The sequence below is a fragment of the Pseudomonas sp. SID14000 genome (assembly GCF_002165135.1).
Taxonomy (GTDB): Bacteria; Pseudomonadota; Gammaproteobacteria; order Pseudomonadales; family Pseudomonadaceae; genus Aquipseudomonas.
On the sequence record NZ_NFZQ01000020.1, the window covers coordinates 1 to 56,714 of the forward strand.

At 63.5% G+C, this 56,714-nt stretch carries 57 protein-coding genes (1 of these 57 running past the window's edge); 17 read left to right on the forward strand and 40 right to left on the reverse strand.

Translation table 11 applies throughout. The features are described from left to right. Window positions 1–162: 162 nt before the first annotated feature. On the reverse strand, window positions 163–1,077 hold the full coding sequence (locus CAY82_RS23095) for a DUF808 domain-containing protein (RefSeq protein WP_087503222.1): 915 nt from the start codon (window positions 1,075–1,077) through the stop codon (window positions 163–165). Window positions 1,078–1,209: 132 nt separating this feature from the next. Between CAY82_RS23095 and CAY82_RS23100 the strand changes: the two genes are divergently transcribed. Then, window positions 1,210–1,821, forward strand: a complete 612-nt coding sequence (locus CAY82_RS23100) for a TetR/AcrR family transcriptional regulator (protein WP_013973538.1) — start codon at window positions 1,210–1,212, stop codon at window positions 1,819–1,821. A gap of 122 nt (window positions 1,822–1,943) precedes the next feature. Here CAY82_RS23100 and CAY82_RS23105 read toward each other — a convergent pair whose 3' ends face one another. Continuing rightward, complete coding sequence (locus CAY82_RS23105) at window positions 1,944–2,384, reverse strand: heme-binding protein (RefSeq protein ID WP_013973539.1); 441 nt, start codon at window positions 2,382–2,384, stop codon at window positions 1,944–1,946. Window positions 2,385–2,641: 257 nt separating this feature from the next. Here CAY82_RS23105 and gcl point away from each other — a divergent pair, with 257 nt between their 5' ends. From gcl to CAY82_RS23150, 8 genes are all read left to right on the forward strand, one after another. Continuing rightward, on the forward strand, window positions 2,642–4,417 hold the full coding sequence (gene gcl / locus CAY82_RS23110; protein WP_087503223.1) for a glyoxylate carboligase: 1,776 nt from the start codon (window positions 2,642–2,644) through the stop codon (window positions 4,415–4,417). Window positions 4,418–4,485: 68 nt separating this feature from the next. Then, entirely contained in the window at window positions 4,486–5,268 is a 783-nt protein-coding gene (hyi, locus tag CAY82_RS23115; protein ID WP_087503224.1) for a hydroxypyruvate isomerase, read from the forward strand. Window positions 5,269–5,445: 177 nt separating this feature from the next. Further along, the gene (locus tag CAY82_RS23125) at window positions 5,446–6,339 is read left to right on the forward strand and encodes a 2-hydroxy-3-oxopropionate reductase (protein WP_087503226.1); all 894 of its coding nucleotides are present in this window, start codon (window positions 5,446–5,448) and stop codon (window positions 6,337–6,339) included. A 243-nt stretch (window positions 6,340–6,582) separates the two neighbouring features. Then, window positions 6,583–7,857, forward strand: coding sequence for a glycerate kinase (locus CAY82_RS23130; protein ID WP_087503227.1), 1,275 nt, complete (start codon window positions 6,583–6,585; stop codon window positions 7,855–7,857). Beyond that, window positions 7,854–9,269, forward strand: a complete 1,416-nt coding sequence (gene pyk / locus CAY82_RS23135) for a pyruvate kinase (protein ID WP_087503228.1) — start codon at window positions 7,854–7,856, stop codon at window positions 9,267–9,269. The genes CAY82_RS23130 and pyk overlap by 4 nt, the downstream gene beginning before the upstream one ends. A 206-nt stretch (window positions 9,270–9,475) precedes the next feature. Beyond that, complete coding sequence (locus tag CAY82_RS23140; RefSeq protein ID WP_087503229.1) at window positions 9,476–10,348, forward strand: urea transporter; 873 nt, start codon at window positions 9,476–9,478, stop codon at window positions 10,346–10,348. A gap of 45 nt (window positions 10,349–10,393) precedes the next feature. Next, window positions 10,394–11,215, forward strand: a complete 822-nt coding sequence (locus tag CAY82_RS23145; protein ID WP_087503230.1) for an ion transporter — start codon at window positions 10,394–10,396, stop codon at window positions 11,213–11,215. Between the two features lie 216 nt (window positions 11,216–11,431). Beyond that, window positions 11,432–12,433 (forward strand): sulfate ABC transporter substrate-binding protein, encoded by a 1,002-nt coding sequence (locus CAY82_RS23150; protein WP_046615020.1) that lies wholly within the window; start codon window positions 11,432–11,434, stop codon window positions 12,431–12,433. A gap of 124 nt (window positions 12,434–12,557) precedes the next feature. On the opposite strand, the gene CAY82_RS23155 is transcribed toward CAY82_RS23150, so the two are convergent. Together CAY82_RS23155 and CAY82_RS23160 are read right to left on the reverse strand one after the other, a co-directional pair. Next, window positions 12,558–13,484 (reverse strand): class I SAM-dependent methyltransferase, encoded by a 927-nt coding sequence (locus CAY82_RS23155; protein WP_087503272.1) that lies wholly within the window; start codon window positions 13,482–13,484, stop codon window positions 12,558–12,560. A 145-nt stretch (window positions 13,485–13,629) separates the two neighbouring features. After that, window positions 13,630–14,526: a DMT family transporter gene (locus CAY82_RS23160; RefSeq protein ID WP_087503231.1), complete on the reverse strand. Its 897-nt coding sequence runs from the start codon at window positions 14,524–14,526 to the stop codon at window positions 13,630–13,632. 134 nt (window positions 14,527–14,660) lie between these two features. On the opposite strand from CAY82_RS23160, the gene CAY82_RS23165 reads away from it, so the two are divergent. The 3 genes from CAY82_RS23165 to CAY82_RS23175 all read left to right on the forward strand — a co-directional run bounded on the left by CAY82_RS23165 (window position 14,661) and on the right by CAY82_RS23175 (window position 17,933). Beyond that, entirely contained in the window at window positions 14,661–15,098 is a 438-nt protein-coding gene (locus tag CAY82_RS23165) for an Lrp/AsnC family transcriptional regulator (protein ID WP_087503273.1), read from the forward strand. Window positions 15,099–15,655: 557 nt separating this feature from the next. Next, window positions 15,656–17,188 carry an NCS1 family nucleobase:cation symporter-1 gene (locus CAY82_RS23170; protein ID WP_087503232.1) on the forward strand — a complete coding sequence of 511 codons (1,533 nt, stop codon included), beginning with the start codon at window positions 15,656–15,658 and terminating at the stop codon, window positions 17,186–17,188. Window positions 17,189–17,204: 16 nt separating this feature from the next. Further along, a complete protein-coding gene (locus tag CAY82_RS23175) occupies window positions 17,205–17,933 on the forward strand; it encodes an aspartate/glutamate racemase family protein (RefSeq protein ID WP_087503233.1) in 729 nt (242 codons plus the stop codon). 165 nt (window positions 17,934–18,098) lie between these two features. On the opposite strand, the gene CAY82_RS23180 is transcribed toward CAY82_RS23175, so the two are convergent. From CAY82_RS23180 to ccmA, 15 genes are all read right to left on the reverse strand, one after another. Beyond that, on the reverse strand, window positions 18,099–18,761 hold the full coding sequence (locus CAY82_RS23180) for a histidine phosphatase family protein (RefSeq protein ID WP_087503234.1): 663 nt from the start codon (window positions 18,759–18,761) through the stop codon (window positions 18,099–18,101). A 238-nt stretch (window positions 18,762–18,999) separates the two neighbouring features. Beyond that, window positions 19,000–19,338 (reverse strand): FKBP-type peptidyl-prolyl cis-trans isomerase, encoded by a 339-nt coding sequence (locus tag CAY82_RS23185; RefSeq protein ID WP_087503235.1) that lies wholly within the window; start codon window positions 19,336–19,338, stop codon window positions 19,000–19,002. A gap of 75 nt (window positions 19,339–19,413) precedes the next feature. Then, entirely contained in the window at window positions 19,414–19,821 is a 408-nt protein-coding gene (locus tag CAY82_RS23190) for a GFA family protein (RefSeq protein WP_087503236.1), read from the reverse strand. 93 nt (window positions 19,822–19,914) lie between these two features. Next, entirely contained in the window at window positions 19,915–20,703 is a 789-nt protein-coding gene (locus tag CAY82_RS23195; protein WP_087503237.1) for a PhzF family phenazine biosynthesis protein, read from the reverse strand. A gap of 51 nt (window positions 20,704–20,754) precedes the next feature. Then, window positions 20,755–21,693 (reverse strand): 2-hydroxyacid dehydrogenase, encoded by a 939-nt coding sequence (locus CAY82_RS23200; RefSeq protein WP_087503238.1) that lies wholly within the window; start codon window positions 21,691–21,693, stop codon window positions 20,755–20,757. Window positions 21,694–22,155: 462 nt separating this feature from the next. Then, window positions 22,156–22,575, reverse strand: a complete 420-nt coding sequence (locus CAY82_RS23205; protein ID WP_087503239.1) for a hypothetical protein — start codon at window positions 22,573–22,575, stop codon at window positions 22,156–22,158. Window positions 22,576–22,587: 12 nt separating this feature from the next. Then, window positions 22,588–23,778, reverse strand: a complete 1,191-nt coding sequence (ccmI, locus tag CAY82_RS23210; protein ID WP_087503240.1) for a c-type cytochrome biogenesis protein CcmI — start codon at window positions 23,776–23,778, stop codon at window positions 22,588–22,590. Further along, on the reverse strand, window positions 23,771–24,259 hold the full coding sequence (locus tag CAY82_RS23215) for a cytochrome c-type biogenesis protein (RefSeq protein ID WP_087503241.1): 489 nt from the start codon (window positions 24,257–24,259) through the stop codon (window positions 23,771–23,773). The genes ccmI and CAY82_RS23215 overlap by 8 nt, the downstream gene beginning before the upstream one ends. Beyond that, window positions 24,256–24,792, reverse strand: a complete 537-nt coding sequence (locus CAY82_RS23220) for a DsbE family thiol:disulfide interchange protein (protein ID WP_087503242.1) — start codon at window positions 24,790–24,792, stop codon at window positions 24,256–24,258. The genes CAY82_RS23215 and CAY82_RS23220 overlap by 4 nt, the downstream gene beginning before the upstream one ends. Beyond that, a complete protein-coding gene (locus CAY82_RS23225; protein WP_170931120.1) occupies window positions 24,789–26,762 on the reverse strand; it encodes a heme lyase CcmF/NrfE family subunit in 1,974 nt (657 codons plus the stop codon). The genes CAY82_RS23220 and CAY82_RS23225 overlap by 4 nt, the downstream gene beginning before the upstream one ends. Window positions 26,763–26,773: 11 nt before the next feature. Next, window positions 26,774–27,229, reverse strand: coding sequence for a cytochrome c maturation protein CcmE (ccmE, locus tag CAY82_RS23230; protein WP_087503244.1), 456 nt, complete (start codon window positions 27,227–27,229; stop codon window positions 26,774–26,776). Then, the gene (ccmD, locus tag CAY82_RS23235; protein WP_087503245.1) at window positions 27,226–27,402 is read right to left on the reverse strand and encodes a heme exporter protein CcmD; all 177 of its coding nucleotides are present in this window, start codon (window positions 27,400–27,402) and stop codon (window positions 27,226–27,228) included. Before ccmD ends, ccmE begins: the two co-directional genes overlap by 4 nt. Beyond that, entirely contained in the window at window positions 27,399–28,166 is a 768-nt protein-coding gene (locus CAY82_RS23240; RefSeq protein ID WP_012273476.1) for a heme ABC transporter permease, read from the reverse strand. Before CAY82_RS23240 ends, ccmD begins: the two co-directional genes overlap by 4 nt. Before the next feature lie 46 nt (window positions 28,167–28,212). Then, a complete protein-coding gene (gene ccmB, locus CAY82_RS23245) occupies window positions 28,213–28,881 on the reverse strand; it encodes a heme exporter protein CcmB (RefSeq protein ID WP_012273477.1) in 669 nt (222 codons plus the stop codon). Further along, on the reverse strand, window positions 28,878–29,510 hold the full coding sequence (ccmA, locus tag CAY82_RS23250; RefSeq protein WP_087503246.1) for a cytochrome c biogenesis heme-transporting ATPase CcmA: 633 nt from the start codon (window positions 29,508–29,510) through the stop codon (window positions 28,878–28,880). Before ccmA ends, ccmB begins: the two co-directional genes overlap by 4 nt. A 264-nt stretch (window positions 29,511–29,774) precedes the next feature. Between ccmA and CAY82_RS23255 the strand changes: the two genes are divergently transcribed. The 3 genes from CAY82_RS23255 to CAY82_RS23265 all read left to right on the forward strand — a co-directional run bounded on the left by CAY82_RS23255 (window position 29,775) and on the right by CAY82_RS23265 (window position 32,069). Further along, the gene (locus CAY82_RS23255; protein ID WP_087503247.1) at window positions 29,775–31,331 is read left to right on the forward strand and encodes a flagellar hook-length control protein FliK; all 1,557 of its coding nucleotides are present in this window, start codon (window positions 29,775–29,777) and stop codon (window positions 31,329–31,331) included. Beyond that, window positions 31,328–31,672, forward strand: coding sequence for an EscU/YscU/HrcU family type III secretion system export apparatus switch protein (locus CAY82_RS23260; RefSeq protein WP_087503248.1), 345 nt, complete (start codon window positions 31,328–31,330; stop codon window positions 31,670–31,672). Before CAY82_RS23255 ends, CAY82_RS23260 begins: the two co-directional genes overlap by 4 nt. A 76-nt stretch (window positions 31,673–31,748) precedes the next feature. Continuing rightward, window positions 31,749–32,069 carry a helix-turn-helix domain-containing protein gene (locus tag CAY82_RS23265; protein WP_256576328.1) on the forward strand — a complete coding sequence of 107 codons (321 nt, stop codon included), beginning with the start codon at window positions 31,749–31,751 and terminating at the stop codon, window positions 32,067–32,069. A 10-nt stretch (window positions 32,070–32,079) separates the two neighbouring features. Here the strand turns inward: CAY82_RS23265 and CAY82_RS23270 are convergent, their stop codons facing one another. Further along, window positions 32,080–32,418, reverse strand: coding sequence for a hypothetical protein (locus tag CAY82_RS23270; protein ID WP_170931118.1), 339 nt, complete (start codon window positions 32,416–32,418; stop codon window positions 32,080–32,082). Window positions 32,419–32,647: 229 nt separating this feature from the next. Between CAY82_RS23270 and CAY82_RS23275 the strand changes: the two genes are divergently transcribed. Next, on the forward strand, window positions 32,648–35,401 hold the full coding sequence (locus tag CAY82_RS23275) for a DUF6543 domain-containing protein (RefSeq protein WP_087503249.1): 2,754 nt from the start codon (window positions 32,648–32,650) through the stop codon (window positions 35,399–35,401). Beyond that, window positions 35,398–38,262, forward strand: coding sequence for a DUF6543 domain-containing protein (locus tag CAY82_RS23280; protein ID WP_087503250.1), 2,865 nt, complete (start codon window positions 35,398–35,400; stop codon window positions 38,260–38,262). The genes CAY82_RS23275 and CAY82_RS23280 overlap by 4 nt, the downstream gene beginning before the upstream one ends. Before the next feature lie 57 nt (window positions 38,263–38,319). Here CAY82_RS23280 and CAY82_RS23285 read toward each other — a convergent pair whose 3' ends face one another. The 20 genes from CAY82_RS23285 to fliN all read right to left on the reverse strand — a co-directional run. Continuing rightward, window positions 38,320–38,715, reverse strand: a complete 396-nt coding sequence (locus tag CAY82_RS23285) for a DUF2802 domain-containing protein (RefSeq protein ID WP_087503251.1) — start codon at window positions 38,713–38,715, stop codon at window positions 38,320–38,322. Between the two features lies 1 nt (window position 38,716). Then, window positions 38,717–39,196, reverse strand: a complete 480-nt coding sequence (locus CAY82_RS23290) for a chemotaxis protein CheW (protein ID WP_003254393.1) — start codon at window positions 39,194–39,196, stop codon at window positions 38,717–38,719. Window positions 39,197–39,237: 41 nt separating this feature from the next. Continuing rightward, complete coding sequence (locus CAY82_RS23295) at window positions 39,238–40,131, reverse strand: CheW domain-containing protein (protein WP_087503252.1); 894 nt, start codon at window positions 40,129–40,131, stop codon at window positions 39,238–39,240. Then, the gene (locus tag CAY82_RS23300; RefSeq protein ID WP_087503253.1) at window positions 40,131–40,919 is read right to left on the reverse strand and encodes a ParA family protein; all 789 of its coding nucleotides are present in this window, start codon (window positions 40,917–40,919) and stop codon (window positions 40,131–40,133) included. Before CAY82_RS23300 ends, CAY82_RS23295 begins: the two co-directional genes overlap by 1 nt. Window positions 40,920–41,134: 215 nt before the next feature. Next, a complete protein-coding gene (motD, locus tag CAY82_RS23305) occupies window positions 41,135–41,992 on the reverse strand; it encodes a flagellar motor protein MotD (RefSeq protein ID WP_087503254.1) in 858 nt (285 codons plus the stop codon). 3 nt (window positions 41,993–41,995) lie between these two features. Further along, window positions 41,996–42,736 carry a flagellar motor protein gene (locus CAY82_RS23310; protein WP_087503255.1) on the reverse strand — a complete coding sequence of 247 codons (741 nt, stop codon included), beginning with the start codon at window positions 42,734–42,736 and terminating at the stop codon, window positions 41,996–41,998. Next, window positions 42,736–43,869, reverse strand: coding sequence for a chemotaxis response regulator protein-glutamate methylesterase (locus tag CAY82_RS23315; protein ID WP_087503256.1), 1,134 nt, complete (start codon window positions 43,867–43,869; stop codon window positions 42,736–42,738). The genes CAY82_RS23310 and CAY82_RS23315 overlap by 1 nt, the downstream gene beginning before the upstream one ends. 46 nt (window positions 43,870–43,915) lie before the next feature. Beyond that, entirely contained in the window at window positions 43,916–46,153 is a 2,238-nt protein-coding gene (locus tag CAY82_RS23320; RefSeq protein ID WP_087503257.1) for a chemotaxis protein CheA, read from the reverse strand. A gap of 12 nt (window positions 46,154–46,165) precedes the next feature. Further along, complete coding sequence (locus CAY82_RS23325) at window positions 46,166–46,954, reverse strand: protein phosphatase CheZ (protein ID WP_087503258.1); 789 nt, start codon at window positions 46,952–46,954, stop codon at window positions 46,166–46,168. A gap of 20 nt (window positions 46,955–46,974) precedes the next feature. Next, complete coding sequence (locus CAY82_RS23330) at window positions 46,975–47,349, reverse strand: chemotaxis response regulator CheY (RefSeq protein WP_170931119.1); 375 nt, start codon at window positions 47,347–47,349, stop codon at window positions 46,975–46,977. A 118-nt stretch (window positions 47,350–47,467) separates the two neighbouring features. Further along, complete coding sequence (fliA, locus tag CAY82_RS23335) at window positions 47,468–48,208, reverse strand: RNA polymerase sigma factor FliA (RefSeq protein ID WP_087503260.1); 741 nt, start codon at window positions 48,206–48,208, stop codon at window positions 47,468–47,470. Further along, window positions 48,205–49,047, reverse strand: coding sequence for a flagellar synthesis regulator FleN (fleN, locus tag CAY82_RS23340; RefSeq protein WP_170931121.1), 843 nt, complete (start codon window positions 49,045–49,047; stop codon window positions 48,205–48,207). The genes fliA and fleN overlap by 4 nt, the downstream gene beginning before the upstream one ends. Window positions 49,048–49,131: 84 nt before the next feature. Further along, window positions 49,132–50,442: a flagellar biosynthesis protein FlhF gene (gene flhF, locus CAY82_RS23345; RefSeq protein ID WP_087503261.1), complete on the reverse strand. Its 1,311-nt coding sequence runs from the start codon at window positions 50,440–50,442 to the stop codon at window positions 49,132–49,134. Between the two features lie 11 nt (window positions 50,443–50,453). Further along, window positions 50,454–52,583, reverse strand: a complete 2,130-nt coding sequence (gene flhA / locus CAY82_RS23350) for a flagellar biosynthesis protein FlhA (protein WP_087503262.1) — start codon at window positions 52,581–52,583, stop codon at window positions 50,454–50,456. A 463-nt stretch (window positions 52,584–53,046) separates the two neighbouring features. Further along, complete coding sequence (gene flhB, locus CAY82_RS23355; protein WP_087503263.1) at window positions 53,047–54,189, reverse strand: flagellar biosynthesis protein FlhB; 1,143 nt, start codon at window positions 54,187–54,189, stop codon at window positions 53,047–53,049. Window positions 54,190–54,191: 2 nt separating this feature from the next. Next, a complete protein-coding gene (fliR, locus tag CAY82_RS23360) occupies window positions 54,192–54,968 on the reverse strand; it encodes a flagellar biosynthetic protein FliR (RefSeq protein WP_087503264.1) in 777 nt (258 codons plus the stop codon). 7 nt (window positions 54,969–54,975) lie between these two features. Beyond that, window positions 54,976–55,245, reverse strand: a complete 270-nt coding sequence (fliQ, locus tag CAY82_RS23365) for a flagellar biosynthesis protein FliQ (protein WP_013973591.1) — start codon at window positions 55,243–55,245, stop codon at window positions 54,976–54,978. Window positions 55,246–55,266: 21 nt separating this feature from the next. Further along, the gene (fliP, locus tag CAY82_RS23370; RefSeq protein ID WP_087503265.1) at window positions 55,267–56,022 is read right to left on the reverse strand and encodes a flagellar type III secretion system pore protein FliP; all 756 of its coding nucleotides are present in this window, start codon (window positions 56,020–56,022) and stop codon (window positions 55,267–55,269) included. Then, window positions 56,022–56,456 carry a flagellar biosynthetic protein FliO gene (fliO, locus tag CAY82_RS23375; RefSeq protein WP_170931122.1) on the reverse strand — a complete coding sequence of 145 codons (435 nt, stop codon included), beginning with the start codon at window positions 56,454–56,456 and terminating at the stop codon, window positions 56,022–56,024. Before fliO ends, fliP begins: the two co-directional genes overlap by 1 nt. A 12-nt stretch (window positions 56,457–56,468) precedes the next feature. Further along, window positions 56,469–56,714, reverse strand: partial view of a flagellar motor switch protein FliN gene (fliN, locus tag CAY82_RS23380; protein WP_087503274.1) — the 3' portion only. 225 nt of this gene lie beyond the right edge of the window; only the last 246 of its 471 coding nucleotides appear in the window; its start codon lies off the right edge, out of view; it ends in the stop codon at window positions 56,469–56,471.

The following is a 56,714-nucleotide window of genomic DNA, read 5'->3' on the forward strand; positions in this document are numbered from 1 at the left end:
TGCATTCTTTATCGGCGCTTTGGTGGAAGGGGTGGGGCGATGTCTCCCACGGTCTGTACTGCTGTGAACAGTCAGAATCGGGCATTTAGTCCCACCCCCCCTTCAAGTCTAACCATACAAGCGGGTTCACCCGCGAACCGGGGCAACGCCCCGGCCAGGCACTCAAGTGGCCGGCCGAACCGCCCGCCACAATTTCCCCGCAATACCCACCACCGCCAGCACCACCGCACCAGCCACAACCCCGACACCGCCGTTGAGCAGCGCCACGGTCAACGCCCCGCCACGCCCTTCGCTGAACGCCTCGATGGCATGATGCAGCGGCTCGATGCCATGTACCAGAATCCCGCCACCGACCAGAAACATGGCCGCCGTGCCTATCACCGACAGGCTCTTCATCATGTATGGCGCGGTTCGCAGGATGCCGTTACCGACCGCCTGGGCCAGGCGCGACGCCTTCCGGGTCAGCCACAACCCCAGGTCATCGAGCTTGACGATGCCACCCACCAGCCCGTAAACGCCGATGGTCATGACAATGGCGATCCCGGACAGCACGATGATCTGCTGGCTCAATGGTGAGTCAGCGACAATGCCCAAGGTAATGGCAATGATTTCCGCCGACAGGATGAAGTCGGTACGCACCGCACCCTTGATCTTGGTTTTCTCGAATGCCACCAGGTCGACATTGGCATCGGCCACCGCCTCCTTGAGCGCTGCATGTTCGGCGTCATCCTCGGCCTTGCTGTGCAAGAACTTGTGCGCCAGCTTCTCGAAGCCCTCAAAGCACAGGTAGGCACCGCCCAGCATCAACAATGGCGTCACCGCCCACGGAATGAACGCACTGATCAGCAGTGCCGCCGGCACCAGGATAGCCTTGTTCACCAGCGACCCTTTGGCCACCGCCCACACCACAGGCAACTCGCGATCGGCGCGCACCCCGGTGACCTGCTGGGCGTTCAGCGCCAGGTCATCGCCCAGTACGCCTGCGGTCTTTTTCGCCGCCACCTTGGTCATCACCGAGACGTCATCGAGCACCGTGGCGATGTCGTCGATCAGTACCAGTAGACTGCTTCCTGCCATGTTTGCCTGCATCCAGAAGAATAAGTGTCCAGGATTCTAGCCCAAAGCCGCTGCCTTGAGCGCCCGTCGAACCCGGTGCTACCATGCCCGATCCCTCTTAGAGGTGGCCAGACACGAGGAAGATCCCTGACCATGAGCACCATTCGCGAGCGCAACAAGGAACTGATCCTGCGCGCGGCCAGCGAGGAATTCGCCGACAAGGGCTTCGCCGCCACCAAGACCAGCGATATCGCGGCAAAGGCCGGCCTGCCCAAGCCGAACGTGTATTACTACTTCAAATCCAAGGACAACCTCTACCGCGAGGTCCTGGAAAGTATTATCGCGCCCATCATGCAGGCATCGACCCCGTTCAATGCCGACGGTGATCCGAAGGAAGTGCTGAGTGCGTACATTCGCTCGAAGATCCGCATTTCCCGCGACCTGCCGCATGCGTCCAAGGTGTTCGCCAGTGAGATCATGCACGGTGCCCCGCACCTGTCGCCGAACCAGGTGGCGCAGCTGAACGAGCAGGCTCGGCATAACATCGAGTGCATCCAGCGCTGGATCGACCGCGGGCAGATCGCCCATGTTGACGCGCATCACCTGATGTTCAGCATCTGGGCAGCGACCCAGACCTATGCCGATTTCGATTGGCAGATTTCCGCGGTGACTGGCAAGGCCAAGCTTGCCGACAGCGATTATGACGCGGCAGCGGAGACCATCATCCGCATGGTACTCAAGGGTTGTGAGCCCGAGGTAGCCTGACCCCCGGCGCTGGCTTCTTCGCGGGTGAACCCGCTCCCACAGGGACACCACGAGCTTCAAGCCTGTGATGATCCTGTGGGAGCGGGTTCACCCGCGAATAGGCCGGAACAGGCAATAGAGACTTAGGCTGCTACACCCGCATCCGCCTTCAACCCCACCTCCTCGATCGCACTGATCGCGCACTGCTCGTCGATATCCGACGTATCCCCGCTGATTCCTACCGCACCCAGCACCTTGCCGTCCTGATCACGCACCAGCACGCCACCCGGCGCCGGCACCACCGGCCGCTCGCCCAACCCGTTCAGCGCAGCAAAGAACGCCGGCCGTTGCTGCGCATCCAGCGCCAGCAGGCGCGAGCCCTTGCCCAGGGCAATCGCGCCCCAGGCCTTGCCCGTGGCCACCTCCGGCCGAATCAGGCTGGCGCCATCCTCGCGCTGCAGCGCCAGCAAGTGGCCGCCGGCATCCAGCACCGCCACGGTCAGTGGCGCGGCATTGATCTTGCGGCCCGCCGCCAGCGCGGCATTCACAAGGCTGACCGCGACTTTCAGGTTCAAAGCGTTCATGGAAAGGTCCTCTTCTTGTTGTGAGAAGCCCTGAGGGCAGTTGAAAACCGATAGATCAAATAGAACACAACGAAAGATGTTTTTGTATACAATATTTTGAAATGATCGTATGCGATAGCGCAAACGCCCGTTTTCATGGGCGCTCGAACGAAAGCGACATCCGCCGACGAAAACCCGTTGACCTGAGCGGCCAGCCGTGAATACACTCTGGCACAAAGCAAGTTGTATACAATTACAAAATCGATGAGGCACAAACCATGAGCAAAATGAGAGCAATCGATGCAGCCGTTCTGGTCATGCGCCGTGAAGGTGTAGATACCGCGTTCGGCATCCCGGGGGCTGCCATCAACCCGTTGTACTCAGCCCTGAAGAAAGTCGGTGGCATCGATCACGTCCTCGCTCGTCACGTCGAAGGCGCCTCGCACATGGCCGAGGGTTACACCCGTGCCAACCCGGGCAACATCGGCGTGTGCATCGGCACCTCCGGCCCAGCCGGCACCGACATGGTCACCGGCCTGTACAGTGCCTCCGCCGACTCCATCCCGATCCTCTGCATCACCGGCCAGGCACCACGTGCCCGCCTGCACAAGGAAGACTTCCAGGCTGTCGACATCACCAACATCGTCAAGCCGGTCACCAAGTGGGCCACCACCGTTCTGGAACCAGGCCAGGTGCCTTACGCCTTCCAGAAGGCCTTCTATGAAATGCGCACCGGCCGCCCAGGCCCGGTACTGATCGACCTGCCGTTCGACGTGCAGATGGCCGAAATCGAATTCGACATCGACGCCTACGAACCGCTGCCAGTGCACAAGCCATCCGCCACCCGCGTACAGGCCGAAAAAGCCCTGGCCCTGCTCAACGACGCCGAGCGCCCGCTGCTGGTAGCCGGTGGCGGCATCATCAACGCCGACGCCAGCGACAAGCTGGTCGAGTTCGCCGAACTGACCGGTGTACCGGTAATCCCGACCCTGATGGGCTGGGGCACCATCCCGGATGACCACGCACAGATGGTCGGCATGGTCGGCCTGCAGACTTCACACCGCTATGGCAACGCCACCCTGCTGAAATCCGACCTGGTGTTCGGTATCGGTAACCGCTGGGCCAACCGCCACACCGGTTCCGTCGACGTCTACACCGAAGGCCGCAAGTTCGTGCACGTGGACATCGAGCCGACCCAGATCGGCCGCGTGTTCACCCCGGACCTGGGTATCGTTTCCGATGCCGGAAAGGCACTGGACGTGTTCCTCGAAGTGGCCCGCGAGTGGAAAGCCGCTGGCAAGCTGAAGTGCCGCAAGGCCTGGCTGGAAGACTGCCAGCAGCGCAAGGCCAGCCTGCAGCGCAAGACCCACTTCGACAACGTACCGGTCAAGCCGCAACGTGTTTACGAAGAAATGAACCAGGTATTCGGCAAGGACACCTGCTACGTCAGCACCATCGGCCTGTCGCAGATCGCCGGCGCACAGTTCCTGCATGTGTACAAGCCACGCCACTGGATCAACTGCGGCCAGGCCGGCCCGCTGGGCTGGACCATCCCTGCCGCCCTGGGCGTGGTCAAGGCCGACCCGAAACGCAAGGTGGTCGCGCTGTCGGGTGACTACGACTTCCAGTTCATGATCGAAGAGCTGGCGGTAGGTGCGCAGTTCAACCTGCCGTACGTGCACGTACTGGTGAACAACGCCTACCTGGGTCTGATCCGTCAGGCGCAACGTGGCTTCGACATGGATTACTGTGTACAACTGGCGTTCGAGAACATCAACGCCACCGACGCGGCCACCTACGGTGTCGACCACGTTGCCGTGGTCGAAGGCCTGGGCTGCAAGGCCCTCCGCGTGTTCGAGCCGGCAGACATCGCCCCTGCCCTGCTCAAGGCACAGAAGATGGCCGAAGAGTTCCGCGTGCCGGTGGTGGTCGAAGTGATTCTCGAGCGCGTGACCAACATTTCCATGGGCACCGAGATCAACGCGGTCAACGAGTTCGAAGACCTGGCCCTGGTCGGCAACGACGCGCCGACCGCCATCTCGCTGCTGGACTGATCGCCTGACGCCCCCGTGCCGGCCCCAACCTGAGGGCGCCGGGGGCCTTCATCGCAAGGAGACACAACATGCCTCGCTTCGCTGCCAACCTGTCCATGCTGTTCACCGAACAGGACTTCCTGGCCCGCTTCAAGGCTGCCGCCGATGCTGGTTTCAGTGGCGTCGAATACCTCTTCCCGTACGACTTCAGCGCTGCCGAAATCAAGCAGCAGCTGCAGGCCAACGGCCTGACCCAGGTGCTGTTCAACCTGCCGGCGGGTGACTGGTCGAAGGGTGAGCGCGGTATCACCTGCCACCCTGACCGCGTCGAGGAATTCCGCGCCGGGGTCGACAAGGCCATCGAATACGCCAAGGTGCTGGGCAACACCCAAGTCAACGCCCTGGCCGGCATTCGCCCACAAGGCCCGGACTGCGCCACCGTGCGCAAGACCTTCGTGGAGAACCTGCGCTACGCCGCCGACAAGCTCAAAGCTGCCGGGATCCGCCTGGTCATGGAAATGATCAACACCCGCGATATCCCCGGCTTCTACCTGAACACCACGAAACAGGCCCTGGAGATCCAGGCCGAAGTGGGCAGCGACAACCTGTTCCTGCAGTACGACATCTACCACATGCAGATCATGGAAGGTGACCTGGCTCGCACCATGGAAGCCAACCTGAAACTGATCAACCACATCCAGCTGGCCGACAACCCCGGCCGTAACGAACCAGGCACCGGCGAGATCAACTACCGCTTCCTGTTCGAGCACCTGGACCGCATCGGCTACCAGGGCTGGGTGGGCGCGGAGTACAAGCCGCTGACCACCACCGAAGCGGGCCTGGGCTGGCTGAAGACCCATAACGCAATCTAAAGGCTAAGCACAGCCCTCTGCGGGACGCAGGACACTGTGGGAGCGGGTTTACCCGCGAACACCGGCGAAGCCGGTGCCATCCACCGCGGTGCCTGCTTCGCGGGTGAACCCGCTCCCACAGGGTGCCCGGGCAGTCTGCTCCATCGAGATTCAACAAATACAACGAGGTAATCTCTCATGGCTAAAATCGGTTTCATCGGCACCGGCATCATGGGCAAGCCCATGGCTCAGAACCTGCAGAAAGCAGGTCACAGCATCTTCGTTTCCACTCACCACGACGCTGCCCCGGCCGACCTGATCGCCGCCGGTGCCGTGGCCCTGGCCAACCCGAAGGAAGTGGCCCAGGAAGCCGAGTTCATCATCGTCATGGTCCCCGACACCCCGCAGGTCGAGAGCGTCCTGTTCGGTGAAAACGGCGTGGCCGAAGGCGTGGGCCCGAACAAGGTGGTGATCGACATGAGTTCGATCTCCCCTACCGCCACCAAAGCCTTCGCCGAGAAAATCAAGGCTACCGGCGCTGCCTACCTGGACGCCCCGGTGTCCGGCGGCGAAGTCGGTGCCAAGGCCGCGACCCTGAGCATCATGGTCGGCGGCTGCCCGAAAGCCTTCGAACGCACCCTGCCGCTGTTCGAAGCCATGGGCAAGAACATCACCCGCGTCGGTGGCAATGGCGACGGCCAGACCGCCAAGGTGGCCAACCAGATCATCGTTGCCCTGAACATCCAGGCCGTTGCCGAAGCCCTGCTGTTCGCCGCCAGGAACGGCGCCGACCCGGCCAAGGTACGTGAAGCACTGATGGGCGGCTTCGCTTCGTCGAAGATCCTCGAAGTGCACGCCGAGCGCATGATCAAGGGCACCTTCGACCCAGGCTTCCGCATCAACCTGCACCAGAAGGACCTGAACCTTGCCCTGCAAGGCGCCAAGGAACTGGGCATCAACCTGCCCAACACGTCCAATGCCCAGCAAGTGTTCAACACCTGCCAGGCCTTGGGCGGCGGCAACTGGGACCACTCGGCGCTGATCAAAGGCCTGGAGCACATGGCCAACTTCTCGATCCGCGACGACAAGTAAGTAATTTTTAGCCTTCACCGGCCTCTTCGCGGGTGAACCCGCTCCCACAGGTTTTACGCCGTCTTCAGCCTCTGTGAGGCCCCTGTGGGAGCGGGTTTACCCGCGAAGAAGCCAACACCTTTGAACCTGCGACCACAGGTTCAAAGGTGGTACCGAGCAACACCCGCCCCTGGTTCGGCCTGCACGGAGGCAGTTCCAGGGGCGTTTTTGATTCTGCAGAACAACAATAATTGGGAGCCTGCCATGTCGGTCGATCCGCAAAAACTTCTCCGCGAGCTGTTCGACACAGCCATCGCCGCCGCCCACCCCCGTCAAGTCCTCGAACCCTACCTGCCCGCCGACCGCAGCGGCCGGGTCATCGTCATCGGCGCCGGCAAGGCCGCAGCCGCCATGGCCGAAGTGGTCGAGAAAAGCTGGCAGGGCGAAGTCTCTGGCCTGGTCGTAACCCGTTACGGCCATGGCGCCAACTGCCAGAAGATCGAGGTGGTCGAAGCCGCCCACCCGGTCCCCGACGCCGCCGGCCTGGCCGTGGCCAAGCGTGTGCTGGAACTGGTCAGCAACCTCAGTGAAGACGACCGCGTCATCTTCCTGCTGTCCGGCGGAGGCTCGGCGCTGCTGGCCCTGCCGGCCGAAGGCCTGACCCTGGCCGACAAGCAGCAGATCAACAAGGCGCTGCTGAAATCCGGCGCCACCATCGGCGAGATGAACTGCGTACGCAAGCACCTCTCGGCGATCAAGGGCGGCCGCCTGGCCAAGGCTTGCTGGCCGGCCACGGTGTACACCTATGCCATTTCCGATGTACCGGGCGACCTCGCCACGGTGATCGCCTCCGGCCCTACCGTGGCCGACCCGAGCACCTCGGCCGATGCCCTGGCCATCCTCAAGCGCTACAACATCGAAGCGCCCAAGGCCGTTATCGACTGGCTCAACAACCCAGCCTCGGAAACCGTCAAGGCCGATGACCCGGCCCTGGCCCGCAGCCACTTCCAGCTGGTCGCCAAGCCCCAGCAGTCGCTTGAAGCCGCCGCGGTCAAAGCCCGCCAGGCCGGGTTCAGCCCGCTGATCCTCGGCGACCTGGAGGGTGAGTCGCGCGAAGTAGCCAAGGTGCACGCCGGTATCGCCCGGCAGATCGTCCAGCACGGCCAGCCACTGAAGGCGCCCTGCGTGATCCTGTCCGGCGGCGAAACCACCGTGACCGTACGCGGTAACGGCCGTGGCGGGCGCAACGCCGAGTTCCTGCTCAGCCTCACCGAAAGCCTCAAAGGCCTGCCGGGCGTGTACGCCCTGGCCGGTGACACCGACGGTATCGATGGCTCGGAAGAAAACGCCGGCGCCTTCATGACCCCGGCCAGCTACGCCCGTGCCGAAGCCCTGGGCCTGTCGGCCAGCGATGAGCTGGACAACAACAACGGCTACGGCTACTTCGCCGCCCTGGATGCGCTGATCGTCACCGAGCCGACCCGTACCAACGTCAACGACTTCCGCGCCATCCTGATTCTCGAGACTGCCCAATCATGACGCCTGATAAAAAAGTCAAAATCCTCGCCACCCTTGGCCCTGCGATCAAAGGCATCGACGATATCCGCCAACTGGTAGAAGCCGGGGTGAACATCTTCCGCCTCAACTTCAGCCACGGCGAGCACGCCGACCACGCCCTGCGTTACCAGTGGATCCGCGAAGTCGAGCAGCAACTGAACTACCCGCTGGGCATCCTCATGGACCTGCAGGGGCCGAAGCTGCGCGTTGGCCGCTTTGCCGACGGCAAGGTGCAATTGCAACGCGGCCAGGCCCTGCGCCTGGACCTGGACAAGACCCCGGGTGACAACCGCCGGGTCAACCTGCCCCACCCCGAGATCATCGCCGCCCTCGAGCCGGGCATGGACCTGCTGCTGGACGACGGCAAGCTGCGCCTGCGCGTCACCGCCAAGCACAGCGACGCCATCGACACCGAAGTGCTGGCCGGTGGCGAGCTGTCCGATCGCAAGGGGGTCAACGTACCGCAAGCGGTGCTCGACCTTTCACCGCTCACCGAAAAAGACCGTCGTGACCTGGCCTTCGGCCTGGAACTGGGTGTGGACTGGGTGGCCCTGTCGTTCGTGCAGCGCCCAGAAGACATCACCGAAGCACGCCAGCTGATCGGTGACCGTGCCTACCTGATGGCGAAGATCGAAAAGCCATCGGCAGTCGAACAGCTGCAAGCCATCGCCGAACTGTCGGATGCGATCATGGTGGCCCGTGGCGACCTGGGCGTGGAAGTGCCGGCCGAAAGCGTGCCGCAGATCCAGAAACGCATCATCGGCACCTGCCGCCAGTTGGGCAAGCCGGTGGTGGTGGCCACGCAGATGCTCGAATCCATGCGCTTCTCGCCGGCACCGACCCGTGCCGAAGTCACCGACGTGGCCAATGCCGTGGCCGAAGGTGCCGATGCGGTGATGCTGTCGGCCGAGACTGCCTCGGGTGAGTACCCGCTGGAAGCCGTGCAGATGATGAGCAAGATCATCCGCCAAGTGGAAAACGGCCCGGACTACCAGGCCCAGCTCGATGTTGGCCGGCCGAAGGCCGAGGCAACCGTGTCGGACGCCATCAGCTGCGCCATCCGCCGTATCAGCGGCATCCTGCCGGTGGCGGTGCTGGTCAACTACAGCGAGTCGGGCGCTTCTACCCTGCGCGCAGCACGCGAGCGGCCACGGGCACCGATCCTCAACCTGACCCCGAACCTGGCCACCGCCCGCCGCCTGAGCGTGGCGTGGGGCGTGCACTCGGTGGTCAACGACCGCCTGCGTCAGGTCGATGAGGTTGTTTCCACTGCGCTGGAGATTGCCCAGGCACAGGGCATGGCCAGCCGTGGCGACACGCTGCTGATCACGGCCGGTGTGCCTTTCGGCAAGCCAGGGTCGACTAACACGCTGCGGATCGAGACCTTGATCTGAGAGTTTGGGGGCGCTCTGCGCCCCATTCGCAGCACAAGGCTGCTCCTACAAAGGGCCCACGCAGCGAGAGGTTTTCCCTTTGTAGGAGCAGCCTTGTGCTGCGAATGGAGGGCAAAGCCCTCCTCGTACACCGAAACACCAGACCTGCGGAAAACCCGCGGCCCAAAGAGGCCCACCGCGCCCCATCAACCTCACTGACTGCCCCGATGTACACCAAAAATTTCGTCAACCCGTGCCCCGACTGGGCCACGGCGTTACTCAACGGCTTCAGCCAAGTGCTGCTGCTGCGCAGCCCCCTGTGCGGCCTGTGCTGCCTGCTGGCCATTCTGCTGACCGCCCCCGACCTGGTCGGTGGCGCCCTGCTCGGTGCCCTTGCCGGCCTGCTCACCGCCCAGGCACGCGGCTACGACCGTGCCGACCGCCAGGCCGGCCTGTACAGCTACAACGGCGTGCTGATCGGCATCCTGATCAGCGCCGTGCTGCCCTGGTCGGTCATCCTGCCGCCACTGATCATCGCCGCAGGCGGCCTGTCCAGCATCATCACCCACCAGTGGCGCAAGCGCGGCGGCAAGCTGCTGATCGCCTACACCTCCCCCTTCGTGCTGCTGGGCTGGGCCATACTGCTGATCGCCAGCCCCTCGCCCAGCGGCTTCGTCGAAGCCGATCCGCTGTACGCGGTGGCGCGCGGCGTAGGCCAGATCTTCCTGCTCGACCAGCCACTGGCCGGTCTGCTGATCATCATCGGCATGTTCATTGCCAATCCTTATGCCGCAATGTGGGCAGTGATCGGTTCGGCCATCGGCGGCGGCGTGGCACTGTTCGCCGACCAGGCACAAGCCGCCTGGCTGGGCCTGTACGGTTTCAACGCAGCGCTGGCGGCACTGGCGTTCAGCAGGCAGGGTGAAAAGCCGTGGGTGACACTGCTGGCCATCGCCCTGGCCCTGCTGCTACAGCCTCTGTTCAAGCTGCTACCGGTGCCCGGCCTGACCGCGCCCTTCGTCGCCGCCTGCTGGCTGATGCACCTGGGCTGCCACCTGGCCCAGCCCAGGCAGCGCGATGCCAGCGGCTTGCACAGCTGAATTACAGCCCCTAGGCTCAGCCCATCGCTTTTGTGGAACGAGCCAATGAACAACCCTGCGAGCCTGCGCGAGCAGCTTTACATCATCGTCTTCCAGACCGATACCGTGGCTGGAAGACGCTTCGACAAGATCCTCCTGCTGATCATCCTGGCCAGCCTGGTCACGGTCATCCTCGACAGCATCGACGAAGTGCACCAAGGCTACGCCGGCCTGCTGGCCGGCATCGAGTGGGGCTTTACCGCTATCTTCCTGGCCGAGTACCTCACCCGCCTGTACTGCTCGCCCAAGCCGCTGCGCTATGCCTTCAGCTTTTATGGCCTGGTCGATCTGCTGGCGATCGTGCCGGGGATCATCGCGCTGTACTACAGCGACGCCCAGTACCTGCTGATCATCCGCGTGATACGGATGCTGCGAATCTTCCGTGTGCTCAAGCTCAGCCCGTACCTCAAACAGGCCCATTACCTGATGGAGGCGCTGCGCGGCAGCAAACAGAAGATCATCGTGTTCCTGGTGACCGTATCGACCCTGGTGACGGTGTTCGGCACCTTGATGTATGTGATCGAGGGGCCTGAGCATGGTTTTACCAGCATCCCCAAGGGCATCTACTGGGCCATCGTTACCCTGACCACGGTGGGCTTTGGCGACATTGTGCCGAAGACGCCGCTGGGGCAGGTGCTCTCGTCGCTGGTGATGATTACCGGTTATTCGATCATCGCCGTGCCAACCGGGATCTTTACCGCCGAGTTGGCCAACGCCATGCGCGGGGAGCAGCTGCAGCACGATTGCCCCACCTGCAGCAAGAAGAACCATGAGCATGGCGCGGCGTTCTGTTCCCGATGTGGGAATGTGCTGTTTCCCAAGCAATGATGCCGCCTGTGCCGGCCCTTTCGCGGGTAAACCCGCTCCCACAGGATCACCACAGGCCTGAACCCTGTTCGGTCCCTGTGGGAGCGGGTTTACCCGCGAAAGGGCCGGCACGGGCAGAAGCATAACCAAAGTGTTTTTTGTTCTTTAACCCCCACAAACCCACCCGCTATAGTCGCAGGCAAACTGCCAACACCTTCTCGCTAACAAGGAAGCAACGTGAAAAAACTCTTCACCGCCTCGCTGCTCGCCGCAGGCCTTGCCTTGGGCAATTTCGCCCAGGCCGCCCCCACCCTGCTCAACGTTTCCTACGACGTGATGCGCGACTTCTACAAGGACTACAACCCGGCCTTCCAGAAGCACTGGGAAGCCGAGCACAACGAAAAGGTCAATGTGCAGATGTCCTTCGGCGGCTCGAGCAAGCAGGCGCGAGCGGTGATCGATGGCCTGCCGGCCGATGTCATCACCATGAACATGGCCACCGACATCAACGCCCTGGCCGACAACGGCAAGCTGGTGCCGGACAACTGGGTCAGCCGCCTGCCGAACAACAGCGCGCCGTTCACCTCGGCCACTGTGTTCATCGTGCGCAAGGGTAACCCCAAGGCGCTGAAAGACTGGCCCGACCTGCTCAAGGATGGCGTGCAGGTAATCGTGCCCAACCCCAAGACCTCGGGTAACGGCCGCTACACCTACCTGTCGGCCTGGGGCTATGTGCTCAAGCAAGGCGGTGATGAAAACAAGGCCAAGGACTTCGTCGGCAAGCTGTTCAAGCAGGCGCCGGTGTTGGACACCGGTGGCCGTGCCGCCACCACCACCTTCATGACCAACCAGATCGGCGACGTGCTGGTGACCTTCGAGAACGAAGCCGAAATGATCGCCCGCGAGTTCGGCCGCGACCAGTTCGAAGTGGTCTACCCGAGCGTGTCGGCCGAAGCCGAGCCGCCGGTTAGCGTGGTCGACAAGGTGGTGGCGAAGAAAGGCACCCAGGCCGCGGCCGAGGAATACCTGAAGTACCTGTGGTCGCCAGCCGCCCAGGAAATCGCCGCACAGAACTACCTGCGCCCGCGTGATGCGACGGTACTGGCCAAGTACACCGACCGTTTCCCGAAAGTGGACTTCCTGTCGGTTGAGAAGACCTTTGGTGACTGGCGCACCGTGCAGAAGACCCACTTCAATGATGGTGGGGTGTTTGACCAGATCTACACCAACAACCAGTAATTGATGTAAGCCTTACCGGCCTCTTCGCGGCTAAAGCCGCTCCCACAGGTACCCCACAGCCCTCAGGTTTTGCACGGTACCTGTGGGAGCGGGTTTACCCGCGAAGAGGCCAGCAAGGGCAACATCAGACCTGGCGGAACACCAGGGCCTTCAAGCCCCCCGCCGGGTCCACGTCAGGAAACTCAGGCGGGTTCTCCAGCCGCTCGACAAATGCCAGCGACGGAGCCTGCTCCGCCATCCCCTCGATCAGGAACTCCGGCCCGATCCCCGGGTCGTTCACGCACGCCAGCACCGTCCCGCCTTCGCTCAGCAACTCCGGCAAGCGCCGCAGAATCTTCGCGTAATCCTGGGTCAGCACAAAGCTGCCGCGCTGGAAGGTCGGCGGGTCGATGATGATCAGGTCGTAAGGCCCGTACTTGCGCACCTTGCCCCACGACTTGAACAGCTCGTGCCCCAGGTACGCCACCCGCGACGCATCGTGGCCATTCAGACGGTGGTTGTCCCGACCCCGGGACAATGCCGACTTGGCCATGTCCAGGTTCACCACCTGCTCGGCGCCACCGGCAATCGCCGCCACCGAGAAACCGCAGGTGTAGGCGAACAGGTTCAGCACGCGCTTGCCCGCCGCCTGCTCGCGCACCCAGCGCCGGCCATAGCGCATGTCGAGGAACAGGCCATTGTTCTGTCGAACGCCCAGGTCCAGCAGGTAGGTCAGGCCGTCCTCGACCACCTCGCGCTGCTGGCACGGCTCGCCCAGCAGCCACTGGCCCGGACTGTCGGGCAGGTAGCGATGCTGGACAAGGATGGCCTGGCCAGCCCACTGCGGGCGCTCGGCAAGAGTGCGCAACATGGCCTCCAGTTCGGCCAGCTGGCCTTCAGGCGGCTCGCGGAACAGGGCGACCGACAGCACCCCTTGCAACCAGTCGACGGTGACCTGCTCCAGGCCCGCCCAGCAGCGGCCACGGCCGTGGAACAGGCGGCGGGTTTCCTGCGGGGCAGGGTCGAGGGCGGCGAGCAGGTGTTGCTCCAGAGTCTGGATCGGCGAAGTCATCATGGGTCGCAGGCTGGCAAAAGCGGCATTCTACCTTGCGGGCCCTTTCGCGGGTAAACCCGCTCCCACAGGTGCTGCACACGGTTCGGGCCTGTGGTGATCCTGTGGGAGCGGGTTTACCCGCGAAAGGGCCCGCAAAACCACCTCATTCCTCGGCCACAACCCGCGCTGGCCGGAACCACCACCCCTGCTGCATTCCCGCCGCCGCCAGCAGGATCAACGCCACCCCCAGCCATTGCAACGGCGCCAACCGGTGCCCGAACGCCACCCAGTCCACCAGAATCGCCGCAATCGGGTAAATGAACGACAGCGCCCCGGTCAACGCCGTAGGCAAGCGCTGGATGGCGCTGTACAGCAGCACATACATCAAGCCGGTGTGCACCATGCCCAAGGTCACCAGGCTGGCCAGCGCCGGCACTTCACCCGGCAACCCGCCAAGCTTGACCCACGGCGCCAGCAACAACACACCCGTGGCCACCTGGATTAGCGCGATCAGGTGCGGTGGCGTGCCACTCAGGCGCTTGATGATCAACGCCGCGATGGCATACAGGAAGGCCGCCCCCAGCGCCAGCGCAATGCCCAGCAAATAGTCCTCACCGCCACCCTGCCCCGCGCCATGGGCACTGACGATGGCCAGCATGCCGAGGAACGCCACGCTCAGCCAGGTGACTTTGGCCAGGGTGATCTTCTCGCCCAGGAACACTGCCGCCAGCCCCACCAGAATGAACGGCTGCACGTTGTACACCGCCGTGCCGATCGCGATCGACGCCCGCGAGTAGGAGGCGAACAGCAGTACCCAGTTGCCGACGATGGCCACACCGCTGGCAATCGCCAGCAGGAACGCCGTGCGGCTGATCACGCCAGGCCGCAGGAAGCCGAACCCCGCGCAAATCGCCAGCAAGGTTACGGTACCGAACACGCAACGCCAGAACACCACCTCTAGCACCGGTTGGCCGGATACCAGCACGAACCAGCCGATGGTCCCGGAAATCAGCATGGCGGCAACCATTTCCAGCGAGCCACGACGCAATGAATTGTCCATCTCAAACCTCCTGTTGGCGATGGGCACAGTATGCAAAGGTTGCCGGCCCGCCTTCCAGCTGATAACGAAGGCAGATTGAGATGTTTGCCTTTATTATCAAGGTAAATCACGCGAAAAACCTGATTGAGGTAACCATGACCGATGCCATCGACCAACTGTTGATCAACGCGCTGATGGAAGACTCGCGCCGCTCGCTCAAGGCCCTGGCCCAAATCAGCGGGTTGTCGGCGCCCAGCGTCAGCGAACGCCTGCGCCGCCTGGAGGAGCGCGGCGTGTTGCGCGGTTACACCGTAGACGTCGACCCGCGCGCCTTTGGCTACCAGCTGCAGGCCATCGTGCGCATCCGCCCGCTACCCGGGCAGCTGCAGGAGGTGGAACGGCAGATCATCGCCATCCCAGAGTTCACCGAGTGCGACAAGGTTATTGGCGAGGACTGCTTCATCGCCCGGCTGCATGTACGCTCGATGGAGCAACTGGACACCCTGCTCGACCGCCTCTACACGGTGGCCGAGACCAATACCGCGATCATCAAGAAGACCCCCGTGAAGCGGCGGTTGCCGCCGATGGACTGAGTTTCACCTGTGCCGGCCTCTTCGCCGGTAAACCCGCTCCCACAGAATCTCGACAGGCCTGAATGCTGTGGGGTGCTTGTGGGAGCGGGTTCACCCGCGAAGAGGCCGCACAGGAAAAAGCTGACTAATTTTTGTACACAAGAATGTCACCTTAAGTGCCGTTTTTGTGTGCACTTTTCAAAGTCACGCCCCAATAGGTTACACACCTCCTACAACTTATTCTGACCAAATGATCAACTAAATCATCTTCGAAAAATTTAAACCTGTTCATTTGGTCAACTTATATTCCCTTCATTTCATCAACTTATATTTCAGCAAGATAGACTCAAAATGATGGCCAACTGAAAGTTGCTTTTTCCTTGGCATGGAACTCGCTTTTGTGTGTTCGTGTTTTGTATACAAATCGATCAAAACATAAATACACAAGAACCCGCGACGCCGACCCCATATCGGCCGCCGCGCCCCAAACCCTGAGATGCCAACGCTGCACCGACGAGATGGCGAGCCCGTGCGCATGCCCGCTCATCGCAGTCCAAGTGCATCAGGAGCCCGCCGGAATGAGTACCAGTCTCGACCTTGCCCCTGAACTATCCGTCGCCAGCACCCACCCCGTTTCCCCTCTCGCCGACAGCCAGCCCGAACTTGCCCTGAGCCCGCGCCTGCATAATCGCGACCTCGCCCCGACGCGCATCGAAGGCCGCCGCTGGGGCCGCTACAGCATCTTCGCGCTGTGGACCAACGATGTGCACAACATCGCCAACTATTCGTTCGCCATGGGCTTGTTCGCCCTCGGCCTGGGTGGCTGGCAGATCCTGCTGTCGCTGGCCATCGGCGCGGCGCTGGTGTACTTCTTCATGAACCTGTCCGGCTACATGGGGCAGAAGACCGGCGTGCCGTTCCCGGTCATCAGCCGCATCGCCTTCGGTATCCACGGCGCGCAGATCCCGGCGCTGATCCGCGCGGTCATCGCCATCGCCTGGTTCGGCATCCAGACCTACCTGGCTTCGGTGGTGCTGCGCGTGCTGCTCACCGCCGTATGGCCGCAAATGGCAGCCTACGACCATGACAGCATCCTCGGCCTGTCGAGCCTGGGCTGGGTGTGCTTCGTCTCGATCTGGCTGGTGCAACTGGTGATCCTGGCCTACGGCATGGAGATGGTACGCCGCTACGAGGCCTTCGCCGGCCCGGTAATCCTGCTGACCGTCGCCGCGCTGGCAGTGTTCATGTACTTCAAGGCCGACGCCCGTATCGCCTGGTCGGTGGCCGAGCCGCTGACCGGCTACGAGATGTGGCGCAACATCTTTGCCGGCGGCGCGCTGTGGCTGGCGATCTACGGCACCCTGGTGCTGAATTTCTGTGACTTTGCCCGCTCCTCGCCCTGCCGCAAGACCATCCGCGTCGGCAACTTCTGGGGCCTGCCGGTGAACATCCTGGTGTTCGCCATGATCACCGTGGTGCTGTGCGGCGCACAGTTCCGGATCAACGGCCAGATCATCGACAGCCCGACCCAGATCGTCGCCGCCATTCCTAGCACAGCGTTCCTGGTACTTGGCTGCCTGGCCTTCCTGATCGTCACCGTGGCGGTGAACATCATGGCCAACTTCGTAGCCCCGGCCTTTGTCCTCAGCAACCTGGCACCGCGCCACCTGAACTTCCGCCGCGCCGGGCTGATCAGCGCCACCCTGGCGGTGCTGATCCTGCCGTGGAACCTGTACAACAGCCCGCTGGTGATCGTGTATTTCCTGTCCGGCCTGGGTGCCCTGCTCGGCCCGCTGTACGGGGTGATCATGTCCGACTACTGGCTGCTGCGCAAAGGCTGCATCAACGTGCCACAGCTGTACAGCGAAGACCCGACCGGCGCCTACCACTACACCAAGGGCATCAACCTGCGCGCCGTGGCCGCCTTCGTGCCGGCCGCGCTGCTGGCCATCGTCCTGGCCCTGGTGCCCAACTTCCACAGCGTGGCGCCATTCTCCTGGCTGATCGGTGCCGGAATCGCCGCCGCCCTGTACCTGCTGATCGCGCCACGCAAATGCCAATACCACGATGTCAGCGGCGAGTGCATCGCCGTTGACCACAGCAGCCATTGATCAGGGAGGACTGCCCATGCGTATTCTGATCGCCAACGTCAACACCACCGCAGCCATCACCGAAGCCATTGTCGAACAAGCCCGTGCGGTGGCCGCGCCCGGCACTGAAATCATCGGTCTCACCCCGTGGTTCGGTGCCGAGTCGGTGGAAGGCAACTTCGAAAGCTACCTGGCCGCCATCGCAGTGATGGACCGGGTGCTGGCCTACGAAGGCGCCTATGACGCCGTGATCCAGGCGGGTTACGGCGAACACGGCCGAGAAGGCCTGCAGGAGCTGCTGAATGTGCCGGTGGTGGACATCACCGATGCCGCCGCCAGCACCGCGATGTACCTGGGCCATGCCTACTCGGTGGTGACCACCCTGGACCGCACCGTGCCGCTGATCGAAGACCGCCTGAAGCTCTCTGGCCTGTATGACCGCTGCGCATCGGTGCGGGCCAGCGGGCTGGCAGTGCTGGAGCTGGAAGCCGATCCGCAGCGTGCCGTGGAAGCGATTGTCGAGCAGGCGGAACGCGCCGTGCGTGACGACAAGGCCGAGGTGATCTGCCTGGGTTGCGGCGGCATGGCCGGGCTGGACGAGCAGATCCGCCAACGCACCGGCGTGCCGGTGGTGGATGGTGTGAGCGCAGCGGTAACCATTGCCGAATCGCTGGTGCGGATGGGCTTGAGTACCTCCAAGGTACGTACCTATGCCACGCCAAGGGCGAAGAAAGTGGTGGGTTGGCCGATGCAGTTCGGGCGTTAGGCATCTTTCGCCTGACCTGGCCTCTTCGCGGGTAAACCCGCTCCCACAGGGACCGCATTGCTCTCGGGGCTTGTGCAGTACCTGTGGGAGCGGGTTTACCCGCGAAGAGGCCGGTCCTGCCGAAGCATCATTATTCAGGCTTCCTGGCAGAGCAGTACCAGCGGATCAGGTCGGGCAGCTATGCGCACCATCATTCAGGCCCTGACGCACGTTACGGCTGAGCAGGCTGGCCTTGCCGTCGTGCCAGGTCAGGGTCAGCACGTAGAGGGTGTCGAAGTCGTCACCACTCCAGTCCTCGGTGATCACCCGCTCTTCACCCAGGGCCTTGCCAGCCACGGTATTGATCAGGTCGGGGAGGTAGCCATGCGACCAGGCGGTATACACGGTCGCGTTACGGTACTTGTCGCGCAGCAGCTCTTCGGCCAGCGCGTCGGTGTCGTTGGCGCCGAAGTCGATGTTTACCGGCAGGCCCAGGCGAATGGCACTGGGGCTGATGGTCATCAGCGGGCGGATATAGCTGTAGCTCTCGTCCTTGCTGCCTTCCTCCACATGCCGCGAGGGGTTGGCAGCGAACACGTAATCGGCCTTGCCAAAACGCTCGGGCAGCACGGTTGCCAGGTCCAGCGCACGGTTGAGGCCCTGGCAGTTCAACTGGCCCAACCCTTCGCCCGGTTTCTCGGCGTGGCGCAGGAACACCAGGGTCTGGGTGCCATCCACCGGTTGCGCCCGGCTTTCGACAGCCTCCAGCGCCAGCGGTACGGCGACGGCTGTCAGCACCAGGCTCAGCAACCAGTGACGACGACGGCGGAAGAATGTTGGCAACTTCATCAAGGCAGGCTCGTGTGGCAGAAAAAATCGGGTTGACCCGCCACATCACCCCGGCAACAGCACTGCGGGGCATCCTTGTAGTGAATGCCGTCCTTGGCAACGAGTGAGGGTGAGAGTGCCCTGAACCCGTTTGGTTCCTCCCTGGAGGTGGATGCCGTTCCCTAGGCAAGGCTTACGTTAGAGGATGGGTGTTGCTGAATTGTGTAGGGCGCAAGAACATCGGGTTGCAATAGGCCACTCAATCGTCCCGCGTCAGCACTTCCAGTAATTCGATCTCGAAGGTCAAATCCGAATTCGGCGGAATCGCCCCGACGCTGCGTTCGCCATAGCCCAGGTGCGCCGGAACCAGCAGCTTGCGCTTACCGCCAACGCGCATGCCCATCAAACCCTGGTCCCAGCCCTTGATCACCCGACCAGTGCCGATCACGCACTGGAACGGCTTGCCACGTGACCAGGACGAGTCGAATTCGCTGCCGTCGGCCAGCCAGCCGGTGTACTGGGTGGTGATCAGGGCGCCTTTGACGGCGGCTTTGCCATCCCCCTCCACAAGGTCGATGATCTGCAGTTCTTCGCTCACGGGGCATACTCCAACGCTGGAAACAAAGCCGCCCTTTTCTCAGGAATGCACCGGTTTGGCAAGTTCGCGTGCACGTCAGCCGAGTTGCTCGAAGGCTTCCTGGCCGGTCAGTTCCTTGGTCTGGTTGGCGAAGCAATACCAGGCCGGTTTCTGCTCGACGAAAATCTGCAGGTCGAAGTCCCATTCCTGGTCGCCGTCGAGCAGGCCGACCGGCACGGCATGGAAGTCATTGGCCTTGAGCCGGTAATACAGGTGCGTACCGCACTGGCCGCAGAAGCCGCGCTGAGCCCACTCGGAGGAGTCGTACACGCTGGGGGCGCGCCCTTCTATCACGGGGGGCTGGCTGCAGTGCACCACCAGCAAAGGGCCGCCGGTCCATTTGCGGCACATGCTGCAATGGCAGGCGCTGATATGGGTGTTGTCGACGGTGACCTTGAGCCGGGTGGCACCACACAGGCAGGTGCCTTGTTTTTCCATGGCCATGGCTGACTCCTTGAGCGGAAGATGGGCCAGCAAGTATAGATGCCTGTACCGGCCTCATCGCCGGCACAGGCAGCACAAGACAGTTACCCGGGGTCAGATGTACACCGTACCGCGCAGGTACAGCGCCGCCCGCCCGCTGATGATCACCCGGCCATTACCCGGCAGTTCGCACTGCAACTGCCCTTTGCGCGCCCCACCCTGCTCGCAGCTCAGCATGTTCTTACCCAGGCGCTCGGCCCATACCGGGGCCAGCGAGGTGTGCGCCGAGCCGGTCACCGGGTCTTCGTTCACGCCAACCCGCGGGCCGAACCAGCGGGTGACGAAATCAAAGCCACGGCCTGCCGCGGTCACGGCGATGCCGCGCACGTCAAAGGCCGATAGCGCAACGAAGTCCGGCTTCAGGGTGTCGAGCAACAGGGGATCATCGACCACTACCACATAGTCATCGCTGCGGAACAACGCCTGGGCCTGGCTCAAGCCCAGCGCCTGCAGCAGGCCCGGCGGGATGTCCACGGCGACCGGCTGCTTGGCCGGGAAGTCCATGGCCAGCAGCCCGTCGGCATTGCGGCTGACACGCAGCTCGCCACTGCGGGTATTGAAGCGCAGCACCTGCGCCTGCTCGCCCAGTTGTTCGAACAGCACATAGGCCGAGGCCAGGGTGGCATGGCCGCACAGGTCGACTTCCACGGTCGGGGTGAACCAGCGCAGGTCGAAGGTTTCGCCGTTGCGCACGAAGTAGGCAGTTTCCGACAGGTTGTTCTCTTCGGCGATGCGCTGCAGCACATCGTCCGGCAGCCAGCTTTGCAGCGGGATCACTGCCGCCGGGTTGCCGCCGAACGGTTCGGTGGAAAACGCATCGACCTGGAAGATTTCAAGTTGCATGCACGCACTCCTTGTTGCCCGATCACGGCCAGGCAAATGTATGAAAAAGGGTTATTGGCGTACCGGGGTCAACACGGCTTCACCGGCAAAGAACGCCTGCAGGTTGCGCAGCACCAGGGCCACCGTGTCGCGCGCCGCCTCCGGCGACTGGCCGGCCACATGGGGCGTGAGGACGGTGTTGCCGAGCGCCTTGAGGGCATCGGGCACAGCCGGCTCGTCATCGAACACATCCAGTGCCGCACCCGCCAGCCGGCCGTGCTGCAGCGCAGTCACCAGGGCCTGGGTGTCGACCACGCTGGCACGGGCGATATTCACCAGGTAGCCCTCGGCCCCCAGTGCCTCGAGCACTTGGGTATCGACCAGGTGGCGAGTGTTGGCACCGCCGGGGGTGGCCACCACCAGGATGTCAACGGCATCGGCCAGGTGCAGCGGGCTGTCGTACCAGGTGTAGGGCACATCCTGGCGCGGTGTGCGGCTGTGGTAGCTGACGGGCATGGCGAAGCCCAGATGGGCGCGCCTGGCGATCGCCAGCCCCACCGCACCAAGGCCGAGAATGCCCAGGCGCTTGCCACTCACCGAGGGGCTGATCACCCGATTCCATTCGCCCCGGCGGGTACTGGCATCGGCGCGGGGAATGTCGCGCAACAGCGCCAGCAGCAGGGCAAGGGTGTGGTCGGCAACCGCGTCGGCATTGGCCCCGGCGCCGTTGGTGACGGTGATGCCGCGCGCGGCAGCGGCGGCCAGGTCGACCTGTTCGTAGCCGGCACCGATCACGCAGATGATCTGCAGTTTGGGCAGAGCGTCGATTTCGCCGCCAGTCAGGCCCAGCGGGCCGCGGGTGAGCACGGCCTCGATTTCATGGGCATGGCGCTGGATGGCCTCAGCCCGAAGTTGCGGCGAGGGGGCACGGATCAAGCGGTACCCGGCCTGCTCCAGCAGGGGCAGGTAGTCGTCGACGGTTTCCACCAGCACCAGGACAGTCTTGTGCATGCCACCTCCGGGTCAGTTCGAGGCGACATTATGCGGAGTCACTGGACAGTACAGTCAATCGATAAATGTTTGTGGAACTGTACTGTATCGGTGGAGTGGCAGGGAGGCCGCGTGGGGGCTAGGGGGGCCTGGCGAAGGAGGTGCGACGCTAGCGAGATCGAGCGCCGCCCGCGCGGCGCTTCGCGGGACAAGCCCGCTCCCACATTTGTTGCAACGTGACCATGCCTGTAAGAGAGGCGCTGCCCGCTTTGGCGCATTGTTTGAGACCGGTGAGGCGGCGGTAGCGCCAACCGGGAAATCGCGTCAAGGCAACAAGGCTGACAACCATGGCCTGTCAGGTTCGGCACGTTGCAACAAATGTGGGAGCGGGCTTGTCCCGCGAAGCGCCGCGCGGGCGGCGCTCAATCTCACAGCCAATACAGAACCAAAGGCGAGCCTCCCGCCCCCACCCGCCCCATTCAATTACTGGGCGAACGCTCGCCCCAGACCACCGGGCACACCGCTGCTGTCAGTTTCCTGCCACGGCCCATCCGGGCTCAGCGACCAGCTCCAGCCGTTGTCGAAGCGGTAGTAAGTCCGCTGGCGGTAGAAGGTATTGGGCTTCTTCTCCAGCACATACACCCCCAGCTTCGGGTCCCAATGGCTGGCCCCGCCCGGTGGCGGCGCGAAGCTGGCCGAGGTGCGTGGCATCGGCTTGGGGGTAGCCGCAGGCTTGCTCGGCGCAGGGGCCGGTTGCCTGTCCGGCAAGGGCTTGGCCGCCGGCTCCTGCCGCGGTGGCAGGCGCTCGATCGGTGGTTCGGGCTGCTCGTACGGCTCATGCACCGTACACGCAGACAAACCCAGGGCCAGGGTGATCAGGGTCAGGCGGACGATGCTGTGCATGGCATTGCTCTCTTACGGGTCGGGGCTGTCGATAGTCAGGTGCTGGATGGCCTGAGTGGCGCTGGGTAGTGGCGTACCTTGGCCAATCCACTCGCCATGGGTCGGCTGGCCAGCGCGCGATACACGCGCAACGAGTTGGACTTCGGCAAAGTCCGACAGTTTCATCTGCGGCATCATGGCGTCAGCATCGGACAATTCCACCTCGATCGGCAACTGCGCCACGGTCACCCGTTTGGCCGCCAGCGGCATGGGTGGGCCGTTGCTGGCGCGGGCGAAGATGAACACCGTGTCGTCCGGCTTGACCTTGTCCTTCAACGCCGCCGCCAGCTCCACGCGAACCTTCAGGCGAGCTGCCACAGGCGCCTCAGCCTGCCCTGGCGAGCCGCCCAGACGTTCGGCAGCGCGGTCGATGCCGCCCTGCAGCGCCGCACGCGATGCATCGCCTTCCGGCAACTGCGCCAGCAGGCGTTTCCAGTAGTCGATGGCTTCCTGGTAACGCTCGCCCTCGAAGGCAGCGATACCACGCAGGCCCAGGCTGGTCACTTCGTTGGGGTCGGCCTTGAGCGCCTCGTCAGTCAGCGCCTGCAGCTGCGGGCTCCACTGCTTGTCGGCGGCGAAGTACAGCGCCTGTGCCCACTGGCCGAGCAACTCGGGCTGGCGACCGGCCAAGGCCACGGCGCGTTCGAAGGTACGCGCGGCATCGGCAGGGCGTTGCTCGGCCATGTAGGCGCGGCCCAGGAAGTACATGGCCTCGGCCGAATCCGGCTGGGCCTGCACCACCCGCTCCAGGCGGGTAGTCATTTCTTCCATCGACTTGGGCGCCTCGGCAAACTCCTGGGTCAGTTCCACCTTGTCGGCCGCGCCAAAGTGCAGGTACAGCCCCAATGCCATCAGCGGCACCAGCAGCGCAGCCAGCAACGGCAGGGCTTTGCCCAGGTGCCCCTGGCGCGCGGCCTCGGCACCTTCGGTATCGGCCAGCAGCTCACGGGCGGCCTCGTCACGCCCCTTGGCCATCTGCGCCCCGTCGAGCACGCCAGCAGCCTGCTGGGTAGCCAGTTCGGCGACGCGCTCCTGGTACAAGGCCACGTTCAGGGCAGTGCGGTCTTCTTCCTGCTGGTGGCCACGGCCACGCAGGATCGGGATCAGCAGGAAGCTGAGGGCAGCGAGCAGCAGCAGGCCCGCGCTAAGCCAGAATTCAATCATGGGTCTGTTCTTTTTCCAGCAGTTTGGCGAGACGCTCGCGTTCTTCGGCGGACAACTCATTGGCGCCCTGCACGGCCACACTGCGGCGCCGACGCACGATCAGCGCCAGCACCACGAAACCACCGGCCAGCAAAATCCCCGGGCCGAACCATAGCAGCCAGGTACGCCCGCTGAGGGCCGGCTTGTAGCGCACGAAGTCGCCATAGCGGTCGACCATGAAGTCGACGATCTGCTGGTTGCTCTTGCCCTCGCCGAGCATGCGGAAGATTTCCCGACGCAGGTCGGCAGCAATCGGCGCGTTGGAGTCGGCGATGTCCTGGTTCTGGCACTTGGGGCAGCGCAGCTCCTTGGTCAGTTGCTGGTAGCGCTCACGCTCGGCATCGTCGCGGAACTGATAGGTGTCGATGGCCGCCTTGGCCACGCCTGCCAGGCTCAACCCCATGAAGAGCCCCAGCACGGCAGCTGCCAGCCCCCGCTTCATGGCTTGGCCTCGTCGACCAGGCCCTGGTACAGCGGCGCCAGCTGCTCACGCCAGACCGTGGCATCGACCACGCCCACGTGCTTGTAGCGGATGATGCCCTTGGCATCGATCAGGAAGGTTTCCGGCGCACCATACACGCCCAGGTCCAGGCCCAGGCTGCCCTGCTCGTCACGAATGTCCAGCTGATAAGGGTTGTGGAACTCGGCCAGCCACTTCAGGGCCGCCGCATTGTCGTCCTTGTAGTTGACGCCGTGGATCACCACGCCCTGCCGGGCCAGCTGGTTCAGGTACGGGTGCTCGACCTTGCACGACGGGCACCAGGTGGCCCACACGTTGACCAGTGCCGGGCGGCCCCGCAAGTCGGCCTCGGTCAGGGTACGGTCGCCCTGGGTCGAGGCCAGGGAAAACGCCGGGAACGGCTTGCCGATCATTGCCGAGGGCAGCTCGTCGGGCTTGAGGAACAGCCCCTTGTAGAGGAACACCGCCACCAGCAGGAATACCGCCAGGGGGACTACCATGATCCAACGCTTCATGCAGCTGCTCCAGACACGCCCAGGGCATCACGCACCCGGGTCTTGACCTTGACGCGATAGCGCCGGTCGAGGGCCGCCAGCAACCCGCCCAGGCCGGTCAGCAGACCACCCAGCCAGATCCAGCGGACGTAAGGCTTGATATGCACGCGTACCGCCCACGCGCCGTTCTCCAGCGGCTCGCCGAGGGCGACGTACAGGTCACGGGTGAAGCCGGCGTCGATGCCGGCTTCGGTCATCATCGACTGCTGCACGGTGTACAGGCGCTTCTCCGGGTGCAGGGTGGTCACTTCACGGCCATCGCGGCTGACCACCACGGTGCCCTTGTCGGAGATGAAGTTCGGCCCTTCGAAGTGCCGGGCACCTTGGAACAGGAAGTGGTAACCGCCCAGTTCCACGCTCTCGCCCGGCGCCATGCGCAGGTCGCGTTCGGCGCTGTTGTTACTCGACAGCACCACGCCCAGCGCGCACACCGCCAGGCCCAGGTGCGCCAGCTGCATGCCCCAGTAGCTACGCCCCAGACTGGGCAGGCCCTTGAGCAGGCCTTTGTGGCGGGTCTTGTCGAGAATGTCGCGCAGCCCGGCAAGCACCACCCAGGCGGCCAGGGCGAAGGCGGTCAGGGTCGGCCAGTCGAAGTCGTCGACGATAAAGCCTGCTACCGGCGCAAAGATGGCGCTGCCGAGCAGCACCGGGGTCATCATGCTGGCCAGCCATTTGCCGGGAGTGTCTTTCCAGCGCACCACCACGCCCACGCCCAGCACCACCATCAGCAGTGCCATCAGCGGCAGGAACAAGGCGTCGAAATACGGTGGGCCGACCGACAGCTTGGCCCCGGTGAGCGCATCGAGCACCAGCGGGTACAGGGTGCCGAGCAGAATCATCGAGGCCGCCACTACCAGCACCAGGTTGTTGGCCAGCAGCAGCGTCTCGCGCGACCACAGGGCAAAGCCGACCTGGCTCTTGACCACCGGTGCGCGCAGGGCGAACAGGGTGAGCGAACCACCGACGACGAACAGCAGGAAGATCAGGATGAAAATGCCCCGCGACGGGTCGGCGGCAAACGCGTGCACCGAGGTCAGCACACCGGAACGCACCAGGAAGGTACCCAGCAGGCTCAGCGAGAACGCGGCAATCGCCAGCAGCACGGTCCAGCTTTTGAACACCCCGCGCTTCTCGGTCACCGCCAGCGAGTGGATCAGCGCCGTACCCACCAGCCAAGGCATGAACGAGGCGTTTTCCACCGGGTCCCAGAACCACCAGCCACCCCAGCCCAGCTCATAGTAGGCCCACCACGAGCCCAGGGTAATGCCGACACCGAGGAAGGCCCAGGCCACGATGGTCCAGGGCCGCGACCAGCGCGCCCAGGCGGCGTCCAGGCGGCCACCGAGCAAGGCGGCGATGGCGAAGGCGAAGGCCACCGAGAAACCGACATAGCCCATGTACAGCATCGGCGGGTGGACGATCAGGCCAAAGTCCTGCAATAGCGGGTTGAGGTCACGACCATCGGTCGGTACCTGCGGCAGCAGGCGCTGGAACGGGTTGGAGGTGATGATCAGGAAGCTCAGGAAGCCCACGCTGATCATGCCCATTACCGCCAGCACGCGGGCCAGCATCACCTGCGGCAATTGCCGCGAGAACACCGACACAGCGAAGGTCCAGCCGCCGAGGATCAGCGCCCACAGCAGCAGCGAACCTTCGTGCGCGCCCCACACGGCACTGAACTTGTAGTACCAGGGCAAGGCGCTGTTGGAGTTGCTGGCCACATAGGCGACCGAGAAGTTGTCGGTCATGAAGGCATGGGTCAAACAGGCGAAGGCAAAAGCCAGGAAGGCGAACTGCCCCCAGGCCGCCGGCCGCGCCAGGCTCATCCACAGGCTGTCGCCACGCCAGGCGCCGAGCAGCGGCACGCTGGCCTGCACGGCAGCAAAGCAGATGGCCAGGATCATCGCCAACTGGCCGAGTTCGGGGATCACCAGCGCCGCGTTCATGGTCTGGCCTCCCCGCCGGTGGCGGCCTGGCCGCTTTCCTTCAGGGCCTTGGTGACCTCGGGCGGCATGTACTTCTCGTCGTGCTTGGCCAGTACTTCATCGGCCACCACCGCGCCGTCGGCGTTCAGCTTGCCAAGGGCGACGATGCCCTGCCCTTCGCGGAACAGGTCGGGGAGGATGCCACGGTAGGTAATCGGCACCGACTTGTTGAAGTCTGTGACCACGAAGCGCACGTCCAGCGAATCGGACGAACGCTGCACCGAGCCTTTCTCGACCATGCCGCCGGCGCGGATGCGGGTGTCCAGCGGCGCTTCACCGTTGGCTATCTGGGTCGGTGTATAGAACAGGTTGATGTTCTGCTGTAATGCGCTCAAGGCAAAGCCGACGGCAACCCCGACGCCAACCAGCAGGCCGACGATGAGCAACAGGCGTTTCTTGCGCTGCGGATTCACTGGTTGTTCTCCCGGCGCAAGCGGCGCGCCTCATCTTGCAGGTAGCGACGGCGAGCCACCATGGGTGCGGCGACATTCAGCGCCAGCACCGCCAGGCAGATGCCATAGGCCGTCCACACGTACAGGCCATGGTGGCCCATGGCGAGGAAGTCACCGAAGGTGGCAAAACTCATTGTGCGGCCCTCCGCCCCAGGCTGTTCAATACTTCGTCCTTGACCCAACTGGCGCGCGCCTCGCGCTTGAGCACTTCAAGGCGCATGCGCAGCAACAGCACCGCACCAAAGAAGCAGTAGAAGCCCAGCGCCGTGCACAGCAGCGGCAACCACATTTCTGCGGGCATCGCCGGCTTTTCGGTGAGGGTGAAGGTGGCGCCCTGGTGCAGGGTGTTCCACCACTCCACCGAGTACTTGATGATCGGGATGTTCACCACGCCGACGATCGCCAATACCGCACAGGCTTTGGCTGCACTGTCACGATTACTGATTGCCTGGCCCAGCGCAATAATGCCGAAGTACAGGAACAGCAGGATGAGCATGGACGTCAGCCGGGCATCCCAGACCCACCAGCTACCCCAGGTCGGCTTGCCCCAGATGGCCCCGGTGACCAGCGCCACTGCGGTCATCCAGGCACCGATGGGGGCGGCGCATTGCAAGGCGACGTCGGCCAGTTTCATCTTCCACACCAGCCCCACCACCCCGGCCACTGCCAGCAGCACGTAGCAGGACTGCGCCAGCATCGCAGCCGGCACGTGGATGTAGATGATGCGGAAGCTGTTGCCTTGCTGGTAATCCTGGGGGGCGAAGGCCAGGCCCCAGGTGATGCCGACCAGCAGCAGGAGCACGGCAGCGCCGGCAAGCCACGGCAGCATGCGGCCGCTGATGGCATAGAACCATTTGGGAGAGCCCAGCTTGTGGAACCACGTCCAGCTTATTTTCATCAGGGTACATCCAGGGTATTGGCCGGGCTTGAAAGCCCGGGACTCGTTATTCGCCGACGCTGATCTTCAGGCCGGCCGCTATCGCAAAGGGTGCCAGGGTCACGGCCAGCGCCGTCAGGCTGGCGAGCCAGAGCAGGTGGCCGGTTGCCGGCATATTCTGCAACGCCGCTTGCAACGCACCACTGCCCAGGATCAATACAGGGATATACAACGGCAGAATCAGCAATGCCAGCAGCAAACCGCCGCGTTTCAGACCGACTGTCAGCGCCGCACCCACCGCGCCTAGCAGGCTCAGCACCGGCGTGCCCAACAGCAGGGAACCGAGCAGCACCGGCAGGCAGTGGCTCGGCAGCCCCAGCATCAGCGCCAGCAGCGGCGCCAACAATACCAGCGCCAGCCCGGAAAAGATCCAGTGTGCCAGCACCTTGGCCAGCACCAGCAGCGCCAACGGGTGCGGCGACAGCACCCACTGTTCCAGCGAGCCGTCCTCGAAATCACTGCGGAACAGGCCGTCCAGCGACAACAGCACCGCCAGCAGTGCCGCCACCCAGACCAGACCTGGCGACAAGGTTTGCAACAATTGGCTTTCCGGGCCGACTGCCAGCGGGAACAACGCAACCACGATGGCGAAGAACACCAGCGGGTTGGCCAGCTCGGCCGGGCGGCGGAACAGCAGGCGCGCTTCTCGGCGCAACAACAGGATGAATACGCTCATGCCGCCCATTGCCCCAGGTTCAGTTCACGGTAACCGGAGGGCTTGCGTTCCAGCGTGTGGTGGGTGGTCAGTACTACTGTGCCGCCCTGCTCGCAGTGGGCCGCCAGGTGCGCCTCGAGCTGCGCCACGCCCTGCTTGTCGAGGGCGGTGAAGGGTTCGTCGAGGATCCACAGCGGCGGGCTGGCCAGATACAGCCGGGCCAGGGCCACGCGGCGCTGCTGGCCGGCAGACAGGGTGTGGCAGGGCACGTCTTCGAAACCACGCAGGCCGACGGCCGCCAGTGCCGCCCAGATCGCCTCGCGGCTGGCCGGCTGGTGGAGGGCGCACAACCAGGTGAGGTTCTCCTCGGCGGTGAGCAGGTCCTTGATGCCGGCGGCGTGGCCGATCCACAACAGAATGCTGGCCAGGGCGTGGCGCTGTTCGGCCAGTGGCTTGCCACCCAGCAGGATCTGCCCGGCCGTCGGCTGCATCAGGCCGGCCAGCAGGCGCAGCAGGCTGGTCTTGCCGCTGCCGTTGGGGCCGCTGATCTGCAGCATGTCGCCGGGCCGCAGCTCGAAAGCGAGGTGCTCGAACAGCAGGCGCCAGTCGCGCTCGCAGGCCAGGCCCGCGGCTTGGAGGTGAAGGATCACGGTTTCGCCTTATCTTTGTGGGCTAGAGGTCGGCGTCGTCTGCTTCGCGGGTAAACCCGCTCCCACAGGTTCAACGCAGGGCTTGAAAGCTGCGCAAAACCTTGTGGGAGCGGGTTCACCCGCGAAGCAGGCAACACGGCCCTGAAGCCCTGTATCTCAAGTCGCCCCACTCGCTGCCGTTATACTGGCAACGACGGACGGTCGGCATTATTACACGCGCCGCCGCGCTGCCAAGAGGGCGGGCTCGACAGGTTGTATACAATCATGACTGAAATCAATAGTCTCGGCGCACAAACCGCGCTCAGTCCCCAGGCTATCAAGACGGGCATGACCGGCGAACTGCTGCGCCTGTTGCAACCACAGCCCGGTTTGATGGCCCCCGGCGAAACCGCCCAGGCCGAGGTCATGTCGTTGCGCCAGGTCGGCCAGGACTTCCAGCTGGTGCTGCGGCTGATACAGGCCAACGGCACCCAGACCCAGCTGCAAGCCAGCACCAGCCAGCCCCTGCCCCAGGGCAGCCAGGTCACGGTCAGCCAGACTGAAAGCAATCGCCTGGCGATCATGCTGCAGCAGGCCAGCGCCAGCCAGGTCGCCACCCTCACCCGCCTGGACACCAGCAAGGTGCCGGTCGGTACCCTGCTGCAGGGCAAGGTCCTGACCAACCAGGCGCTGCCCCAGACGCCCGGCCAGCCCGCCGTCTACCGGGCGCTGGTCAGCCTGCTCAACAGTGCCCAGGCCGGCGCTACCCTGAGCGTGGACAGCCCGCGCCCGCTGGCCGTCGGCAGCCTGCTCAGCGCACTGGTGCAAGGCGACCAGTCACTGCGTTTCGTACCGCTCAGCGGCCGCCAGGACCAGCTCAGCATTGCCCAACAGTTGCTGACCCAGCAAAACCGCCAGGCTTCGCTGCCTGGCCTGCTAGACGCCCTGCAACAAGTAGCCCGCGACCCAGGCGCCGATGGCGAACTACGAGCCAGCGCCGAACGCCTGCTGGCCAGCCTGCCGGAAGCCCGGCAACTGGGTGATGCCAAGGCAGTGGCCCAAGCCCTGAACAACAGCGGTGCCTTTCTCGAAGCCAAACTGCTGGGCGGTTTCCCTGCCAGCGTCGCCACCGACCTCAAGGCGCATTTGCTGCGGCTGATCACCGTCGCGCCGGCCAGCATACCCGGGGCGCCCAACTTGGCGCCCGCCAGCCTGGCCGTTACCATGCCGGCCCTGGCCCGCAGCGCGCTGGGCATGCTCGAACGGGTCAGCCCCAAGCCGCAGCCAGGCGCATTCCCGCTGCCGTCACGCCTGCTCAAGGCCATGGAAGACGAAGGCGACCTGCAACAACTGCTGCGCCTGGCCGCCGCTGCGGTTTCGCGCTTGCAAAGCCATGCCATGAGCAGCCTGCAACAGACCGGCACCCTGGAAAACGGCAACCTGCAGACCACCTGGCAAACCGAAATGCCGATCCGTCACGGCCAGGAGTTCATCCCGTTGCAGGTCAAGCTGCAACGCGAGGAAACGCCACAACAGCAGGCCGACCGACAGCAGGGAGCAGCCGACCCGCTGCAAGCCCTGTGGCGTATCGAGCTGGCTTTCGACCTCTCGCCCCTTGGCCCGGTGCAGGTCCAGGCACAATTGAGCCAAGGCCGCCTGGGTGGCCAGCTTTGGGCGGAACGCGAGGCGACAGCCCGGCTGATCGACAGCCAGCTCGGCAACTTGCGCGAACGCCTGTTGGCGCGGGGCCTGGATGTGGGTGATCTGGAATGCCATCCTGGTATCCCGCCACAAGGCCCGCGTACACGGGTAGAACAACGTTGGGTGGATGAGAACGCATGACGCACCAACCTGCACGGCAGGCGATTGCCCTGTTTTACGACGGGGAGCAAGCCCCTACCCTCACCGCCAAGGGCGAGGATGCGCTGGCCGAGGCCATCCTGGCATTGGCCCGCGAGCACGAAGTGCCGATCTACGAAAATGCCGAGCTGGTGCGTCTGCTGGCGCGCCTGGAACTGGGGGACCAGATACCGGAGGCGCTGTACCTGACCATTGCCGAAATCATCGCCTTTGCCTGGCACCTGCGGGGCAAAGTGCCCGCGGGCTTCGATGACGAACCTGCCGCCCCAGGGGCAACCCCACCGCTGCTCGGAAGGCTGCTGCCCGGAGGCGAAGGCGCCTGACCGCCATGGTATTCATGCAAATTGCCCTTTTGCGCCATCTTGGTAACGTGCCGTTCAAGGTCACATCCACCCGTTGGTGCATGCGGCCCAGGACTACATCGATGCACACCTCGGTACCCACTTCAGCTTTGAACAACTGGCCAGCCAGTTCAATGTCAGCTACCGGCACCTGGCGCGGCTGTTCCGCGATAATACCGGTCAAACGCTGCAGAGCTACCTGCGCACCCAACGCATCGACCTGGCCCGTGAGCTTTTGCGCAGCAGCCACCTCAACGCGGAACAGATCGCCGAACGTTGCGGCTACGGCAGCAGCCATGCCTTTCGCCTGGCATGGCGCCAGGAAATGCCGCAACCGCCACTGCAGTTTCGCCATGCTCTCGCCTACGAGGGCGCCTAGATTTCGACTGCTACCGCTCGCTTATCCCAGTCGGGGCGAAGCTTTCGGTGAAGAACTCCACCGCGGCCTGGCGCGAAGTGTCGCGCGCTGCCAGGTCAGGTGCCGAACGCTCCACGCCGCCCTGGCCACGATGCAGGAACGGGGCCTGGTACTCCTGGGCGGCCTCCAGCCCATTGAAACCTTGCTCTGCGCCGGGGTATACCAGCACCTGCGCCCGCGCCTGGTCTTCGCTGGGCAGGTTTGAAACAAGCGACGGGCAGGCACGCGGGTCATCGTCATACTGGTCGTTTTCGCCCACCAACACCAGCCAACGCGCCGGGGCCACCTGCTTTGAAGAGAGGGTGTTCATTGCGTAAATCCCTTGTGCGTACAAGCAGGGACGTTTAAGTGCGACACCGGGTAAGGAGGGAACCTGACAGGAAGCGGAAGGATAGTGACATGCATGACCAAAATGCCATCAGCGCCCGAGGGCCGGGGGGGTGACGAGATCGGCCAGGCCCCGTACCGACATATCTACCACCGCTTTTCCGTACCCCTGCTTCAACCTTGCCGGCTTCGTCTCAGCGCAAGGTACCCTCATGCATTCGACTCGCATCAACGTGATGGGCACGCATTACGTTATAAACCACCTTGGCCATGTGCCTCGCCCCGATCGTGAAGCCAACCGCGCCATCCGCCAATGGCTCGCGCAGCAAGGCCATGACCTGGACCCAAACCAGCTCGACGTCGTTACCCTCCACTACTGCCCTGACGGTGCAGGTGGCCAGCTGGCCGCAATCAGCCAGCGCATCAGCCTGCCCCAGGCACTGCTGGGCAACTGGCAGGGCGAGTCGGCCAGTGACGTGTTCGGCAAGCTGCTGGAAGCACCGTGGGCAGGTACATTACCCGCAGGCCCGCTACGGTTGGTGGAGAGCCTCCCGCAACCCGTCTTCAATCACTACGGGGCTCCCTTCGAAGTATTCAACGGCCTGTTCCGGCGCACTGCCCCGCAACGCTACGACGCTTCCACCCATTTGCCGGTAAGCGCCGAAGCCTTCCAGCAGTTCATCAACCATCTGGATTTCCAGCAGCCTTTCAAGGCGGCGCTGGATGTCTACTGGCGAGACCATCTGCACAGTCACAGGCTGGCGCTGAAGCTCAACTTCATCGCAGCTTGCAATAAACAGGTCAGCGAAGGCAGCCTCAGCGAGCCGGCGCGGCAACTGATCTGGCAGGCGGCTGGGCTGATGCCGAAGCGCAACAGGGTGCGTCGCAGCACATTGAGCATTTACGGCTATGCAGCGACCGACTTGTTGTACCTGAATGACCCCATCACCGACCTGACAGTGCTGTACATACCTGGCAACAGCTCGCCCTTGCTGACGTTCAGCAGCGAACGAGAATTGAAAGCCTGGGTCGGCGAACAATGCAAAGACCCGGCCAGACGCCAGGCCTTGAAACAGCACTTTCGTCTGGCCGATTGCCCGCAAGGTCTCGACTTCAGCGGCCTGGACACCGCCCTGGAGGGCCTGGGCGCCTACCCAGAGCGACATCTGTTACCGCCTGAACATGGTTACTTCAACGACGATGGCACCTGGCCCCCGCAAACCTATGTCAACTATCGGCCTGCCAGATACAACCCCAGGATGAAGGGCGACCTGTTTCAGGCGCTGGCCGAGCGCCAGCGCCAGCGCAGCTACGACGATGCCGCATTTCTGATCACTGCTGACAGCGAGGTTACCAAGGCCAGATGGCGTGGCTACCTCACCACCACGCTCAACCTGCTTGCGCCACTTTGCATGGTGGTGCCGGGCCTGGCCCCTCTGCTGGCCGTTGGCGGCATCGCCCAGTTTAGCCTGGGGCTTGACCAGGCGATCAATGGCAAGTCATTGCAGCAACGCCAGGACGGCATCGACAACATCACATGGGGCCTGTTCAACGCGTTGCCACTGGCGGCAGGCGGGGCCTCGCGGGCCTCGGCGCTATTCGAATTCAAGACCGAGGGCTTCGCTCCACCGACACGGTTGCGTGATCAGCTCGGCTACCCGCTGAGCCCGCTTTCGCCGCCGCGGTTACCCGAACCCGAGGGAGCCCGCTATTTCCATGTCACCGACCCGATCGAGCCCCTGGCGGACAGCGATCAGGCAGTTGCCGACGCAGTCATTCGCACACCGCAGTACGATGGTGAGCCAGACAAGCTCGCAGCCAGCATCGATACCTATAACACCCGCGTCATCTACGACATGGCACGGGACGTCTTCATCCAGGCCGAGGATGTGAACCAGGCCGACCCCGTCGGCTTCGTGGCAGTACTCGGCAGCAGGGACCTGCGACCTGCACCACAAGGGCGTGTGGCAACCAATGCAATGCGCGTCCGGACCCTGCGGGCGCTGGGCGTCGACCTGCCATTACCGCTACAGATACCGGTCAGAGCACCGGGGAGTTGGCCAATACCCAAGCGCATTTCCTGCCTGTGGGTCGGTGACCAGATCATCGGTCAGGAGCTGCTGGCCAACCTGGGCCAGAACGCAGCGCGGCTGCAAGGCAGCGAATACAGCATGCGGTTGTTCCTTTCCAGTACAGCCCGGCAGGCCTATGCCGAAAACCTGGACCTGCTGACCAGTCATGCCCCGGGCTTGCAGGTGCTGCCGCTGGAAGAGCAGGCCTTCTTCCAGAATTTCCGCCAAAGCAGGTACTACGCGCAGTACGACGCTGCCCTGGATGGCAACGGCGGCGTCGCCCGCAACTATGCATCGGCATGCGACGTGCTGCGCTACCCGATGCTGCACCACGAAGGTGGCTTGTACATGGACGTCGATGACACGTTGCTGGCACCAGGCGAATACCCATTGATCATCGACGGGCGACCGGAAGGCGACGCCAGTGAGCCCATCGACCAGGTCGAGTTGAGCACCGACGCCAATGGGCTGCTTCTGGCACCGCCCATGTCCAACGAAAGGATGAGCATGAACTGCCTCTACAACTCCAGCATGATCGGCAGCCACCCAGGCAACCCCACCCTGGAGGCCATTTCCGAAGAAATGTACACGCGCTACCAGCTCAACCGCGAATTCTACGACAGCAAGCCCAGCCTGGCCGACGACCCGGCGAACTTCTATCACTACGCCAAGCGGCTGAGCTACCTCACCGGCCCTGCCCTGCTCAGCGACGTGGTCGATAGGCAACTGCCTAGCCTGCGTCTCCTGCGACAGCTCACCAATCTCTATGGGATACCGCGCATCAACGCCTACCAGTTCGTCGATTTGCCGCGCATGCGCGAGGCGGTGCGTACGCTGCTGCCCCTGAACCGGTTCTCCAAGGTCGGTGGCAACCATTCCTGGAGCCGAACATGACCCAGCGCCAACCCGTGGTCGGCGCAGCCGGCCAAGATTACGTCAAGGCAATGTTGGGTTCCGTGCCACGCCCGGACCGCAATGCCAGTGCCGCCATCCGCGACTGGGCACGCCAGCAGCAACTGGACCTGGAACCCGACAACACACTTGCGGTGACATTGCATTGCAAATTCGTACCCAAGCGGGGTTGGCTGGCCAAGGTCGTCCAACAAATGAGCCTGACCGAAGCACTATTGAGCAATTGGCAGCAAAGCGGCTATTCCAAGGCTGCCGAGCAAATCGCGCAGCTGCTGCTAAAAGGCGGAACGGCAGCCTTCGACCTGCTCGGTTCACTGCCGGACCTGTCCCTGCTACACGGTCGAGCGCGCTGGGCCCAGGAATTCAGTCACGGCCAAGTGACGATCGTCGATGAGTTGCCCGGAAGCGGCCTGGCCCATGACATTGATGTGCACACCGAATTCCATGGCCTTTTCCGCCAGACCGCACCTATGCGCTACGACGCCGGCACTTATGTCCAGGTAGACGCCACGACCTTCCAGGCTTTCATCTGGCAGCTCGACTTCCAGAACGTATTCAAACGCCAGCTCGATGACTTCTGGGCCGGCACCGCCAGCCAGTACAGCGCCAGCGCGTGCATCGCGTTCCTCGCTGCCTGCAACCGGCAAGCTTTGCGGGGCAACCTCAGCGAACATGGACGCAGCCTGGCGTGGCGGGCGGCTGGAGTGGAGCGCTGGCACCACGGCGCAAGCCTCATTGCCAACGGGGTAGACGCCAGGCTGCTTAACATCAATGGTTACCCATCAAGCGACATCCTCTGCCTGAGCGATATCCGCAGTCACCTCACCCTGCTGTATATCCCGGGCAATGCGGCACCGCTGCATGAGTTCGCCAACCCGGGCGCCATGCGTGCGTGGCTTGCAAGGCAATGCCGCGATGCAGCCAAACGGGCTGCCCTGCTTGCGCACTTCAGGGCTTGCGATATTCCGGACAGGATTGGCTGGTCGGGGTTGCGTCGGGTGCTTCGGGGCTTGGCCGATTTCCCGCCCCGCCAGATCATTCGGCCTGCAACCAGTGTGTATCGCCTGGTCAGGGTATGGAACCCGCATACCTTGATCAACTACAAGGCGGACACTTACAGCCCACGCATCGAATACAACCTGTTCGAAGCATTGACGGTGGCCCAACGTCAACGCAGCCAATCCGACGCCGACTTCCTGATCACGCGCGACAGTGAAGTGACCAAGGCCGCATGGCGCAGCTATTTCTACCTGACCATGAACCTGGCCACACCGTTTCTACTGGTGGTTCCCGAACTGGTCCCCCTGGCTGCCGTGGCCGGGGTTGCCCAATTTACAATAGGCCTGGACCAGGCGCTGCACGACAAGCATCCGGACCAACAGCTCGAAGGCGCCGAGCAGGCCGTGTTCGGCCTGCTGAACGCAGCCCCGGGGCTGGCGCGCGGGGTCAAGGCGAGCAAGGCGCTGTTCGGCCGACGCCCTATTGGCTTCATCAAACCGGTGAGGCTCAATGGCCGCATAGGCTACCCGCTGAGCCCGGTGTCGCCGCCACGCTGGCCCGGCCCTGCGATGACACCCTATTTCCAGGACCTCGCAGAGGCAGGTGACCATGTGGTTGCCACCTGGCCCGGCGCCGATTCACACGTTGCCCGCTGCGTAACGCGCCGCAGGGCATTCGGCACGGGTGACGAACTGATCGGCGATGCGGGCAATGGCCCCCACCCACTGTACTACGACGCCCGACAGGACAGTTTCGTGCTCAAATACCCCAACGGCACACGCGGCGCCGAGCACTATGTGGCCAGCACCGACCCGCTGCAGCCCTTGAACAGCCGGCTGCTGCCCGATACGAACCCGTCGCGGGAAATCAGCCCGGCATCGCGCTCGCGTACGCTGCGGGCACTGGGTATTGATCTGCAGTTGCCCGTCGACCTCGACGCCCTGGGGACCGCACCAGGCATCCCCGTCCCCAGGCAGGTATTTCACATCTGGCTGGGTGACAGGACGATCGCCGGTGATTACCTGGCTGCGCTCGACAACAACGTACAGGCACTGCGCAACAGCGATTTCACGCTCAAGCTCTACCTCTCCAACGCAAACCCTCAGGCATTCGAACGCAACATGACCCTGCTGCAGCCCCGCATCGCCGAGGGGCTGAAGGTGGCGGTGCTGGAGCACCAGACCTTCTATCGTCAGTTCGAGGCAAGTGAATACTTCGGCCAGTACCAGGCTGCGCTGGAAGGGAATGGCGGTGTGGCGAGCAACTTCTCCTCGGCCTCCGACATCTTGCGCTACCGCGTCCTGCACAGCGAAGGGGGCATCTACCTGGATATTGATGACCATCTGCTGGTCGAGCCGGACGCAACCGGGCAGCTGCGGGCAAAGATCGATAGCGTACCGCTCACCACGCCCCTCGACGGGCTGCTGCTGAGGAGCCCGGTGTGCAATGCGCAATTGGGCATGTATACCAGCTACAACACCAGCATGATTGGCAGCCGTGCTGGCAATCCGGTACTGAATGCCATTTCCGACGAGATCCTGGCACGCTACCTTACCCCCGAGGGCCAGGCGTTCTACCAGGTCCCCAAACCGCCGCGACAGCATGCGGCGGCATTCCAGGCCTATACCGAAAGGCTCAACACGCTGACCGGGCCTGCGGTGCTCAACCATGTGATCGACCAACGTCTACCTGAGTTGTACACCTTCAGGCAGGTGGCAGACCTGGCAAACATGCACACCCTGAACTACGACGCGCTGCTGGACGAAGCAGCACAACGGCGTGCAGAGCTGCGCTTGCTGCCACTGGAAGAGGTCGCAATGGCGGGGAACGCACAGGGCTACTGACTGCCGAGCGAGCTTGCGCGGCCGCTGCACCAGGTGGCCACCCAATGCTCAGGGCAATCAGTTGCCGCGATGCAGCTTGCTCATCAGCTCAGCCTCGGCCTGGGTGAGGCCACAGCTTTCGGTCAGCTCGGCCACGCTGGCACCCATGCCCACGAGCTTGGCCGCCTGGGTGAAGGTGACGTTGTGCGGGTCGCGTTGCTCCAGCTGCTGGATCTTGTCGGGCAGCGGGGCAACCGCCACGCGCAGGTCATGCAACGCCTCGCCCATGCGCACGGTACCGTTCTGGTAGTCGTCCAGGCGCTTGGCCAGGTCCTTGATGCGCTGGTCACGCAGCGCATCACCCTCTGCCTGCTGCGCAGCCAGCTCGCGCTGGCGCTTGCTGTAGTTCAGGAAAAACCACAGGCTCAACGCCCAGACCAGCGCCAGGAAGATGACAGCAACCTCTAGGATCAACTCAGATGTTCTCCAGCTCGGACCATTCTTCCTCGGTCATCATCTTGTCCAGCTCGACCAGGATCAGCAGCTCGCCGTTCTTGTTGCACACGCCCTGGATGAACTTGGCCGACTCTTCGTTACCCACGTTCGGCGCGGTCTCGATCTCGGACTGGCGCAGGTACACCACCTCGGCCACGCTGTCGACCAGGATACCGACCACCTGCTTGTCGGCCTCGATGATGACGATACGGGTGTTGTCGGTGACTTCGGTCGGCATCAGGCCAAAGCGCTGGCGGGTGTCGATCACGGTCACCACGTTGCCGCGCAGGTTGATGATGCCCAGCACGTAGCTTGGCGCACCCGGCACCGGGGCGATCTCGGTGTAGCGCAACACTTCCTGCACCTGCATCACATTGATGCCGTAGGACTCATTGTCCAGACGGAAGGTAACCCACTGCAGGATCGGATCTTCGGAACCTTGTGCAGACGACTTTTTCATTCCCCTACCCTCAATATCCGCCATCGGCGGTGTGTTCGGTGTCATTTATGTTTGGCGTGCATCTGCCTGACCGCGCCACTGGCGATCAGCTCGGCCAGTGCGGCGACGTCGAGCAGTGCACACATGTGTTCAATCACCGTGCCGGCCAGCCACGGGCGCTGACCACGCTGGCTGCGCCACTTGATCTCGGACGGGTCCAGACGCAGCGAGCGGCTGACCTGGTGCACGGCCAGCCCCCATTCGAAACCCTGCACAGAAATCACGTATTGCAGGCCCTGGCGAAAATCATCTCGGTAGCGGTCGGGCATCACCCAACGTGCAGTGTCCAGCACCTTCAGGTTGCCGGCCTGGCAGGTCAGGATGCCCAGGAACCAGTCGGGCTGGCCGAACAGCGGTGTCAGTTCCTGACCGGCCAGGGTGTAGATCGAGCCCAGGCACACCAGTGGCACCGCCAAGGTCAGACCGGCCACATCGAACAGTAGGCATTCGAACGGCTCGGCGGCCCAGGCCGGGCGACCATCGACGATGGCCGGGGGCACGGGCAGGTTGGGTGCAGGCAGGTGCACATCCACCAGCGGTACCGCAGGCTCCACGGTCTGCTGTTCGACCAGAACCGGGATGCTGGCCTCGGCCACTACCTCGCGCTCGACCACCGTCACCACCGGTGTTTCCACCGGCATCACGCGGGGCAGCACCGCCAGCCTGGGCTCGGCGAATGGCCGCGGTCCGGGGCTGGCGGCTGCTTCGGCTGGTGCCGGCCTGGCCTGCTGCGAGGCATCACGCGCCTGCTCTTCGCGCACCGCTTCGGCGAACTCGTCCGCCGCTGCCGGTGCCTCGAACAGGTCTTCGGCTTCGGTAGCCTCCTGCAGCAGGCCGTCGAGGTACGATTGCAGGGCCATCTGTGGCCGGGTGCTGGTTTGCCGGGTCTGGGTCATCAAGCCACCTGCGCCGCAGTCTTGTAGGTCAGCAGGTGCTTGAGCAACGCCCGATAGGCAATCAGCCCGCGGCTCTTGCTGTCGAACTGCGAGGGCGTGACGCCCTTGCGGCTGGCATCGCGCAGGCGCGTATCCACCGGTATATAGCCCTGCCACACATGCTGGCCATAAGTGTCACGCAGCAGCTTGAGCGTGCCGAGCGAGGCCTGGGTACGGCGGTCGAACAGGGTCGGCACGATCTGGTATGGCAGCGCCTGCTTGCGCGAGCGGTTGACCATGGCCAAGGTCCCGACCATGCGCTCCAGCCCCTTGACCGCGAGAAATTCGGTTTGCACCGGAATCACCAGCTGCTGGCTGGCTGCAAGGGCATTGACCATAAGCACACCGAGCAAGGGTGGGCTGTCGATCAGGGCATAGTCGAAATCCTGCCACAGCTGCGCCAGACTCTTGGCGATCACCAGGCCCAGACCGTTCTGCCCCGGGGACTGACGCTCCAGCACCGCCAGCGCAGTGCTCGACGGCAACAGCGAGATGCGTTCGTCACTGGTCGGCAGCAACAATTGCCCGGGCAGGCCTTCAGGCACCACGCCCTTATGCAGGAACAGGTCGTAGCAGCTGTGCTCCAGGGAATCCGGATTGTGCCCGAAATAGCTGGTCATCGAGCCATGCGGGTCGAGGTCGACAACGACCACGCGCTTGCCGGCCTCGGCCAGCAGGCCGGCCAGGGCGATGGTAGTGGTGGTCTTGCCGACGCCACCTTTTTGATTGGCTACTGCCCAGACTCTCATCAAGCAAACTCTATCTATTGATTTGGCAGGGACACTGCTGGGGCAACTGTCTTGCTGAACATCTGAAAGCTCGTGCGATCAGTGTGGGAGCGGGTTTACCCGCGAACACCGGCGCAGCCGGTGCCATGCACCGTATCGCCTTCTTCGCGGCTCCCACAGGGGACCGCGCTACATTCAACTACTTGTGCTCTTGGCAACGTCGGGGAATTGACGGATCACTGCCCCGCCACCGCTGCTGGCTTTGCCGGTGCACTTTGTGTGCCAGCCCGACGCAATGCGGCATCCGGCGTGGCATTGGCACTGCCCGAACCAGTCAGGCTGCGGCGCACTTCGAGGTTGCGCGAAATCACCAGCACCACGCGGCGGTTGCGCGCCCGGCCTTCGGCCGTGTCGTTGCTCGCCACCGGCTGGTACTCGCCATAGCCGACCGAGGCCATGCGTGCGGGGTTGACCCCTTCCATGGCCAGCAGGCGCACGATGCTCGCCGCCCGCGCCGACGAAAGTTCCCAGTTGGTCGGGTACTGCGCGGTGCGGATCGGCAGGTTATCGGTAAAGCCTTCGACGTGCACCGGGTTGGCAAACGGCTTGAGGATGCCGGCCACCTTCTCGATGATGGCAAATGCCTTGTCGCTGGGCATGGCATCGCCGCTGTCGAACAGCAACGAGGAATTGAGCTCGATCTCGATCCACAGTTCATTGCCACGCACAGTCATCTGGTCACTGTTGATCAGGTCGCCAAAGGCATCGCGCACGTCATCGCTGATGGTTTTCAGCGGGTCGACACTGGTCGCCCCCAGGCCCGCCTCGGTCTGCTCGCTGTCCTTCACCAACGGCTCGGCCGGGCGCACGCTCAGCGGCCGCTCTTCGCCGATCGGAATCGGCTTCATGCTGCGCTCGGGGTCGTTGAACACCCCGAGCAAGGCCTGGGAAATGACCTTGTACTTGCCCTCGTTGATCGAGGAAATCGAGTACATCACCACGAAAAAAGCGAATAGCAAGGTGATGAAGTCGGCATACGACACCAGCCAGCGTTCGTGGTTTTCGTGTTCCTCGGTATGACGACGGCGACGCATGAGTTACTCCATGAAGCCTTGCAGCTTCAGCTCGATCGAGCGCGGGTTCTCACCCTCGGCAATCGACAGCAGGCCCTCGAGCAGCATCTCGCGGTAGCGCGACTGGCGCATGACGATGGCCTTGAGCTTGTTGGCGATTGGCAGCAGCACCAGGTTTGCACTGGCGACGCCGTAGATGGTCGCGACAAAGGCCACGGCAATACCGTTGCCCAGCTGCGACGGGTCGGCCAGGTTGCCCATCACATGGATCAGGCCCATCACCGCACCGATGATGCCGATGGTGGGTGCGTAGCCACCCATGCTCTCGAACACCTTGGCGGCCTGGATATCACGGCTTTCCTGGGTCAGGAAATCGACTTCGAGGATACTGCGGATGGCCTCCGGCTCGGCGCCATCCACCAGCAGCTGCAGGCCCTTGCGCGCATACGGGTCAGACTCGCTGTCGGCCACCCCTTCCAGACCCAGCAGGCCTTCCTTGCGCGCGGTCAGGCTCCAGTTGACGACGCGATCGACCCCGCCCGCCAGGTCGACCCGTGGCGGAAACAGGATCCAGCGCAGAATCTGCATCGCACGCTTGAACGACGACAGTGGCGACTGCAGCAAGGCCGCAGCCAGGGTGCCACCCAGCACGATCAGTGCCGCCGGGCCATTGATCAGGGCACCGACATGGCCGCCTTCGAGGAAGTTGCCACCGACAATGGCGACAAAGGCGAGGATCAGGCCAATCAGGCTGAGCACGTCCATCAGACGCACGCCTCCACCAAGTGCTTGCCGATTTCGTCCAGGCTGTATATCGCGTCGGCCAGGTTGGCCTTGACGATGGCCATGGGCATGCCATAGATCACACAGCTGGCTTCATCCTGGGCCCACACCGTGCTGCCGCCCTGCTTGAGCAGGCGCGCACCTTCGCGACCATCGGCGCCCATGCCGGTAAGCACCACCGACAGCACCTTGTCGCCATACGACTTGGCCGCCGAGGCGAAGGTGATATCCACGCATGGTTTGTAGTTCAGGCGCTCGTCACCAGGCAGGATCTTCACCGTGCCACGGCCGTCGATCATCATCTGCTTGCCGCCGGGAGCCAGCAGGGCCAGGCCCGGGCGCAGCATGTCGCCGTCCTCGGCTTCCTTGACGCTGATGCGGCACAGCTTGTCCAGGCGTTCGGCAAAGGCCTTGGTAAACGCCGCTGGCATGTGCTGGATCAGCACGATCGGCGCCGGGAAGTTGGCCGGCAGTTGGGTCAGCACCCGCTGCAGGGCGACAGGGCCGCCTGTGGAGGTGCCAATGGCCACCAGCTTGTAAGGCTTGCGCTTGGGTGCCGGCGAGTGCGCTGGCGCCACTGCCGGGGCCGTTGTACGGGCAGGCACAGGCGTGCGCGCCGCTGTCGGGCTGGTAAGGCTGCTGGCAGGTACGTGGCTGCTGCTTGCTGGCGCAGGCGCGGCGACCGGCGCATGGCTCGCGTAGCTGCCAAAACGGCGGTTGCTGCGGGAAATGGTATGCACCTTCTCGCACAGCAGCTGCTTGACCTTTTCGGGGTTGCGCGAGATGTCCTCGAAGTTCTTCGGCAGGTAATCCACCGCGCCGGCATCCAGCGCATCGAGGGTGACACGGGCGCCTTCATGGGTCAGCGACGAGAACATCAACACCGGCGTCGGGCAGCGCTGCATGATGTGCCGCACCGCGGTGATGCCATCCATCATGGGCATTTCGTAGTCCATGGTGATGACATCGGGCTTGAGCGCCAGCGCCTGGTCGATTGCTTCCTTGCCGTTGGTCGCGGTACCCACTACCTGGATCGTCGGATCCGCCGAGAGGATTTCCGAGACGCGGCGGCGGAAGAAACCGGAATCATCCACCACCAGGACCTTGACTGCCATAAACACTCCATTAGGCGGCGCAACCCGCCAGGGTGCGCCACCGAAATCAAATACGCCGCGCGGCGTAACGCTTGAGCATGCTCGGGACGTCGAGAATCAACGCGATGCGACCGTCGCCGGTGATGGTGGCCCCGGACATGCCCGGGGTGCCCTGCAGCATCTTGCCCAGCGGCTTGATTACCACTTCTTCCTGGCCAACCAGTTGATCGACGACAAAGCCGATGCGTTGGGTGCCGACCGACAGGATTACCACATGGCCCTCGTGCTGCTCTTCGTGCACCTGGCCCTGAACCAGCCAGCGCTTGAGATAGAACAGTGGCAGTGCCTTGTCGCGCACGATCACCACTTCCTGGCCGTCGACCACGTTGGTGCGCGACAGGTCGAGGTGGAAAATCTCGTTGACGTTGACCAGCGGGAAGGCGAACGCCTGGTTGCCCAGCATCACCATCAGGGTGGGCATGATCGCCAAGGTCAGCGGGACCTTGATGACGATCTTCGAACCCTGGCCCTTGGCCGAGAAGATGTTGATCGAGCCGTTGAGCTGGGAAATCTTGGTCTTCACCACGTCCATGCCCACGCCGCGGCCGGACACGTCGGAAATCTCGGTCTTGGTCGAGAAGCCCGGGGCGAAGATCAGGTTGTAGCAGTCCGACTCGCTCAGGCGATCGGCGGCGTCCTTGTCCATCAGGCCCTTTTCCACGGCCTTGGCGCGCAGGATGTTGGGGTCCATGCCCTTGCCGTCGTCAGAGATCGACAGCAGGATGTGGTCGCCTTCCTGTTCGGCCGACAGCACCACGCGGCCGGTGCGTGCCTTGCCGGAAGCTTCGCGCTCATCGGGCATTTCCACGCCATGGTCGACAGCGTTGCGCACCAGGTGCACCAACGGGTCGGCCAGGGCCTCGACCAGGTTCTTGTCGAGGTCGGTCTCTTCACCGACCAGCTCCAGGTTGATTTCCTTCTTGAGCTGACGGGCCAGGTCGCGTACCAGCCGCGGGAAGCGGCCGAAGACTTTCTTGATCGGCTGCATGCGGGTTTTCATCACCGCGGTCTGCAGGTCGGCGGTGACCACGTCGAGGTTGGACACGGCCTTGGACATGGCCTCGTCACCGCTGTTCAGGCCCAGGCGCACCAGGCGGTTACGCACCAGCACCAGTTCGCCGACCATGTTCATGATCTCGTCCAGGCGCGCGGTGTCGACCCGCACGGTGGTTTCCGCTTCGCTGACGCCATGCTTGTCGGACGCCGGGGCTGGTGCACGTGGTGCCGAGGCAGGCTTGCTGGCTGCCGCCGGTGCCGGCGCAGCAGCAGCAGCAGCTGGCTTTGCCTCGGGCAGGCTGTCGGCCTTGGCCGCAGTCGGCGCTTGCGCCTTGCCCGCAGCCGGGGCTGCGACAGCAGCAACATCGCCGCCAAACTTGCCCTTGCCGTGCAACTGGTCCAGCAGCGCCTCGAACTCGTGTTCGCTGATTTCGTCGCCGGCGGCACTGGTGTCAGTTGCGGCAGGCGCCGGCGTCTTGGCGGCAGGCAAGGCATCGGCCTGGAAGGTGCCCTTGCCATGCAACTGGTCGAGCAGCGATTCGAATTCGGCGTCGGTGATTTCGTCGCTGGCCGCTTCCGGCGCACTGGCGACCGGCTGCGCGGCAACCCCGGCGCTGAACTGGCCTTTGCCATGCAGTTGGTCGAGCAACGACTCGAACTCGGAGTCGGTGATTTCGTCACCTTCGCCGCTCACGGTCTCACCCTGCATCTGCTCGTCGGCCGCAGCTTGTGCCTTGACCGCATCGAGCGAGTCGAGCAGCTGTTCGAACTCACTGTCGGTGATGTCCTGCTCTTCGACCGGCCCTTCGACAACCGGCTCCGGCGCCGCAGCGGCAGGCGCTTCGACGGCTTCGGCGCCGCCCGGCTCGGCCAGGCGCGACAACGCCGCCAACAGCTCGGGGGTGGCCGCGGTCACTTCGGTGCGCTCGCGCACCTGGCCAAACATGCTGTTGACCGTGTCCAGTGCCTCGAGCACCACATCCATCAGTTCCGCGTCGACCCGGCGCTCACCTTTGCGCAGGACGTCGAACACGTTCTCGGCGATATGGCAGCACTCCACCAGCTCGTTCAGCTGAAGGAAGCCGGCGCCTCCTTTTACAGTGTGGAAACCGCGAAAGATCGCATTGAGCAGGTCGGCATCGTCGGGTCGGCTTTCCAGCTCGACCAGTTGCTCGGACAGTTGCTCAAGAATTTCGCCGGCTTCTACCAGGAAATCCTGGAGGATTTCTTCATCGGCGCCGAAGCTCATCAAACGTGCTCCTTAAAAACCCAGGCTGGACAGCAGATCATCGACATCGTCCTGACCGGACACGACGTCTTCACGCTTATCGGCATGAATCTGCGGACCTTCACCCCGAGTCGGATGTTTTTCTCGATCTTTTTCTGCGCGCAGTTGATCGTGGTCATGCTGGATGCCCGCAAAGCGGTCGACCTGGCTGGCCATCAGCACCAGTTTGAGCAGGTTGCTTTCCACCTCGGTGACCAGGGCGGTGACGCGCTTGATCACCTGGCCGGTCAGGTCCTGATAGTCCTGGGCCAGCAGAATGTCGTTGAGGTGGCCGGCGACCTTGCGGTTGCCTTCGGCGCTGTGCGTCAGGAAACTGTCGACGCGCTTGACCAGGTCACGGAACTCCGGCGCGGCCACTTCGCGGCGCATGAAACGCTGCCAGTCGGCACTCAGGGCCTTGGCCTCACTGGCCAGGCCGTTGAGCACCGGGGTGCTTTCCTCGACCAGGTCCATGGTGCGGTTGGCCGCACCCTCGGTGAGCCTGACCACGTACGACAGGCGCTCGGTGGCGTCGGTTATCTGCGACACCTCCTCGGCCTGCGGCATGGTCGGGTCTATCTGGAAACTGACGATGGCACTGTGCAGCTCGCGGGTCAGCTTGCCGACTTCCTGGTACAGGCCCCGGTCGCGGGTCTGGTTCAGCTCGTGAATCAGTTGCACCGCCTCGCCGAAACGGCCCTGCTCCAGGCTTTCGACGAGTTCCTGGGCATGTTTCTTCAGGGTCGATTCGAACTCGCCCAAAGACGTTTGTGATGAATCCATGGCGCGCCCCCTGACGTGACTCAGCCGTTGACGCGTTCGAAGATCTTCTCGATCTTTTCTTTGAGCACCTGGGCGGTGAACGGCTTGACCACGTAGCCATTGACGCCGGCCTGGGCCGCTTCGATGATCTGGTCGCGCTTGGCCTCGGCAGTCACCATCAGTACCGGCATACCTTTCAGCTTGTCGCTGGCACGCACTTTACGCAGCAGGTCGATGCCGGACATACCGGGCATGTTCCAGTCGGTCACCAGGAAGTCGTAGTGGCCGCTTTCCAGCATCGGCAGCGCCGTGATCCCGTCATCGGCTTCGTCCGTGTTGGTGAAGCCCAGGTCACGCAACAGGTTCTTGATGATCCGCCGCATCGTCGAAAAGTCGTCAACGATGAGGATTTTCATGTCTTTGTTCAAGTAGACCTCCAAGCAGTCTCAAACGCGCTCGGCCCCGAGCGCGCATTCAATCAATTCGATGCAACATGGAAAACGCACGTGGAAAACGACTGCAACGACGGCGGACTCAACGCGCCCGCCATTCCCCCAGGCGGCTGCGCAGGCGCGCGGCACACTGGCTGTGCAACTGGCTGACCCGCGACTCGCTGACACCCAGCACCTCACCGATTTCCTTGAGGTTCAGCTCTTCGTCGTAGTACAGCGCCAGCACCAGGCGCTCACGCTCCGGCAGATTGGCGATGGCCTCGGTCAGGGCAACCTGGAAGCGCTCGTCCTCCAGGCCACGCGCAGGCTCGACCTGACCACTGGCGCCATCCTCATGCAGCCCTTCGTGCTCGCCGTCCTGCAACAGGTCGTCGAAGCTGAACAGGCGGCTGCCCAGGGTATCGTTCAAGATCCCGTAGTAATCATCGAGACTCAATTGGAGTTCGGCAGCAACTTCATGATCTTTAGCGTCACGGCCGGTTCTGGCTTCCACTGCACGTATCGCGTCACTGACCATGCGCGTGTTGCGGTGCACCGAACGCGGCGCCCAGTCGCCCTTGCGCACTTCGTCCAGCATGGCCCCGCGAATGCGGATGCCAGCGTAGGTTTCAAAACTGGCGCCCTTGCTGGCATCGTACTTGTTGGCCACTTCCAGCAGGCCGATCATGCCGGCCTGGATCAGGTCCTCGACCTGCACGTTGGCCGGCAACCGCGCCAACAGGTGGTAGGCGATGCGCTTGACCAGCGGGGCGTAGCGTTCGATCAGCTCGTACTGCGCATCTTTCGACGCCCGGCTGTACATCTTGAAACCGCTGGCGTTCATAGCACAGGTCCCGCGCTGGTGGGTTGCACCAGGCGCTCGACAAAGAACTCCAGGTGACCGCGCGGGTTCGCCGGCAGCGGCCAGCTGTCGACCTTCTGGGCAATTGCCTTGAAGGCCAGGGCGCACTTGGAGCGTGGGAAAGCTTCGTAGACGGCGCGCTGCTTCTGTACCGCCTTGCGCACGCACTCGTCATACGGCACGGCGCCTACGTACTGCAGGGCAACATCGAGGAAACGGTCGGTGACCTTGGTCAGCTTGGCGAACAGGTTGCGCCCTTCCTGCGGGCTCTGCGCCATATTGGCCAGGACACGGAAACGGTTCATGCCGTAGTCGCGGTTGAGCAGCTTGATCAGGGCGTAGGCATCGGTAATCGAGGTGGGTTCGTCGCATACCACCAGCAGCACTTCCTGGGCAGCGCGGACGAAGCTGACCACCGAGTCCCCGATACCGGCCGCGGTGTCGATCACCAGCACGTCGAGGTTGTCGCCAACTTCGCTGAAAGCCTGGATCAGCCCGGCATGCTGGGCCGGGGCCAGGTGCACCATGCTCTGCGTACCCGAGGCCGCCGGCACGATGCGCACACCACCGGGGCCTTGCAGCATCACGTCGCGCAGCTCGCAGCGCCCTTCGATGACATCGGCCAGGGTCCGCTTGGGGGTAAGGCCCAGCAGCACGTCGACATTGGCCAAACCGAGGTCGGCGTCCAGCAGCATGACCCTGCGACCAAGCTCGGCCAGCGCCAGGGACAGGTTCACTGAAACGTTTGTCTTGCCGACGCCACCTTTGCCGCCGGTTACGGCAATCACCTGTACGGGATGCATGCTACCCATGTCTGATATTTACCTTATCTCGCGGGGACTCAGGCCACACGCGGGGGCATTGTACATACCCCTTGGTATAGCTACCTTGCATACGTTTCATCATCAACCCGCTCTCCTTGGGTTGTGATAGAGATCAGCGAACATGTCGGCCATGGCCTCTTCACTGGGCTCGTCCTGCTGCTGCACATTGACCGCGCGGGTGACCAACTGGTGCCCCCGAGGCAGGTGCAGGTCGTCAGGAATGCGCGGCCCATCGGTCAGGTAGGCCACTGGCAGTTCATGACTGATGGCAAGGCTCAGCACGTCGCCAAGGCTCGCCGTTTCATCGAGTTTGGTCAGGATGCAACCGGCCAGGCCGCAGCGTTTGTAGCTGTGGTAGGCAGCGGTCAGCACCTGCTTCTGGCTGGTGGTGGCCAGCACCAGGTAGTTCTTCGCGGCAATGCCACGCCCGGCCAGGGTTTCCAGTTGCATGCGCAGGGCCGGGTCGCTGGCCTGCAGGCCGGCGGTATCGATCAACACCACGCGCTTGCGCAGCAGCGGCTCCAGCGCCGCGGCCAGCGACTGGCCCGGGTCGACGTAGGTCACCGGCACGTTGAGGATGCGCCCCAGGGTCTTGAGCTGCTCCTGGGCGCCGATGCGGAAGCTGTCCATGCTCACCAGCGCCAGGTTCTGCGCGCCGTACTTGAGTACGTAGCGGGCGGCCAGCTTGGCCAGGGTGGTGGTCTTGCCCATGCCGGCCGGGCCGACCATGGCGATCACCCCGCCCTCTTCGATCGGCTCGACCTCAGGAATTTCGATCATCCGCGCCAGATGCGCCAGCAGCATGCGCCAGGCGTGGCGTGGCTCATCTATCTCAGCAGTCAGTTCCAGCAGCTCGCGGGCGATCGGCCCAGACAGGCCGATGCGCTGCAGCCGGCGCCAGAGGTTGGCCTGCTGCGGCTTGCTGCCCTGCAACTGATTCCAGGCCAGCGAGCCGAGCTGCACTTCCAGCAGCTCGCGCAGGCCCGACAGCTCCGAGCGCATGGCATCGAACAAGCGCGGGTCGACCGGTGCCGGCGCAGGGGCTGCAGCAACGGCCTCGGGGGCCTCGACGTGCGGTTCGATCAACGGTTCGGCGGCGGTCAGCGACTGCCCGGCGAACAATTGGCGGTTGTTGTCGCTGCTGTCCTGGCGGTGGTCCAGCTCGGCCCGGGCAGTGGCGATGCGCGTATGGGTCTTGCGCAGCTCTTCTTCCAGCTCGGCATTGGGCACACGCGGGGCCAGGGCGGACAGCTTGTAGTCCAGCGCAGCCGTCAGTTCGACACCGCCAGCGATGCGACGGTTGCCGATGATGGCAGCATCGGCACCCAGCTCATCGCGGACCAGCTTCATGGCCTGACGCATATCGGCGGCGAAAAATCGCTTAACTTGCATTATCCCCTACCTCAGCCGTTAGGGCCCACGGTGGCAACGATGGTGACTTGCTTGTTGTCAGGTATTTCCTGATACGCCAGAACATGCAAATTCGGTACAGCCAGGCGACCGAAACGCGACAGCATGGCACGGATCGGGCCGGCGACCAGGAGGATGGCCGGCTGGCCCTGCATTTCCTGGCGCTGGGCCGCCTCGATCAGCGAACGCTGCAGCTTCTCGGCCATGCTCGGCTCCAGAAGAACTCCGTCTTCCTGACCTTGCCCAGCCCTTTGCAGACTATTGAGCAAAATCTGTTCCAACCTTGGCTCCAAGGTAATCACTGGCAGCTCCGACTCAACGCCAACAATGCTTTGCACGATGGCGCGACACAATCCGACGCGCACTGCCGCCACCAACGCGGCGGTATCTTGACTCTTGCTGGCGTTGTTCGCAATCGCCTCGGCGATACTGCGAATATCGCGCACTGGCACCTGTTCCGACAACAGCGCTTGCAGCACCTTGAGCAGGCCCGACAAGGAAATGACACCCGGCACCAACTCTTCTGCAAGTTTAGGCGATGCCTTGGCCAGCACCTGCAGCAGCTGCTGGACCTCTTCGTGGCCGATCAGCTCATGGCAGTGCTTCTGCAGGATCTGGTTGAGGTGGGTGGCCACCACGGTACTGGCATCGACCACGGTGTAGCCCAGCGACTGCGCCTGGGCGCGCTGGCCGACGTCGATCCACACGGCTTCAAGGCCAAATGCCGGGTCGCGTGCGGCAATGCCGTTGAGGGTGCCGAATACCTGCCCCGGGTTGATGGCCAGTTCGCGGTCCGGGTAGATCTCGGCTTCGGCCAGGATCACCCCCATCAGGGTCAGGCGATAGGCGCTGGGCTGCAGGTCGAGGTTGTCGCGGATGTGCACGGTGGGCATGAGGAAGCCCAGGTCTTGCGACAGCTTCTTGCGCACGCCCTTGATCCGCGCCAGCAACTGGCCACCCTGGTTGCGATCGACCAGCGGGATCAGCCGGTAGCCAACCTCCAGGCCGATCATGTCGATCGGCGTGACGTCGTCCCAGCCCAGCTCCTTGGTTTCCAGCGCACGCTGTGGCGAGGGCAGCAGGTCCTGCTGGCGCTGCGCCTCTTGCTGCGCTTGCACCTTGGCCTTCTGCTGCTTCTTCCATACCAGGTAGGCGCCGCCACCGGCCAGCAGGCCGAGGCTGAGGAAGGCCACGTGCGGCATGCCCGGCACCAGACCCATGACGATCATCAGTGCGCCCGACACTGCCAGCGCCTTGGGCGAATCGAACATCTGCCGGTTGATCAGCTTGCCCATGTCCTCGGAGCCCGAGGCCCGGGTAACCATGATCGCGGCGGCCGTGGACAGCAACAGTGATGGCAATTGCGCCACCAAACCGTCACCGATGGTCAGCAGGGCGTACACCTTGCCGGCATCGCCGAAGCTCATGCCGTGCTGCAGCATGCCGATGAGCATGCCGCCAATCAGGTTGATGAAAAGGATCAGCAAGCCGGCGATGGCATCACCGCGGACGAATTTGCTGGCACCGTCCATCGAACCGTAGAACTCGGCTTCCTGCGCTACCTCGGCACGACGGTGCTTGGCCTGGGCCTGGTCGATCAGGCCGGCATTGAGGTCGGCGTCGATGGCCATCTGCTTGCCGGGCATGGCATCGAGGGTGAAACGTGCGCTCACTTCCGAGATACGCCCGGCGCCCTTGGTCACCACCACGAAGTTGATGATCATGAGGATGGCGAACACCACGGCACCGACCACGTAGTTACCGCCGATCACCACCTCGCCGAAGGCCTGGATCACCTTGCCGGCAGCACCGTGGCCCTCCTGGCCATGCAGCATGACCACCCGGGTAGAGGCCACGTTCAGGGCCAGACGCAACAGCGTGGCCACCAGCAGGATGGTGGGGAACGCGGCAAAGTCGAGCGGGCGCAGGGCATACACGCAGACCAGCAGGACCACGATCGACAGGGCGATGTTGAAGGTGAAGAACACGTCGAGCAGGAACGGCGGTATCGGCAACATCATCATTGCCAACATCACCAGCAGCAACAGCGGCACACCCAGGTTGCCCCGGCCGAGCCCGGCCAGGTTGTTACGGGCGTTGCTGATTAACTGAGTGCGATCCACCGCGAGTCCTCTTGATGCAAAACTTTGACGCACAGGGGGCGCCTGGCGCTGGCTTTGCAAGAAGCTTTCCAACTTTGCTCGACGGTGTTCGCCCTGAGGTTTTTTTCGCCTGGCGAGATCGAGCGCCGCCCGCGCGGCGCTTCGCGGGTGTTCGCCTTGACGCTTTCTGCGCCTGTGAAATCGAGCGCCGCCCGCGCGGCGCTTCGCGGGACAAGCCCGCTCCCACATTTGCTGCAACGTGGCCATGCCTGTGGGAGAGGTGTTGTCAGCCGGGGGGCAGGACTTGAGACAGGTGATGCGGCAGCAATGCCAACTCAGAAATCCAGTCATCCCACCAAGGCAGGCAACCATGGCCTGACAGGTTCGGCACGTTGCAACAAATGTGGGAGCGGGCTTGCCCCGCGAAGCGCCGCGCGGGCGGCGCTCGATCTCACAGGCGCTGAAATGGCATGGCGAACACCGGTCAACTGTCGCGGCGCAGGTCCGGCGGGATCGGCAGGTCGTCCTTTAGCGGCTCCGGCCGCTTGCCCTTGCCAGCCCGGTACTGGCGGACCTGGAATACATAGGCCAGCACCTGCGCCACCGCCAGGTACAGGCCGGCAGGGATTTCCTGCTCGAGCTCGGTGGAGTAGTAGATCGCTCGCGCCAAGGCCGGCGACTCGAGGATCTGGATCTTGTGCTCCACACCGATCTCGCGAATCTTCAAGGCCATGAAGTCGGTACCCTTGGCCAGCAGCAACGGCGCCGCACCGCCCTTGTCCGGGTCGTATTGCAAGGCCACCGCATAATGCGTCGGGTTGGTGATGATCACGTCCGCTTCGGGCACGGCCGCCATCATGCGCCGCTGCGACACCTCGCGCTGCAGCTGGCGAATACGCTGCTTGACCTCGGGCTTGCCTTCGCTGTCCTTGTACTCATCCTTGATTTCCTGCTTGGTCATCTTCAGCTTTTTGTGCGTCTGCCACAACTGGAACGGCACGTCCGCCGCCGCGATCAACAGCAGCCCGGCCGACATCCACAACGCACTCCAGCCCACCACCTGCAGGCTATGGATGATCGCCTGCTCCAACGGCTCATTGGCGATGGAGAGCAGTGCCTGGCGGTCATTGACCAGCACCACTACCGCCACGACCAGAATCACGAAAAACTTGGCGAGTGCCTTTAACAGCTCGGTCAGCGCATTCAGCGAGAACATGCGCTTGATCCCCGACAAGGGATTCATGCGGCTGAATTTCGGCTGAAGCAGGCTGCCGGAAAACAGGAAACCGCCCAGGGCAATCGGCGCGACGAAGGAAATCACGAACAACAGGATCAATATCGGCTGCACCGCCCAGATGGCCATCTTGCCCGAGGCCAGCAGGAAGGCGCCCATGGCCCGCTCGTCAACGATGAAGTCGCGGGTCAGGCTGAAGTTCATACGCATCATCGCCAGCAGCGTCTCGGCCAGGTGGCCGCCGAACGCCAGCAGGCCACCAGCACCGGCCAAGGTCACCGCCACCGTGTTCAGCTCCTTGGAGCGCGCAATCTCGCCTTTCTCGCGGGCATCGCGCTTGCGCTTATCAGTGGGGTCCTCTGTCTTGTCCTGACCGCTTTCGCTTTCTGCCATGCTCAGCGCGTCCTAGCCAGTTCACGCAGCCATTGCAGCGCTTCGCTGGCCAATGCCTGGTAATGGGAAAGTATATCCGCCAGGCCGACCCAGAAAATGAACATGCCCATGACCAGAGTCAGCGGAAAACCGATGGAGAAAATGTTCAACTGCGGCGCTGCACGCGTCATTACGCCAAAGGCGATGTTGACCACCAGCAGCGCTGCGATAGCCGGCAGGATCAGCAGCAGGCCGGCACCGAACACCCAGCCCAGGCGCCCGGCCAGCTCCCAGAAGTGGTTGACCACCAGCGCATTGCCCACCGGCAAAGTGGTGAAGCTTTCGGTCAGTACCTCGAACACCACCAGGTGGCCATTCATCAGCAGGAACAACACGCTCACCAGCATGGTCATGAACTGGCTGATCACCGTGACGTTGACACCGTTGGCTGGGTCGACCATCGAAGCGAAGGCCATGCCCATCTGCACCGCGACGATCTGCCCGGCAATCACGAAGACCTGGAACAACAGCTGCAAGGCCAGGCCGAACAGCGCGCCGACGATGATCTGCTCGGCGCACAACAGCAAACCCCGCAGGCTGAGCGGGTCAAATTCAGGCAGGGGCGGGAGCGCCGGCACGATCACCACGGTAATCGCCACCGCCACGTACAGACGCACCCGCGCCGGCAACATGCGGGTGCCAAAGATAGGCATGGTCATCAGCACTGCAGTCACCCTGAACAACGGCAGGATGAAGGTGGCGACCCAGGTGCCGATCTGCGTGTCGGTCAACTCCAGCATCGCCGCGTCAACCGATCAGCTGCGGGATGTTGGTGTAGAGACTGGTGATGTACTCCATGAACTTCTGCACCAGCCACGGCCCGGCGATGATCAGCGTGACCAGCATCACCAGCAGGCGCGGCAAGAAGCTCAGGGTCTGTTCGTTGATCTGCGTGGCAGCCTGGAACATCGCCACCACCAGGCCCACCAGCAGGCTCGGCACCACCAGCACGGCAACCATAAGGGTAGTCAGCCACAGGGCATCACGGAACAGGTCGACAGCTACTTCAGGGGTCATCGGCGGCTCTCCTTGACGGCGTCAGACGCCGCCGAAACTACTGGCCAGGGTCCCCATGATCAGCGCCCAGCCATCGACCAGCACGAACAGCATGATCTTGAACGGCAGCGAGATGATCAGCGGCGACAGCATCATCATACCCATGGCCATCAGCACACTGGCTACCACCATGTCGATGATCAGGAACGGAATGAAGATCATGAAACCGATCTGGAACGCGGTCTTCAACTCGGAAGTGACGAACGCGGGCACCAGAATCGTCAGCGGCACCTGGTCCGGGCCGGCGATGTCGGTGCGCTTGGACAGGCGCATGAACAGGTCGAGGTCGCTTTGCCGGGTTTGCGCCAGCATGAAGTCCTTGAGGGGCCCCTGGGCCTTGTCGATGGCCTGCTGGGCGGTCATCTGCTCCTTCAGGTACGGCTGCAGCGCGTCCTGGTTCACCCGGTCGAATACCGGGGCCATGATGAACATGGTCAGGAACAGCGCCATGCCGGTGAGCAACTGGTTCGACGGCGTCTGCTGCAGGCCCAGCGCCTGACGCAGGATCGAGAACACGATGATGATGCGGGTGAAGCTGGTCATCAGGATGACGAACGCCGGAATGAAGCTGAGCGCCGTCATGATCAGCAGGATCTGCAGGCTGACCGAATACTCCTGCTGCCCGTCCGGGGTATTGGACAGGGTAATGGCCGGGATCGACAGCGGGTCGGCGGCCAGGGCCAGCGGCGCAGCCAGCAGCAGCACCAGAATCAACAACATACGCAGCGCGCCGCTCATCACTTCTTGTCCTTAGGGTCCTTGCCCATCAGCTCCATCAGCCGCTGGGCAAACTCCGGCGTCGCCTGGCGGGCGCTTTCCGGTACTTCCACGGGTTCGGCCAGCACATGCAGGGCCTCGATGCTGCCGGGGGTATGGCCGATCAGGATCTGTTCCTTGCCCACCTGCACCAGCAGCAGGCGGTCACGCGGGCCGATGGCCCGGCTGCCGACGATCTCGATCACCTGCCCCCCCTTCACCGCCGTGCTCTGCAAGCGCCGCAGCAACCAGGCCAGGAAGAAGATCAGGCCGACCACCAGCAGCAGGCCGAAGACCATCTGCGCCAGTTGCCCGCCGAGACTGCCAGGCGCTGCTGCCGGGGGTGCCGTCGGCGTGGCCGCGGCCAGGCAGGCCTGGCTGGCGAGCAACGCGGCGAACGCCGCGATGGCGCGCATCGTGCCCTTCACTCAGCGCAGCTTCTTGATACGTTCGCTGGGGCTGATCACGTCGGTCAGGCGGATGCCGAACTTCTCGTTGACCACCACCACTTCGCCATGGGCGATCAGCGTGCCGTTGACCAGCACGTCGAGCGGCTCGCCAGCCAGGCGGTCGAGCTCGATCACCGAGCCCTGGTTAAGCTGCAACAGGTTGCGGATGTTGATCTCGGTGCTGCCCACTTCCATGGAAATGCTCACCGGGATGTCCAGGATCAC

Bases quoted from the DNA above. Each gene is read 5' to 3' on its own strand.
- CAY82_RS23095 (WP_087503222.1), bottom strand. From the start codon at position 1,077: ATGGCAGGAAGCAGTCTACTGGTACTGATCGACGACATCGCCACGGTG.
- CAY82_RS23100 (WP_013973538.1), top strand. From the start codon at position 1,210: ATGAGCACCATTCGCGAGCGCAACAAGGAACTGATCCTGCGCGCGGCC.
- CAY82_RS23105 (WP_013973539.1), bottom strand. From the start codon at position 2,384: ATGAACGCTTTGAACCTGAAAGTCGCGGTCAGCCTTGTGAATGCCGCG.
- gcl (WP_087503223.1), top strand. From the start codon at position 2,642: ATGAGCAAAATGAGAGCAATCGATGCAGCCGTTCTGGTCATGCGCCGT.
- hyi (WP_087503224.1), top strand. From the start codon at position 4,486: ATGCCTCGCTTCGCTGCCAACCTGTCCATGCTGTTCACCGAACAGGAC.
- CAY82_RS23125 (WP_087503226.1), top strand. From the start codon at position 5,446: ATGGCTAAAATCGGTTTCATCGGCACCGGCATCATGGGCAAGCCCATG.
- CAY82_RS23130 (WP_087503227.1), top strand. From the start codon at position 6,583: ATGTCGGTCGATCCGCAAAAACTTCTCCGCGAGCTGTTCGACACAGCC.
- pyk (WP_087503228.1), top strand. From the start codon at position 7,854: ATGACGCCTGATAAAAAAGTCAAAATCCTCGCCACCCTTGGCCCTGCG.
- CAY82_RS23140 (WP_087503229.1), top strand. From the start codon at position 9,476: ATGTACACCAAAAATTTCGTCAACCCGTGCCCCGACTGGGCCACGGCG.
- CAY82_RS23145 (WP_087503230.1), top strand. From the start codon at position 10,394: ATGAACAACCCTGCGAGCCTGCGCGAGCAGCTTTACATCATCGTCTTC.
- CAY82_RS23155 (WP_087503272.1), bottom strand. From the start codon at position 13,484: ATGACTTCGCCGATCCAGACTCTGGAGCAACACCTGCTCGCCGCCCTC.
- CAY82_RS23160 (WP_087503231.1), bottom strand. From the start codon at position 14,526: ATGGACAATTCATTGCGTCGTGGCTCGCTGGAAATGGTTGCCGCCATG.
- CAY82_RS23165 (WP_087503273.1), top strand. From the start codon at position 14,661: ATGACCGATGCCATCGACCAACTGTTGATCAACGCGCTGATGGAAGAC.
- CAY82_RS23170 (WP_087503232.1), top strand. From the start codon at position 15,656: ATGAGTACCAGTCTCGACCTTGCCCCTGAACTATCCGTCGCCAGCACC.
- CAY82_RS23175 (WP_087503233.1), top strand. From the start codon at position 17,205: ATGCGTATTCTGATCGCCAACGTCAACACCACCGCAGCCATCACCGAA.
- CAY82_RS23180 (WP_087503234.1), bottom strand. From the start codon at position 18,761: ATGAAGTTGCCAACATTCTTCCGCCGTCGTCGTCACTGGTTGCTGAGC.
- CAY82_RS23190 (WP_087503236.1), bottom strand. From the start codon at position 19,821: ATGGCCATGGAAAAACAAGGCACCTGCCTGTGTGGTGCCACCCGGCTC.
- CAY82_RS23195 (WP_087503237.1), bottom strand. From the start codon at position 20,703: ATGCAACTTGAAATCTTCCAGGTCGATGCGTTTTCCACCGAACCGTTC.
- CAY82_RS23200 (WP_087503238.1), bottom strand. From the start codon at position 21,693: ATGCACAAGACTGTCCTGGTGCTGGTGGAAACCGTCGACGACTACCTG.
- CAY82_RS23205 (WP_087503239.1), bottom strand. From the start codon at position 22,575: ATGCACAGCATCGTCCGCCTGACCCTGATCACCCTGGCCCTGGGTTTG.
- ccmI (WP_087503240.1), bottom strand. From the start codon at position 23,778: ATGATTGAATTCTGGCTTAGCGCGGGCCTGCTGCTGCTCGCTGCCCTC.
- CAY82_RS23215 (WP_087503241.1), bottom strand. From the start codon at position 24,259: ATGAAGCGGGGGCTGGCAGCTGCCGTGCTGGGGCTCTTCATGGGGTTG.
- CAY82_RS23220 (WP_087503242.1), bottom strand. From the start codon at position 24,792: ATGAAGCGTTGGATCATGGTAGTCCCCCTGGCGGTATTCCTGCTGGTG.
- ccmD (WP_087503245.1), bottom strand. From the start codon at position 27,402: ATGAGTTTTGCCACCTTCGGTGACTTCCTCGCCATGGGCCACCATGGC.
- CAY82_RS23240 (WP_012273476.1), bottom strand. From the start codon at position 28,166: ATGAAAATAAGCTGGACGTGGTTCCACAAGCTGGGCTCTCCCAAATGG.
- ccmB (WP_012273477.1), bottom strand. From the start codon at position 28,881: ATGAGCGTATTCATCCTGTTGTTGCGCCGAGAAGCGCGCCTGCTGTTC.
- CAY82_RS23255 (WP_087503247.1), top strand. From the start codon at position 29,775: ATGACTGAAATCAATAGTCTCGGCGCACAAACCGCGCTCAGTCCCCAG.
- CAY82_RS23260 (WP_087503248.1), top strand. From the start codon at position 31,328: ATGACGCACCAACCTGCACGGCAGGCGATTGCCCTGTTTTACGACGGG.
- CAY82_RS23270 (WP_170931118.1), bottom strand. From the start codon at position 32,418: ATGAACACCCTCTCTTCAAAGCAGGTGGCCCCGGCGCGTTGGCTGGTG.
- CAY82_RS23275 (WP_087503249.1), top strand. From the start codon at position 32,648: ATGCATTCGACTCGCATCAACGTGATGGGCACGCATTACGTTATAAAC.
- CAY82_RS23280 (WP_087503250.1), top strand. From the start codon at position 35,398: ATGACCCAGCGCCAACCCGTGGTCGGCGCAGCCGGCCAAGATTACGTC.
- CAY82_RS23290 (WP_003254393.1), bottom strand. From the start codon at position 39,196: ATGAAAAAGTCGTCTGCACAAGGTTCCGAAGATCCGATCCTGCAGTGG.
- CAY82_RS23295 (WP_087503252.1), bottom strand. From the start codon at position 40,131: ATGACCCAGACCCGGCAAACCAGCACCCGGCCACAGATGGCCCTGCAA.
- CAY82_RS23300 (WP_087503253.1), bottom strand. From the start codon at position 40,919: ATGAGAGTCTGGGCAGTAGCCAATCAAAAAGGTGGCGTCGGCAAGACC.
- motD (WP_087503254.1), bottom strand. From the start codon at position 41,992: ATGCGTCGCCGTCGTCATACCGAGGAACACGAAAACCACGAACGCTGG.
- CAY82_RS23310 (WP_087503255.1), bottom strand. From the start codon at position 42,736: ATGGACGTGCTCAGCCTGATTGGCCTGATCCTCGCCTTTGTCGCCATT.
- CAY82_RS23315 (WP_087503256.1), bottom strand. From the start codon at position 43,869: ATGGCAGTCAAGGTCCTGGTGGTGGATGATTCCGGTTTCTTCCGCCGC.
- CAY82_RS23320 (WP_087503257.1), bottom strand. From the start codon at position 46,153: ATGAGCTTCGGCGCCGATGAAGAAATCCTCCAGGATTTCCTGGTAGAA.
- CAY82_RS23325 (WP_087503258.1), bottom strand. From the start codon at position 46,954: ATGGATTCATCACAAACGTCTTTGGGCGAGTTCGAATCGACCCTGAAG.
- CAY82_RS23330 (WP_170931119.1), bottom strand. From the start codon at position 47,349: ATGAAAATCCTCATCGTTGACGACTTTTCGACGATGCGGCGGATCATC.
- fliA (WP_087503260.1), bottom strand. From the start codon at position 48,208: ATGAACGCCAGCGGTTTCAAGATGTACAGCCGGGCGTCGAAAGATGCG.
- flhF (WP_087503261.1), bottom strand. From the start codon at position 50,442: ATGCAAGTTAAGCGATTTTTCGCCGCCGATATGCGTCAGGCCATGAAG.
- flhB (WP_087503263.1), bottom strand. From the start codon at position 54,189: ATGGCAGAAAGCGAAAGCGGTCAGGACAAGACAGAGGACCCCACTGAT.
- fliR (WP_087503264.1), bottom strand. From the start codon at position 54,968: ATGCTGGAGTTGACCGACACGCAGATCGGCACCTGGGTCGCCACCTTC.
- fliQ (WP_013973591.1), bottom strand. From the start codon at position 55,245: ATGACCCCTGAAGTAGCTGTCGACCTGTTCCGTGATGCCCTGTGGCTG.
- fliP (WP_087503265.1), bottom strand. From the start codon at position 56,022: ATGAGCGGCGCGCTGCGTATGTTGTTGATTCTGGTGCTGCTGCTGGCT.
- fliO (WP_170931122.1), bottom strand. From the start codon at position 56,456: ATGCGCGCCATCGCGGCGTTCGCCGCGTTGCTCGCCAGCCAGGCCTGC.